Consider the following 55,109-nt stretch of genomic DNA (forward strand, 5'->3'; position numbering starts at 1 on the left):
GTTCGCGGCACCGCCCCACCCCAACCCCTCCCCTGAAGGGGAGGGGCTTTGTAGGTTCAAACGAAGATCTGCGACATCCATTCGGCGATCATCGCGGGCTTTTCCTCGCCTTCGATCTCGACCGAAAACTCGTTGGTCTGCTGCCACTGGCCGGGGCGCTTCTCGATCAACTCCAACAGCTTGAACCGCCCACGAACGCGTTTGCCCGAGCGGACCGGCTGGAGGAAGCGGACTTTGTTACCGCCGTAGTTGATGCCCATCTTCACGCCCTCGATCTGGACCGCGTCGATGATCTTGGAGGACAGCAACGGCATCAATGACAGCGTCAGGAAGCCATGCGCGATCGTCCCGCCGAACGGGGTCATCGCGGCCATCTGCGGGTTGACGTGGATGAACTGGTGGTCCCCGGTCGCGTCCGCGAACTTGTCGATCATTTCCTGGCTGACTTCGACCCAGTCGGACACCTGTTCGCTGCCGATCCGGCCTGCCAGTTCCTGAATAGTGATCGTCGTGGTCACGGCATTCCCCTGCAAAGTGCGCGTATCGCGGGCTGTGCGGCGGAGATGGCACCAGCGCTTGCCGCGCGCAAGCCTGCCAAAACCCAAATCCGGAACGGACCGGCTGCCGTAGCGTTAACAGGCAGGATAGCAGGGGCGAATCATACCCTGCCGGCGAACCGATCTTTCGAAATGGAAACCGATGTGATTCGAATACGTGGCCGAGATGGCGTTTCCGATGGAAAACTGACGCGGAACTTACGCCGGTTTGACACGGAACATAGTCAATAGGAATGAAACCCTTCTTAAGGCGGATGCACGACGTTCCAATATTCGGCAAAGCTCCTCCTACATTAAACCAACATCTCTTCGGTCTTGGGGGACTTTCGTGATGCGAGTAGCGATGAAACAGCGGCCAACCGATCGTAGTGAAATGTACGTCCTCAGCGACCCGCGTCGAGCCGACCGGCCCGGCATGTCGGTCGCGCTCCTCGATGATATCGCGCACGTCGCGGTCCGGGCGCTCGGCGTTGACGTTGCGGTCATCGTGATGAATCGTAGCGTCGCGACGTGGAACACCGCCAGGGTCGGCGTAGCCACCACGGCGGACGAAACCGCCACCGTTCCGGCAAGGCGCTCGGCTCTCGCCGACCTCGTTCATCCGGTCGCCGCCGATGCTGCGGGGTTTGCCTTCTATGCCGCGACGCCAGTGCGCGATATCTCGGGCTTGCGGATCGGGACCCTGGCGATCCTGTCAAGACAACCACGCGCGATTTCTGAAGAAGACCTCGTAACCTTTCGCAAGATTGCAACGATCGTCGAACAGAGCCGATAAGGCGCCCGCGCCGGGCGGCTCATGCCTCCGCGATCGACGCGACTCCCTTGCGCGTCAGGATCGCGTCCCGCGCGGTCGGTTCGTCACCGGTGCCGATCAAGAAGAACTCGACCGAAAGCAGACCCTCGTCGATCAAACTCTGGATGATCCGAACGAACATCTTACCCTCGGGCGTGAACTCATTGCCAAGCCTGGTGGGCGACAGATTGACGGGGTTGGGCCAGTTCTTCCGAAGATAGGCGAGGGTGGCGTGGTTGAGACGCACTTCCATACTGTCCTGATGGCCGTGCACCCACCGTACTGACACTGAATCCGCCCCCAAAAAGACCCGCGTCTTGTTCAAAATCCCTTCCGACAGGCGCCCCGGGATATATCATGCGCTTACAGTATACAGGGAAATTATAGGGCAAAAACGGTGATAACGCCAGCCGGGTTATGGCCATTTCGGTGCTTACGCCAAAAATGGCATGCGATATGGGGTAAATACAGTACCATTAATGCAGCGGAAACCATAGTGTTCAGTGCTGTCCGCCATCTTCGTCAACCGCAGAATTGCTTGATATCGCACCAGTTCCGCGACGATCCTCTGTCTTTAGAGCGCTTTTAGGGGCATTTTGCTCGGGTTTCACGTTGAACGTCGTCTGCGTCGGATAAGCCAGTTCGATCCCGTCCTCGTTGAGCCGCCGAACGATTGCGAGCCCTACGGCGTGGCGCGCGTCGTAAAACTCCTGGAAGGCCGCGCTGGGGGAATCGAACTCGACGTCGAAATCATAGCTGCTTGCGCCGAACGTGGTGAAGCCGGCGCGGACAAACTTCATGCCCTTCGCCTCGATCACGTCCTTCAGCACGGACGGCAGTGCCTCCATCGTCTCGACCGGGGTCGCCTGCACCAGCCCGATCGTGAAGACCACACGGCGATATTCGCGCGAGGTGTTGTTGATGATCTCCTTCTCTAGCAATTGCTTGTTGGCGACGATCCGCTCCTCGCCGGTAACGCCGCGGATACGCGTCGACTTCAGCCCGATCGCCTCGACCGTGCCCGAGGAGGAATCATAGCTGATCGCATCGCCGCGCCGGAATGGCCGGTCGAAGATGATCGCGAGTGCCGCGAACAGGTCGGCGAAGATGCCCTGCGCGGCGAGACCGATCGCGATGCCGCTGACGCCGAGCCCGGCGACGAGCCCGGTGACATTGACCCCGAGATTGTCGAGCACGACGATAAGCGCGATCGCGAATACCGCGAAGCTGACGAGCAGCCGGATGATCCCCATCGCGCTGCCGATCGCTTCGCCCGAATAATGTTCGCTGCGGGTGCGATGCTCGATCGCGCCGAGGATCAGTTCGCGCGCCCAGTTCGCCGCCTGGAACACCGCGGAGATCGTGAACAGGAAGTTGACCACCCGCGTGACTTCGGCGGGCGGGTTGGCAAAGCCGATCACGAGCTTTGCCGCCAGCAGGACGATGAACACGTTTCCGGTCCGCGCGATTGTCCGGCCGAACACGATCCCCCAGCCGTGCAATTGCCGGTCGCGTTCGCACAAGCCCCGCCCGATCCGCCGCGCGAAATGGAGCGCGATGACGATCGCCGCACCGGCGCCGAACGAGATCAGGAGCTGCAGCCAGTAATCGCCGATCCAGTCGAGCGTGGTCTTGGCGAGGCCGTGGACCTGGCTGCTTACGTCGCGGACGCGGATCGGCGGGAGGATCGCCGCAGACTTGTTACTCATGTCGGGACCTTTACGCGGCTCCGGCAAGGACCGGCGGGACGCCGCGCTCGCTGCCGTGCTCGAGGAAGGCAATCAGCCCGCGCTCGGTGCGGGTCAGATGCTGGGTGGAACGCGGGAGCTTCAGGGCAGCGCGGAATGCGGTCTGCCCATCCTTCGCCAGTGCGAGAAGCGCGGGATGGACATAGGACTTGCGTGCGATCGCGGGGGTGTTGCCGAGCGCCTCGGTCACGGGCTCGAGCATCGTCTTGAGGCTGATGTCGTGTTTCGCCCGCGCCAGCGCTTCGAACGCAAGCACGCTCGCGGACCAGGTGCGGAAATGCTTGGCGGTAAAATTCCCGCCCATCGCCGCGCGGATATAGGCGTTGACGTCAGAGGAAGACACCGGATGGCACGTGCCTTCCGCATCGACCCAGCGGAACAGGTGCTGGCCCGGCAGGTCCTGACAACGTTTGACGAACCGGCTGAGCGACCCGTCGGTGATCGTCAGCATCCGGAGCTTGCCCGACTTGGCCTTGAACTGAAGCTTGAGCGATTGCCCCTTCACCGCGGCATGGCGCTTGCGCAGCGTGGTCGCCCCGAAGCTTTTGTTCGACTTCACATAACCTTCGTTGCCGATGCGAACCTTGCCGAGATCAAGCAGCCGCACCACCGCGGCGACCGCGATGTCCTTGTCGAGCCCGCGTCGCGCGAGATCCTTCGCCACCCGCGCGCGCAGCTTGGGAAGCGCGTGGCCGAACGGGGCGCACAGTTCATATTTGGCGGCATCCTGCGTCTCGCGAAAGCCAAGGTGATAGCGATATTGCTTGCGCCCCTTTTCGTCCCATCCGACCGCCTGGATGTGGCCGACGGGAGAGGGGCAGAACCATGCGTCGCGATAGGCGGGGGGCAGGCCGATCGCGTTCAGCCGGTCGATCTCGTCGCGCTCGGTGATCCGCGTACCGGCAGCATCGTAATAGCCCCAGCCCGACCGCATCTTCTTGCGCGTGATGCCGGGCTCGCTGTCGTCGTGGTACGTGATCGGGTGGATCTGCTGCGCCATGGCCTTTGTGAATGCACGGATTGGCGCATCGTTCCGGAACAGGCGCTGGCCCTCGCGGGTTTACTGACCCGAGCCCAAGGTGGCTTCGATCCCAAAATGCCAAAATTGCACCGGAGACAAATCATGGCCGAGCTATCGCAGGCGCACGTTCTCATCATCGCGACCGACGGCTTCGAGCAGGCCGAACTGTTCGAGCCGCGCAAGGCGTTGCTCGACGCGGGCGTCAAGGTCACGCTCGCCTCGATCAAGACCGACCCGATCCAGGGCATGGTTGCCGACGAGAAGGGCGACACGATCACTCCCGACACGACGCTCGACGAGGTGGATACCGAGGACTTCAACGCGCTGTTGCTGCCGGGCGGCGTCGGCAATCCGGACAAGCTGCGGATGAACGATCGCGCGGTCGAGATCGTCGAGGAATTCGCCGACGACGGCAAGCTGATCGCCGCGATCTGCCACGCGCCGTGGTTGCTGATCGAGGCGGACGTGGTCGATGGCCGCCGCATGACGAGCTGGCCGTCGCTGCGCGTCGATCTCGCCAACGCTGGCGCCGAAGTCGTCGATGAGGAAGTCGTGCGCGACGGGTCGTTCATCACCAGCCGCAAGCCCGGGGATATCCCCGCCTTCAACAAGGCGATCCTCGCGGCGTTGCAGGAAGATGTCGACGATCAGGAGGCGGAAGCCGACGACACCGACGCCTGACGCCCGGAACCGGCTCGCCAGCGCGTGGCGAGCCGGTTCATCCAGGCCTGCGCGGGGCGTTCGACAAAGCGGTACAGCACCAGCGAACTGACCAGCACGAGCGCCAGATACAGAGCGATTAGCGCTGGAGAGATGCTCCGCGCATCACTGACCAGCGCCAGCTTGAACACTACGAACAGCAGGAAGTGACCGAGATAGGTCGCGTAGCTGAGCTCACCGAGCGCGTGGAGCGGACGCCATGATAGCGGATTGCCGCGCCAGTCCGAGGTTAGTGCAAGGCACAGCAGCGCGGCGGCCAGCACGCCCGGCACGACGAGCGTTTCCGCGGCACCCGCAGCAAGCGCACCGACCACCGCGACCGCGAGACCCGCGCTAACCCGGATCGCGCGCCCGGGCATGTCCCGAAAGCGCAGCCACAGCGCGCAGATCGCGGTGCCGACCGTGAACTCGAGCAGGCACCGCCGCAGTCCGAATGTCCAGATGTCGGTCCCGAGCGTCGGTGCCCCCGCCATCACGAGGTGCAGCAGCACAAGCAGCGCGACGATCGCGCTGACTACGATCACGGTCGGCATCCGCCGCCAGTCGATCGCCAGCGCGAGCAACGGGAAGGCAAGATAGGCCGCCCACTCGGTGCTGATCGACCAGCTCGGGTCATTCCACGCAAGATGATCGGTAAACCCCCAGTTCTGCAGCAGCAGCAAATGGAGCGGCAGGTCCGCGAACGGATAGTCTGCCGCATCGTGCTTTCCTACCGCCGCGAGCAGGATTGCGAGCGCAACCGCGCAGCCGAGCATGAACACATGCAGCGGCCAGATCCGCGCCAGCCGCCGCCACAGGAACCCCGGCACCGCCGCGAACCCGCCCGTGCGCAGGCGGTTGCTCCAGCTCAACCAAAGTACGAAGCCCGACAGCAGGAAGAAGAAATCGACCGCCAAATAGCCCTTGGCCAGCACCGCGAGCCAGAAGGGCGGTACGCCCGCGATCGACAGCCGAATGTGGTACAGCACGACGAACCACGCGGCGATGCCGCGCATCCCGGTCAACGCGCGGAGTTCGGAACGGCCCGTCACGCCGCCGCCGCCTGCGCCGGGCGGACCTTGCGGAACGACCGGAAGGACTGCTCGGCGCGTTTGCGCGCCAGATACGTATCGAGCCCGATCTGTGCGCCGATCAGCATGTAGACGAACGGCTGGAATGCGATCGCGATGAACCCCGCGCCCAGCAGATAGACGAGATGCGCCGATTGCAGCGCGCCGGCGAGTGGCGCGATCCACGCCTGTTCGGGGTCGCCCCGGCGATAGCGCCGCCGCAGCACTTCCATCCGCAACAGCCCGATCAGATTGATCGCTGCCCAGATCGCGAAGCCCGGGAAGCCCTGTTCACCGATCATCTCGAAATAGGCGCTGTGGAACGCACGCGCCTTGTCGACGGTCAGCTTGCGGTCGACCGTCGCGTTGTTGCCGTCGCCCTCGACCTTTTCGGTGTCGTAGCGGATCTGGTTCTGGCGATACATTTCGAACCCGCCGCCGAGCGGGTGCTGCTTGGCATAGTCCCACGTCCAGCCCCACACCGCGATCCGGGTCGAGGCGGATTCGTCGCCCTTGTAAGTCTTGATCGTCCCCATCCGCTCGGTGAAGGCGCTCGGCAGGAACGGTACGGCGATGAGCCCCGCCGCCGCGATTAGCCCGATGTAGAGGAGTTTCCGTTTCGCATCGCGCACCATCAGCAAGGCGACGAGACCGATGCACAGCAACCCGGTCCGCGTCGAGGTGCCGACCGGGATGAGGAGGCACGCGAACACCAGCGCGTAGCAGAAGGCGATGACCTTCCAGTTCGGCGGGAAGATCGTGCCATGCCGCGTGAACCACAGGATCAGCGGATGATCGCCACCGCGACGGTCGATATGGTCGAGCCTTCGTACAGCCCCGAATTGTTCGCGACCATCAGGTTGAGCGTACCATAGCCGCCGCCGCCGCTCGCGATCGTCTTGAGGCCGCCGACGATGATGATCGACGCCGCCGACGCGATCATCACCAGCAGCAGCGATTCGATCCGCAACCGCGTGCGCAGGGTGAGGGGGAGGAAGGCCGCAAACGCCAGCGTCTTCCACACCCACCCCCATTTATCGAGCGCCTCGACCGGAAAGTCGGCGGTGCGCGTGGTGATGCCGCAATAGAGCAGCAGCAGCACGATCAGGATCTGGCGCGGCGCGACACGAACGTCGCGCTTGTCGTCGGCGATCACGAACCCGCCGACCGCGAGCGCGACCGCGATCAGCGAGATCGGCACGGCATTGAGCAGCAGATACGTCAGCCGTTGCGGGGAAACGATGTCGATATAAACATAGGCCAGCACGAACAGGAACGGCCGGCGGAACCCGGCCGCGAAGAAGGCGGCGAGGAAGCCGACGAAAAACAGGTCACGCACGCGGGCGGGCCTTTGATTTAGGCTTTGCGCGATCCGCCGCAGGATCGGACGAGGGCGTCTCCCGGTCGAGATCGGGCCGGCGCAGCAACAGCCACACCGTCAGCGCGATCAGGCCGTGGCTGATCGCCAGCGCGAAATTGTCGATCATTCTTGCCTGAGCCCTTGCGACACCCGTGCCGGCGAACCAGCCACGCTCCGTGTCGTAGCGCGCGCCGGTTGAGGCTCCGTTAAACACTGATGCGCTACCGAGAGCAGATGCGGATTCTCCACATTCTCGATCACGGTTTGCCGCTCCACAGCGGCTACACCTTTCGCACGCGCGCGATCCTCAAGAGCCAGATGCGGCGGGGATGGCAGGTCGCCGCGGTGACCGGGCCGCGACATGGCGCGGCGGCGCTCGCCGAGGAAACGGTCGACGGGATCGACTTTCATCGCACGACCCCGGTCGCCGGGTCGGTCCCGGTGGTGCAGGAACTGCGCGAGATCCACGCCTTTGCGAAGCGGATCGATGCGGTAGTCGAGCAGTTCCGGCCCGACGTGCTCCATGCGCATTCCCCCGTACTCGACGCGCTGGCGGCGCTTCGTGTCTCGCGGCGGCGGAAGCTGCCGTTGGTTTATGAAATTCGCGCGTTCTGGGAGGATGCGGCGGTCGGCAACGGGACCGGGCGCGAGGGATCGGCGGTCTATCGCGCGACTCGCGCGCTCGAGACCTATGCAGTGCGCCGCGCGAATGCGGTCGCGGTGATCTGCGATGGCCTGCGCCGCGATCTCGTCGCGCGCGGGCTCGAGGCGGACAAGATCTTCGTGTCGCCCAACGGAGTCGATCTGTCGCTGTTCGGGGAACCGCGGCCCTATGATGCGACGCTTGCGGCGCAAATCGGCGTCGAAGATGCGGAAGTGATCGGCTTCATCGGGAGCTTCTACGATTACGAGGGCCTCGACGATCTGCTTGCCGCGATGCCGCAACTCGTGGCGAAGCGGCCGAGGGCGCACCTCGTGCTCGTCGGCGGCGGCCCGGTCGAGGCGGCGTTGCGCGCGCAGGCGGCGGCATCGCCGGTCGCGGATCATATCCACTTCGTCGGACGCGTCCCGCACGATCAGGTCGAGCGGTACTACAGCGTGATCGACGTCCTCGCTTATCCGCGCAAGCACATGCGGCTGACCGATCTCGTCACGCCGCTCAAACCGCTCGAGGCGATGGCGCAGCGCCGGCTGGTCGCCGCGTCCGACGTCGGCGGGCATCGCGAGCTGATCGAGGATGGCGTCACCGGCACGCTGTTTCCGCCCGACGATCCGAACGGCATGGCGCACGCGCTCGCTGCGATGCTCGCGGACCGGGGGGCGTGGCCGATGATGCGCGAACGGGGACGTGCGTTCGTTGAAAAAGAGCGTAATTGGGCGGTCAACGTTGCCTGTTACGCCCCCGTTTACCAGAAACTTACCGATCCGCTGGCAAGGTCCTCCGCATGGCCGTCCTCTCCGATTCCCACCGTCTGATTTTCCCGGTAGCGCCGATCGTCGGGGCGGTCGTTGGCACCTGCGCCGCCGCCGTGTTCGCGCTGGTGCCGACCGTCGCGATCGAGAACGTCTCGCTCGACAGCGGGCTTGCCGCGATCGTCGCCGCCGCCGCGCCGCCGCTTGGCTTTACCGCGCGGTTGCTGCTGGTGCTGCTCGGGGGCGGGGGGCTCGGCGTGATCAGCGGGTTCGCGACCTTCCTCGCGCTGGGCCATCGCCGCGCCGCGTTCGGCGGGGGACGCGTGATAATGGATGTCACGACGGCGCCGAATGATCCGGCGCCGGTGTTGCGCCGCGCCGATGCGCACCCCGATGCGCCGTCGCGCCGGCCGCTGCGCGCGGATCGCGATCTCGGCACGCGGTTTCTCGAGGTTCCGGTGACCCCGGCACGGCATCTGGACGCGCAGGCGCTGCTTGCCGAACCGATCCTACTGCCCGAACAGATCGCACCGGTCGCCGAGCGCGCATTGCCCGAGGATCTCGATCAACCGCTTGCCGGTTATGCGAGCATGGCGCTCGGCAACCAACGCCCGCAGACTTTCGCTGCGACAGAGCGGTTCGAAACCTTCGCGCTGACGCCGACCCGCGCCGATCCGTCCGAAACGATCCATGCGCTGCTCGACCGGCTCGAACGCGTGGTGCAGCGCCCGGCGGTCGAACGGAACGCCGTTTCGCCGCAGGACCGGCTCGAGGATACGCTCGCCACGCTCCGCGCGATGGCGCAGCGCGCGCACTGACGCAAACCGACGTTCGGCGACCGGACGAATCGGATCGTGGCATAAATCCGGAAAATCGCGCCGGTCACGTCTCGACCGTCAGCACCTCCACCCCGAGTTCGGCCTGATCCTCGGCGCGCGAGATCATCGTCACGACGACGTCCGCAACGAGATGTCCGCGCAACTGCAGATGCACTTCGTCCAAGCCGTCGATCCAGGCGTCCAGCCCCGTTCCCGCGACGGTCGCCGCGATACGGTGTTGCGCACCGACGAAGGTGGCGCTTGCCCAGCGGCGGGAGAGGACACCGTGCCACGTCACCGTGATTCCACAACGATCGGCGTGTCGATCCAGCGCGCGGCGAAGCAACGTCGCGGCGTCGGGGCCGCGGCTCATCGGGGCGTCTCGCTATGGGCGGCGAGGAACGCCTCGATCCGTCGGACCATCTGAACGCCGGGTTCGCGACCCCGGCGCAGATCGTGCACCAGCCGGGGATCGCGGACCGCGAGCCGCCCGAATCTGGTCGGCGGCATCGCCGTCGCGCGCAGGTAGCGGTCGATTTTATGCAGTACCGACATGGTGGCCCTTTCCTTCGAGTCGATCTATGTTCCCGATGTGTTCCGCCATTTCCAACTTGTCTAGGATATTTCCTATGGTATCGTCATCGGCATGGAAGTGAGCGATCCCCGCGCGCGCCTGGCGACGCTGATCGACGCACACGGCGGCGGTTACGCCGCGCTGTCGCGCATGCTCCGGCGGAACGACGCCTATTTGCAGCAATATGTCCGGCGCGGGACGCCGCGGGTGCTCGCGGAGCGCGACCGTGCGCTGCTCGCCGCCTACTTCCGGGTCGACCAGAGCGAACTCGGCGGTCCTTCAGCAACGCCGATGGCGGCGATCCGCCGGCTCGCGGTCGAGGCGTCGGCAGGGCCGGGCGCGCTGACCGATACGGACGAGACTCGCGAGGGCGCGCGCGCGATGCTGCTCGATCCCCGGTTGCTCGCCGACCTTCGGCTGAGTCCGGCGGATGCGAGCATGCTGACCGCGCGGGGCGATTCGATGCTGCCGACGATTTCGGATGGCGACACGCTGGTCGTCGACGAGCGCGACCGGCGCGTCACGGCGCGCGCGGGCATTTTCGTGCTGCGACATGAAGGGGTGCTGCTGGTGAAACGGCTGACGTCGCGCGAAAGCGGTGTCGTCATCGCGAGCGACAATCCGGCCTATCCGGACATCACGGCGCCTGCAGTCGATGTCATCGGGCGGGTGGTGTGGCTATCGCGCGCGTTACGGTGAAAGTTTGCGGCGCAGCTTGTCGAGCTTCGCCCTTTTCAAGGCGGTGCCGCCGCTAGTGCCGTCGATCCAGCAACCAGATCGCAAGCGACATCGCGACCCCGGCCGACAGCCCGATCAGGAACCCCCGCGTCGGGCCCAGTGGCGTGAACAGGCTGATCGCCGCGCCGGCGATAGACCCGAGCGCGATCAACGATCCGCCGGCAAGCGGCGAGCGGGGCGGGGGGGAGACGGCCATGATCGCGCCCTGCCACGTCACACCGGCCAGCGCCAGTGTTCCGATCCGCCCCGGCTCCGCGCGCGCTGGCGTCCCGATCCGGGAGCGACGGGGCAGCCGAGACGGCGCACCGCCAAAATGAGCGAGACTGGCTCGTGACGCGATCGCAAGGACTTGCTAGTCGGCACTCCGATCGATCACCGTTGCCGCGCGTGGAGCCTGAATGCCTTATCTTCCCTATCTCGCCGACCGCGCGGAACTGACAGACGCGACCGACCTGATCACCATGTTCGGGAGCGAAGCGCGCACGGAAGCGGCGGCGCGCGCGGACCGCAGCCGCGATCTTGGCAATCACCTGCATTTCTGTCGCTGGCGCCAGATCGAGCGTCTGATCGCCTGGCTTTCGTTCGATCGTGCGATCGGCACGGTTCACTAAAGTCCTGCGCCAGCCCCCTGTCGCTTCGGCGAGAGCCGGGCTAGGACGGCGCCATGTCGTTGCCGGTCGGGCGGCGGGGCCACTTGTTTGCCGCCGTCGGGGTCTTTGTCATGGGGTGTCCGTATGCTGCGGCACAGGTGCGCCCGGCGTCCGAGCCCTCAGCCCCGGGGTCGATCCCCGAACCCCAGCTCGACCCGCAATCCCCGCTCGCGCCGCTTCCCGGGCTCGGTGTGGACTGGCCCGATCTCGCCACGGCACCGGTCGAGCCGGCCGCGGTTGCGGACCCCGCGACCATCGCGGGCGAAACGCGCTACACCTACCGCGTCGACGGCATCGATGACGTCGGCGGATCACTCCTCCGCGAGCGGTTCGACCAGCTTTCGTCGCTCAACGCCAATCATGGTCAGCCCGCCAATGGTGCGCAACTCGACCGCCGCGCCCGCGAGGATGCGACGCTGCTGACGTCGCTGCTCAAGGCCGATGGCTATTATGACGCGCGCATCGCGACGCGGGTCGAGCCGAATGGCAGCCATCCTATCGTCATCCTCGATGCCGAGCCGGGGACGCTCTACCGGTTCAGCGGCGTGACGCTCGCGGGGGTCGATGCCGCGGGCGAAAAGCAGGCGTTGCTGCGCGACGCGTTCGCGGTGCGCAAAGGCGACCCGGTGAATTCCGATTCCATCGTCGCCGGGCAGACCGCGCTGACCACGACGATCACCGACAAGGGGTTCCCGTTCGCGGTGGTCGGCGACCCCGCGATCGTCGTCGATCGCGCGGCCAAGAGTGCGACGCTCGATCTCGCGGTGGTCCCTGGTGCGGAACGTCGTTTCGGGCATGTCGTGATGACCTCGGGCGAGAAGATCTTCGACGCGCGCCATGTCCAGGATATCGCGCGGTTCGTCCCCGGGCACCCGTATGACGCGTCAGCGCTGGTCGACCTGCGCCGCGCGCTGATCCAGACCGGACTGGTCTCGACCGTCCGGGTCGCGCCGGTCGATGGCAAGGACCCCGGCACGGTCGACATCGCGGTCGGGATCGACCGCGCCCCGCCGCGCACGATCGCGGGCGAGATCGGCTATGGCGCCGGCGAAGGCGCCCGCGCCGAAGTGAGCTGGACGCATCGCAACCTGTTCCCGCCCGAGGGCGGGCTGACGCTGCGCGGGGTGCTCGGGACGCAGGAGCAGCTGGCGAGCGTGATTTTCCGACGCAACAATTTCAACGGGCGCGACCGGATCCTGACCGCGTCGCTCACGGCGTCCAACCTCACCCGCAACGCCTATCAGGCGCGCACCTTCGGACTGGCGGCGAGCCTGGAGCGGCAGACCAACATCTTCTTCCAGAAGAAATGGACCTGGTCGCTCGGCGGAGAATTGCTCGCGTCGGACGAGCGCGACGTGATCGTCACGACCGGTGCGCCGCGGCGACGCACCTATTTCATCGGCGCGCTGCCGACGACGCTCAGCTACGACGGGTCGGACGACCTGCTCAACCCGTCGCGCGGGTTCCGGCTGAGCGGGCGGTTCTCGCCCGAGTTGTCGCTCGAAGGCAACGTCTTCGGCTATTCGCGCGTCCAGCTCGATGCGAGTACCTATCGCATGGTGACCAAGGGGACGGTGCTTGCCGGGCGAGTCCGGCTGGGGACGATCTTCGGCGCGCCGCGCGATGCGGTCGCGCCGTCGCGGCGGTTCTATGCGGGCGGCGGCGCTTCGGTGCGGGGTTATGGCTATCAGGACATCGGCCCGCGCGACCCGAATAATGATCCGATCGGCGGGCGCAGCTTGGCCGAATTCTCGCTCGAGGCGCGGGTCAAGACGTTCGGCAATTTCGGGGTCGTCCCGTTCTTCGATGGCGGCAACATCTATACCGGTGTGCTCCCCGACTTCAGCGGCATGCGCTACGGCGCGGGGATCGGGGTGCGCTATTACACCAATTTCGGCCCGATCCGGATCGACGTCGGGACGCCGGTCAACCCGGTGAAGGGCGATCCGCGGGTCGCGGTCTACGTTTCGCTGGGGCAGGCGTTTTGAGCGACGACGGGTCTGTCTTAACGCCGGACGTGGTTGTCCCGCGGCGGCGCTGGGGGCGGATCGTGCTGGGCGCGATCGCTGCAATGCTGCTGCTCGCGGTGGCGCTGGTCGGCCTGCTCGATACCGCGATCGGCCATCGCTTCCTGACCGACCGGATCGCCGCACAGCGCCCGTCGAACGGGTTGCGCTACAGCATCGGGCGGATCGATGGGTCGATCTACGGGCAGGCGACGCTGATCGACGTGCGCGTGCGCGATCGGCGCGGGCTGGTGTTCGCGGCCCCGCGCGCCGAACTCGACTGGGCACCGCTGCGCTGGGTCCACAACCGGCTCGACATCACCCGGCTGCACGTCGCGCGGGCGCGGCTCGAGCGGTTGCCCGACCTCGTCCCGTCTACGCGCAAGCAGCCGATTTTGCCCGCGTTCGACATCAGGATCGGGGCGCTCGCGATCGACCGGCTGACGCTGGCGAAACCCGTCACCGGGGTCGAGCGCGTCGGAAGGCTGGCGGGACGGGCGGATATCCGGGGCGGTCGCGCGCTGATCGATCTCGATGCCGTGGTGGCGGGGAGCGATACGCTGCGGCTCAAGCTCGACGCCGCGCCCGACCGCAACCGCTTCGACGTGGACGCGCACGCGCGCGGCACCGCCGACGGGCTGCTGGCGAAGCTGGCGGGGTTCCGGCGGACGGTCGCGCTCGATGTCGCCGGGCGCGGGAGCTGGACGAAGTGGGGCGGCAGCGCGGTCGCCGAGATCGGGACGGTGCGGCTGGCAGATCTCATCCTCGCCAACCGGGCGGGGGCCTATACGCTCGCGGGCGTGCTCGACCCCGCGCCGCTCGCGCATGGCAAGCTGCAGCGGCTGACGACCCCGCGGGTCCGCGTGCAGGGCGATGCCACGCTGGCCGACCGGCAATTGAAGGGCACGCTGTCGCTGCGGTCGGGGTCGCTGAGCGTGGAGGGCGACGGCACGCTCGATCTCGCCGCCAACGCCTTCCGCGGCGTGCGGCTGCATGCGGTGCTGTTCAAGCCTTCAGCGCTGTTCCCCAACATGACCGGGCGTGCGATCGAACTGCGGATGCTGCTCGATGGCGCGTTCGCGACCGCGCGGTTCGATTACCGGCTCGCGGCGAAGCGGTTCGCGTTCGACGACACCGGGTTCGAGGACGCGTTCGCCGCGGGGAGCGGGCGGCTGTCGCGCGCGCCGGTGCTCGTCCCGATCCGCTTCGTCGCGGCGCGCGTGACCGGGGTCGGCGATGTCGCGGGCGGAATTCTGCGCAACCTGACGATGCAGGGCGTGCTCCGCGTGACCGCGACGATGGTGACCGGGGACGATTTGCGGCTGACCTCGGACAAGCTCAACGGGCGGTTCAACCTGCTGCTCGACCTGCGCGACGGGCGCTATGACATCGGCGTCAACGGCGGGCTGTCGCGCTATCTGATCCCGGGGCTGGGGCTGGTCGACGTGCAGACCGTGCTCAAGGTCGTGCCGGGCGCGGACGGGCACGGGACTCGCGTGATCGGGCAGGGGACCGCGCAGATGGTGCGGCTCGACAACGCCTTCTTCCGCTCGCTCGCGGGCGGGTTGCCGAGGATCGTCACCGGGCTCGAGCGCACCCCCGATGGCGTGCTTCACCTCAACAATCTCGTGCTGACCGGGCCGCAGATCCGGATCACCGGCAACGGCATCCGACGGCGCGACGGGACGTTCCACTTCGAGGGCACGGGGACGCAGCAGACCTATGGCCCGCTGACGCTCAAGCTCGACGGCAAGATCGACCGCCCGACGCTCGATCTGGTCTTCAAACGCCCCAACGAAACGATGGGCCTGAGCGACGTGGTCGCGCATCTCGACCCGACCGAGGCGGGCTTTGCCTTCACCGCGCGCGGCGGATCGCGGCTCGGGCCGTTTACCGGCAATGGCGCGATCCTGCTGCCCAAGGGCGGCGGCGGGACGATCGCGATCGCGGATCTTGCGGTGAGCGGGACGCATGCGTCGGGACCGCTCGCGATCGTCGATGGCGGGTTTGACGGGACGCTGGCGATCGCGGGCGGCGGGCTGTCGGGCGCGTTGCTGTTTGCGCCGGTCGGGGACAATCAGCGGATCGAGGCGCATCTCGACGCGCGCAGCGCCACGCTGTCGAACGGGATCAGCGTCAGGCGCGCGCACCTCGATGCGGTCACGCTGCTCGATCCGGCGGGGACGACGATCGAGGCGACGCTCAACGCCGGCGGGGTGCGGCGGGGGGCGCTGGTGATCGGGCGGTTCGGTGCGCGCGCGTCGCTGCGCGGGGGGACGGGGACGATCACCGCGTCGATCGCGGGGTCGCGCGGGCGCGCGTTCGATATCCAGTCGGTGACGCAAGTTTCGCCCGATCGCTACGTCGTTTCGCTCCAGGGGACGCTCGACCGACGGCCGCTTAAGCTCGTGACGCCCGCGGTGTTCACGCGCGACGGGGCCGCCGAGCAGGGCGGCTGGCGGCTCGCGCCGACCGCGCTGAGCTTTGCCGGGGGCGATGCGCAGCTGTCGGGGCGGTTTACGCCGGGCGGCACCGCGATCGATGCGAAGGTTGCACATATGCCGCTCGCGATCCTCGACATCGGTTACCCCGGGCTGGGGCTGGGCGGGAGTGCGTCGGGCAGCCTATCCTATTCACAAAGCAGGACAAATCCCCCGACGGGGCGGATCGACATGACCGTGCGCGGGCTCACGCGTTCAGGTCTTGTGCTGACCTCGCGCCCGGTCGACGTCGGCATCGCCGGGATTCTGTCGGCCGACCGGATCGCCGCGCGCGCGGTCGCGGCGACCGCGGGCAAGACGGTCGGGCGCGCCCAGATGCTGCTCACCTTGCCCGCCGGGCCGGATCTGGCGACCCGCGTGCAGGACGCAGGCGTGTTCGCGCAGCTGCGCTACAATGGTGCGGCGGATACGCTGTGGCGGCTGACCGGGATCGAGCTGTTCGACCTGACCGGTCCGGTCGCGATCGGCGCGGATGTCGGCGGGCGCGTCAGCAACCCGCAGATCAAGGGAATCGTCCAGGCGCGCGGCGCGCGGATCGAGAGTACCGCCACCGGCACGGTGCTGACCAACGTCGTCGCGAACGGCCAGTTCGGCGGATCGCGGCTGACGATCGACACCTTCACCGCGGACGCGGGCAAGGGCGGGCGCGTGACGGGGAAGGGCGCGTTCGAGTTCGGCGCGAACAGCGGGTTCGATCTCGCGGTCCAGGCGGACCATGCGGTGATGATCGCGCGCGACGACATCGGCGCGACCGTGACCGGACCGTTGCGCTTCCTGTCCGACAAGCAGGGCGGAACGATCTCTGGCGAGCTCCGGCTCGACAAGAGCCGTTACCGGCTTGGGCAGGCGACCGCGGCGAGCGCGGTGCCGCAGCTCAACATCCGCGAGATCAACGTGCCCGGCGGCGGCAGCGAGGACGACGACACCCCGCGCACCCCGTGGCGGCTCGCGATCCACGCGCGCGCGCCCAACCAGGTGATCGTCTCTGGGCTGGGCCTGCGCAGCGAATGGTCGGCGGACCTCAAGATCGGCGGCGCGCCCGACAATCCGGCGATTGCGGGCCGCGCCGACCTGGTGCGCGGCAATTACGACTTCGCGGGGCGCACCTTCGCGCTCGAACGCGGCAAGATCCTGTTTACCGGCGACGTCCCCGCCAACCCGGCACTCGACATCGCGGCCAACGCGAGCACCACCGGGCTCAACGCGACGATCAACGTGACCGGCCCCGCGCTCAAGCCCGAGATCGCCTTCTCGAGCGTGCCCGCGCTGCCGCAGGACGAATTGCTGTCGCGGCTGTTGTTCGGCACCTCGATCACCAACCTGTCCGCGCCCGAGGCGCTGCAACTCGCGTCAGCGGTGGCGGCGTTGCAGAACGGGCGCGGCGGGCTCGACCCGATCAACGCCGTGCGGCGCGTGGCGGGGCTCGACCGGCTCCGCATCGTCTCCGCCGACCCGCAGACCGGGCAGCGGACTTCGGTCGCGGCGGGGAAATATATCACGCGGCGCTTCTACGCCGAGATCGTGACCGACGGCGCGGGATATTCCGCGACACAGGTCGAGTTCCAGGTGACGCGCTGGCTGTCGGTCCTGTCGTCGATCTCGACACTCGGGCGGCAGAGCGCGAACTTGCGGGTTTCGAAGGATTATTGAGGGCGCGCTTGGCTGCGGCAAGTGCGGTCGTTTGGCCAATCGGAGCGGACTGTCAGCGCTCCTCGGGGACGAGGAATCGCGCGGCCGTTTTCCCCTCTAAACCGACAAAGGCCGTCGATCCGTTGAGATCGACGGCCAATGGGTAATAGTGCCGGAAGTTCAGGCGTAGGTAACACGCACCCAAGGCGTCTTACGACCCCGCGCGGCAAAACCGATCATACCGAAGCCCGCGAGCATCATTGCCCATGTCGCTGGCTCCGGAACAGCGCCCGAAACCGCCTCGATCGAAACATTGTCGACGCCCTGCTGGAAAAAGCTTTGGTTGTCGACTTCGCCAAACCGGATTTGATAGCCGGTGCCAGCGCTCAGTCCAATGTTCAGCAAATTGAAGCTGTAGTTCCCGTAGGGATTGGCTCCGCTGCCATCAGCGCCAAGGTAAAGTCCGGCGACGATATCCGCTGCGTCGGTGCTGAAAACTGTTGCTCCGGCAGTGAGAATGTCGACTCGCGCGTGCTGGTTGGGCACCCCTCGATGATCGAGACCGATCGGATCGATGATCGTGTTCCCCGCCTGGTTGTTCGCGAACATCTGGAAGGTGAGAACGGCCGAGGTCGTTCCGACAGGAAGGAAAAAGCTCTGCATAAGGGCATAGGAACCCGGCCCGTTCTGATCGGTCACCGAGTAGTAGTTGCCGCCGGCTGCATTCAGCGCAGTTGCGTACCCGGAAATCGGCGAGGCAGCGCCGGGCGCCGCGATGTTGAGCTTGCCGTTCGAACCTGGGCGAACAGTGGCTGACCAACCCGTATAATCGCCCGTTTCGAAGCCGCCATTGACGATCAGTTCGGTGGCGAAGGCCGGTGCCGCGAAAGTGGCCGAAAGCAATGTCAGGAGGCTTAGTGCCTTGTTGGTGAACATCATCATCTCCTAAAGAAATTTTATTATTTCTTATATTTTTTGGAAACAACAAACTCGACTAACTGTCTTGAGTCGTCGCAGCAATATTCATACCAAATCCTTGGCATGTTTATGATCAATGACATGCAAAAATGTGCAGCTTTCAAGTGTAATCCAAAGCTACACTTGAGTGACCGGTCCGCCATCTAAAGGTAAGGAATGGGCGTCTCTGGACGTTCGGTAGATCGCTGACCCGAATGTCGCATTGTGGTGGTGAGCCGTTTGTCCGCTTTTGGGCAGGCGAATGCGGTAACGGACGTAGTCAAGCGCCGCCGGCCTTACCAAAAAGGATAGTTCAACAGAACGCAGGCGCGTTGATCGTCATGCACTCCTCTTAACGTTTGATAGCCGCCTCGCGCCGAGCGGCGACGATAGCGTCAATTTCCCGATTAGACTTGCCTTCTACGCACGCAACCAACTGCCGTTTGCTTACCACCCCCTCGGTCACGCATTGCTGCGCAACGCCACACGGAATAGCATCAAGTTCTCCTTCGCCCGACGGGCGCGTAACCCGGCAGCTTCTAAGGATCACTATCCCGCCCCGCTTTTCCATCTTCATGTCGACATCAATACGGCGCAGCTTGTTCGCAAGCACCACGATATCTGGTTCTATAGGCGTGACTGGCGAGGTTCCAGATTGCAGCGCGAACAGCAGCGACAGGATCATATAGCGGACGGCCTCAAAAGCTTCAGGACTTGCAGGCGGTCTCTCGATCAACCCACGACACCGTCTCCGCTACCATAGTTCTATGGACGCGCACGATAAATAGCGGTCAACTAATCATGCTCTGCGACCGCGGACCGCCGATACCGTTTTTCACGCATCTGATGGTAGCGGTCCGACGGCTTAAAAAGAAACGAGGCGAGATAGCTGCCGTCAGGTACGCTAAGCGTGTACTGCTCGTCGCGCGACGCTATCGATCTTCCCTGCGATCTGGTGCCACACACTAGCGGGAAGGTCATGTCCCATGCCATTGATGAGCAAGAGTTCGGCCTCCGGAATAGAAGCGGCTGTGTCCCGGCCGCAGTCCGGCAAAAACAATGGATCGTCATTTCCATGAATGACCAGCGTGGGTACAGTAACAGCCGACAGCCGAGCACGCCGATCTCCGGTCACGCCAACGGCGGCGATCTGACGGCCCGTTCCGGCGGGATCGTAGGCACGGCTGAGTTCTTCCGAAGCCAGCGCACGGTGGGCTTCCTCGTCGAAAGGGTATCCCGAGCCCGCTATGCGTCTGGCGAAGGCTGAACTTCGCGACAGGAAGCCTGCTCGATCGGAGGAAGGGTCGGGCATCGGCTGCACCATCATCGCCATGGCATCTGGTGCTGACTGCGGGAGCGCTGGGTTGCCCGTGCTCGACATAATCGAGGTGAGCGATAGGACGCGACTAGCGTGCTCGCTGGCCATGATTTGCGCGATCATGCCTCCCATGGACCGGCCAACGATGTGAGCTTGCGCAATCCCCAGCGCGTCCATCAGTCCGATCGCGTCTGCCGCCATGTCGTAGAGCGTGTACGGGACCTCCGGTCGTTCTCCCGCCCCGAGCGCTGCAGCTAGCGCGCCGAAATTCACGGCCGGGTAAGCGTCGAGGTGCGTCGAATAGCCGGCGTCCCGGTTGTCGAAGCGCACCACGCGATAACCCAGAGCTACGAGGTGGGCGCAGAACGGAGCGGTCCAGCGGATCATCTGGGTGCCAAGTCCGGCGATCAGGAGGACAACCTCACCGTTCGTATGGCCGAAGCTCTCCCAAGCCAGTTCGATCCCGTTTGCTTTGGCAATGTCCATGGTCGACGCTCTCTCTTGTTCGGTCGTTCGACGAGATCTTTTTAAGACGGCCTGCGCTCACTAGAGAAGATGTCGTTCAGATGCGAACGTCCGGAATCAGGAAAGACATTTCTGCCGGCTTATGTCCATTGTTGGGCGCTTCCGGCCCGTCCGGTCTGCCGTCCGATAGCTGCCAGTCCGCTTTGATGAACGGTCGCCGCGCCAGCAGAACCTGGACGTCGTTACCTTGTGGCAAGCGGACTCTCTGCTTACCGGGAGGTTTATTCCGATAGCAGACCTAGCGTGGCTCGGCCTTTCCTGAAGACGATGGTACTTCGAGAACGCTAAGCCTGTACGCCGATATACCTTCAGGAATCTTCTCCCTCGTCCTCCCGATCAAACATCTCCCGTGATGTGCGAAAGCTGTCGACGTTCTCGACGATCCACGTCCAAAGGGGAACCATCCTGACCAGTAGCTCCAGTCCGGTTTCGGATAGAGCATATTCTACGTGCGGAACGACCTCCTCGAAGTCGTGACGCACCACCAATCCATCGCGCTCCAGATGGCGCAGCGTGCGTGTCAGCATCCGCTGCGTAATACCGTGCATCCGTCGACCGATTTCGGCATGGCGAAGCTTGCCGTACACGCCGAGCGTATGGATGACACCAAGCGACCAGCGGTTGCCGGCGTGGGCCAATACCTCACGGCGAACCCCGTCATCATCGTCCCGCAGGCCATCGCAAACCGTTTGCGAATATCGGAGGATGTCGTCCTGGCTTAAAGATTTAACGGCAGTATCACGCATGTACCCATCTTTCACGCTTGCCCGTGGCTTGCCAGATCAGCGGCATCCAAGGTGAAACGAGTTAGAACTATGAACGATACAGTCTCCACCGTGAAATCACGCAATATCCTCGTTCTGGGTGCCGGTGAGCTTGGCATGCCAGTGCTCCGCAATCTGGCGCGTCGCGCCAAGGGCATCGACGGTGCGAAGATCAGCGTCCTTCTCCGCGAGAGTGCCGTCGAGTCTGGCGATCCCTCCAAGCAGCGTGACATCGCCGAAATTCGCGAAGCGGGGACCGAGATCGTGCTCGGCGACCTGGTGAACGACACGGTCGATGAGCTGGCATCGCTCTTTTCAGATTACGATACGGTGATCGGCTGCGCAGGCTACGCCGCGGGGATCAACACGCCGATGAAGCTCGCCAAGGCGGCGCTGCAATCCGGTATCCCGCGCTATTTCCCGTGGCAGTTCGGCGTCGACTTCGAGGCGATCGGCCGCGGCGGACCGCAGGATATCTTCGATGCGCAGCTCGACGTACGCGAGCTGCTGCGCTCGCAGGACAAGACCGAGTGGGTCATCATCTCCACGGGCATGTTCATGAGCTACCTGTTCGAGCCGGATTTTGGTGTCGTCGATCTGGAGAATAGCGAAGTTCACGCGCTCGGCAGCCTTGATACCGCTGTGACGCTGACGACGCCGGATGACATCGGTATGCTGACCGCCGAGATCGTGTTCTTCGAGCCGACGATCCGCAACGAGATCGTCTTTCTGGCCGGTGACACCGTCACCTATGGCGAGGTCGCGGACACGTTGGAGGCGGCATTGGGCCGGGCCTTCAAGCGGTCGGTCTGGACCGTGCCTTTCCTGATGGAAGCGCTGGCGAACGATCCGAACAACATGATGCGCAAGTACCGCGCCGCCTTCGCGATCGGTCGCGGTGTGTCCTGGCCGAAGGCAGGCACGTTCAACGATCGGCAGGGCCTTCCGGTCACCGACGTTGCGACCCTGATCGATGCCGATCTGCGAGGGGCGCGACGAGCAAAGTGATGTAGCCGGGCTGACGAACTAGACCGTTCCAGAGACGAACCCAGAGTGGTACGGTCGCCCCGTGATCACGCAAGCAGCCATCCGGGGCAGTCTCGCTCCCAAATCCTTTCCCGATTGGCATCTCCTGAGATGGCCTGTCGGAGACGGAGAAACGGCAAAGATCGCGCTTACCGAATCGCCGTTATCGGGAGCCTGGATCGCCAGCTTGAACGTCGAGATGTGGGCGTTTCCGGTCCGTCTGTTTGCGTGCCTGAAAGCGCACGGTCGGCCTCCGGGCACGATGAGCGCCGGCGAGGGGTCTGGGCGGGAATGGCTGGTAGCGAGCGGAACGGCAGCATTCGGGAAGACGGGGGTCGATAGCCGACATTGCGGAGCTGCGGCTTCTCTTAAAAAAGGATCGAACTCTAAAAGCGGCTGCCGCTGATGCCCTACGGACAGCCGGGCTTCGGCCACATTGGGCATTCTTCGCGCTTATCCTCGGGCCGGCGACCGGCGTTCTGCTGCAATACAATCGATCAGCGCGCGCAGGGGTGCAGGCACGAAGCGCCGGGAAAAATACAGTCTCGGGCCGTCGAACGATGGCCACCACTCAGGCAGAACGGGATGCAGCGCGCCGTTTTCGATGTACGGATCGAGCCAGTTCCTGAAGGTTCCAATGACGCCGTGACCAGCACACGCAGCGGCGATCGCGGCGGGCGCGGCATCGACGCCGATGATCAGGCGGCCCGGTGGATCGATCGTCGCCGACTCAGAACCGCGCTCGAACGCCCATGCGACGAGCGCGCCGCTCGAAAAGCGCAGCCGGATCGCGTCATGCGCGAGCAGGTCGCGCGGGCCGAGCGGCATTGCGTTTCGCGCGAGATACGACGGAGCGGCGGCATAGGCCAAGCTCTGAACCGCAGGCCCGATCGGCACCGCAATCATGTCTTTGGCGAGATGCTCTCCATACCGGATCCCGGCGTCGCAGCCCGCCGCCACGATATCTACGAGCCGATCTTCCACCTCGATTTCGACGCGGACGTGCGGGTGCAATATCAGGAAGCGGTCGATCAACGACGGAAGGATATCCACCATCACCGCTCCGGTGACATTCAGTTTGAGAAGACCGCGCACCTCGGCTTGCGAATTTGCGGCGTCCTGAAGCGCTGCCCGCGCCTCGGCAAGGAGCGGAGCGAGCCGCGCGGCCAATGCGCTTCCGGCCTCGGTCGGCATGACGCTGCGCGTCGTCCGGGTGAGAAGCGGAACGCCCAGCTGGAGTTCGATCTCGGCAATCTTCTCGCTTACGGTCGAGGGCGAGAGGCCCAGTTGCTTCGACGCTGCCCGGAAGCCACGCGCCTCCACGACGGAGAGGAACACTTTCAGGGTATCTAGGCTCGTCACCTCTGCATTGTTCGCCATGCCGATCAGCGTATCCGATCCCGGGCGGATTATCAAAGCTGCCCGAACGGCCGATCATACGCCTCAAGCAAGAGGGCTCAGGGGACGCACCGTCGCCGACCGCTGCGCAGGAGCATAGCATGACCGACAGAACCGTCCTCATCACCGGTGCCAACAAGAGCATCGGCTACGAAACCGCCCGACACTTGGGCCGGCAGGGCTTTCGGATCTGGCTCGGCAGCCGCGACGCGGATCGCGGCAGGGCGGCCGCCGAGACCCTCGCCGCCGAGGGGATCGATGTCCGCGCGCTGACGCTCGACGTGACCAGCGACGACAGCGTCCGATCCGCGTTCGCCCGCGTCGAGGGTGACGACTCCAAGCTCGACATTCTGATCAACAATGCCGGCATATCCGGTCTTCAGCCAATTCTCCCGAGCGAGCAGCCGCTCGATGACATCAGGACGATCTACGAAACGAACGTCTTTGCCCCGATCCGCGTGACACAAGCCTTCCTTCCGCTGCTGAAGGCAGCGACCGATGCCCGCGTCATCATGGTCAGCAGCGGGCTTGGCTCGCTGGGCTGGCTATCGGACCCGAGCAACCCGTTCCACGGCGTCAACATCCTCGGCTATAACAGCTCGAAAACCGCGCTCAACGCGGTGACGGTTGCGTTTGCGAAGGAACTGGCCGCCTGCGGGATCACGGTGAACGCAGCGGACCCCGGCTATACCGCGACCGACTTCAACGGCCATAGCGGATACCGCACGGTGGAGCAGGCCGCGACGGGCATCGTCTGGCTGGCGACCCGGAACGCGCGGGATACGACCGGCCGCTTCTACTTGGAGCAGAACGAGGTGCCTTGGTAAGGTGCGCAGCGCCACAATCTCACCATCCGCGCTTACACCAGCCACGACGCTGCTAACTGCCGGACGATGATGTCCGGAGGGACGGCAAGCCCGGAAGCGCCCTGGGCGCGGCGGACGGATAGTGTCGCGCCGGCGCGTCGGGTAGGGAGACGCGATGGGAATCGAGAACACCAGTCTCCACGCGACTGTCGACCGCCGGACGTTCCTGTCTGCCGGCGCGGCGCTGACGATCGCGGGCACGGGGCATGCGCGACGGGATTCCGGTGCCGCGGCGCTGGCGGCGCTGGAACGGCGCCATGGCGGGCGGCTCGGGGTCCATGCGCTCGATATGCATACCGGGCGTACGCTTGGATATCGCGCCGACGAGTCCTTCAAGCTGATGAGCAGCTTCAAGGGATTGCTGGCGGCGCTCGTCCTGTCCAACGTTTCGAAGCATCGCGACAGCTTGCAGTCTCCGGTCCGCTACGGGCCTTCCGATCTCCTGGCGGCGTCCCCGGTGACGCAGGCCAACGTCGCCCGGGGATCGATGACCGTGCGCGAGCTGTGTGAGGCGATCATGCTCCGCAGCGACAATGCCGCCGCCAATCTGTTGATGCGTCGCTCGGGCGGCCCGGCGGGCCTGACCGCGTTCCTGCGCAGCATCGGCGACCGGGTCACGCGCATCGACACTTACGAGGGGCATTTGACCGACCATCCGCTCCCGGCGGACAGCTCGACACCCCGCGCGGTCACCGAGACGGTTCGCCGGATCCTGTGCGGCCCGGTGCTGCCGATCGCGGGGCGGCGGGTGTGGGAAGGCTGGATGGCGGGCAACATCGTCGGTCGCGCGCGGTTGCGCGCCAGCTTTCCCGCGAACTGGATCGCCGGGGACCGGACCGGCACTGGCGACGGCATCTGTAACGACTTCGCCTTCGCCAGGCGTCCCGGCATCGCGCCGCTTCTGCTGAGCGCTTATTATACCGCCCCGGGATCAGAGCTCCCGGATCAGGAAGCGGTGCTGCGGGCGGTCTCGCGCCTCGTCGTCACGTGGCAGACCGCGCGCGAATGACGAACGCACCGTCGCCCGGCGGTAGCGGATGATCGGCCTCGATCCACACGGGCGCCGACCCGGGCCGGACGATCAAGGCCTGCCGCATCATCGCAGCAGGCCCGGTGTCGTCATGATCGATCGTGCGGCGAAGGATCAGGCCGCGGTGACCGCTTTCTCGATGTCGGCGACCGAGTGACCGGTAAGGTCCTTCGAGACTTCACCGACGAGCTTGGCGCTCAGCGTCTTGTGATAATGCTTGCGCAGCTCGCCCAGCGTGCGGGGTGCGGCGATGATCACCAGCTCGTCGATCGATCCGCCCATCAGCTTCTTGTTGAGCACTTCCGCGACGCCCGCGGCGAAGGCATCCTCGTCCTGCTGGCTGTCCGACGGGTTGGCGGAACTGCTCTGATGGCGTCCGCCGGAGCCCATGTTTTCGGTCGACACGTCGCCGGTCGGCTGCTCGGTGAGCTTCAACGATCCCGCATCGCCGGAATTCTTGAACAGCTTCAGATGCTCCCCGTCGACAACGGCAACGAGCGCGCCCTTTTTCAAATCTACCATGATGTTTTCCAATGAAGTTGCGTAGTTGGTCGTAACCGGAGGCCAACTCTCCTGCGCCCGGAACGGTTCATTTCGCGATGCATCCGGATTCGCGCTCCGGCGCATATGCGCCCGGATGAGGGGTGACGGTGGCGGTCGGGAAGCCCGCCGAGGCGCGCGAACGCCGGTCTGTTGCATCGGCAGCGAGGACCGGGGTCCCCTTTGTCTAGACGTTGCGCCGCCGTCATCGTGGTTAGCCGTCTTCGCGGTACCGGCCGATGCGAAGCCACCGCTGGTGGGGAAGGACGTTGAACACCAGGATGCTGAGCAAACTGCTTATCCAGATGTTGCGCTCTGCACGAAGTGTACCGATGACGGGTTCCATGGCGTACAAAAGTCCAGAAAAACCGACGCCAATTCCGAACATCAGTATCGACACCAGTGTAAATCGAAACAGGAGCCTCACGGCAGGGTTCCTTCCGCTACGTGCGAATAGCTGAAGCGCGACTGTTCGCCTGCAGGCGACACTGGTCCGTCTATACTATTACCCGTCTGTTGAAAGGGAGCGACTGTCCCGTTACCCGTGCCGTGCGCCGATCTAGCCTCGACTTGGCGCGAGCCGTCCGGGTATTTCGGAGAGAGAAAGCGCAAAGGGCAGGCGATCGTGGCGACCGAACAGACCGATGCCTATCTCGCCGCGCTGTTTGGGGATTCGTACAAACGCGAACTCGATGCGGATGAGGCGATCTGGCGGTCGTTGCCGTTCTTCGCGGCGATACTCGGGATTGCGGTTGCGGTCCTGCCCGCGGTGTATCGCGCGGCGCGCGCGGTGCGCGGGCTGGAGTGGGCGATCGGTGTCGGTGCCTTGCTCGCGGGGTCGCTGCTGTGATTCGCGATTGCCGGGCGGTGGTTCTGGGACGTGGTCCGGCTGCAACCCTATCGGCATCCGCCAAACGAGGTCGAACTGCTCGATTACGCGCAGACGCTGGCGTCCTTCTACGCGGACCAGAGCGAGGGGCCGGTCGATCGCGACGCACGGATCCGCGGCGATCTGCGCAAGCTGATGATCGAGGAACTGGCGGATGCGGCGACTTGCAACCGGCGCAACAACACCGCCAAGGCGCATGCGCGGGGGCAGGTGCTGCTGTTCGCGATGACCGGCTTCCTGCTCGCATTCCTGGCGGAAGCGGCTATATTACTGAGCGAGGCGCTTGTCGCATGATGGGCGTGCGGCGCTTCGGAGACTGTCGTGATGGCTGACCGATCGAAAGACGCCGAACCGAAACGGGTCCCGCAAAAGCCTGAGCCGCCCAAGGGGCACACCGTATTGCAGGGCGCGAGCTTCACGCTGCGCCCGCTTCGATCGCGGGATGCGCGACCGGCGTAGGTCTGCGCCGACTATCCTTTTTGCGCGTCTTTTTCGAACGCTTCCCCGGCGGAAGCGTGGCTTCTGCTAAATCATCGCTGTTCTCCCGCGAAAGCGGGAGTCCAGGAGTCGCGGGAACTGTAAGCCGTTGTTTTGCTCGGCCCTGGATTACCGATTTCGCGGGAAAACAGCAGAACAAGCGTCCGTGAACCGACTTTCGCGAAAGTCTCGCGAGGACCGGGGTCCATTAGCGAAGGTCTTGCCAACTGAGCGCGGCGCTCGCCAGCATTTGTCTCGCTACTGGGCCCCGGCCTTCGCCGGGGAAGGAGACGCCGAGCGATCTCAGCCCGGCGCGCCCACCACCGTCTTCACTTCCATGAAATCGGTCAGCCCGAACTTGCCGTTCTCGCGCCCGTTGCCCGATTGCTTGTAGCCGCCGAACGGCGCGTTGCCGTCGGGGCTCCACGAGTTGATCGTCACCAGCCCGGCGCGCAGCCGCGGCGCGACCCGGGCGGCGGCGGCGGGGTCGCCCGAGATCGTCGCGGACAGGCCGAACGGCGTGCCGTTGGCGATCTTCACCGCTTCGTCCTCGGTGTCGTAGCGCGTGATCGTCGCGACTGGGCCGAACACTTCCTCCTGCGCGATCCGCATCTCCGGCGTCACGTCGGCGAACAGCGTCGGCTTGATGAAATAGCCCGCGTTGCGGCCATCCGGGCGCCCGGTCCCGCCGGTGACGAGCGTCGCGCCCTCGTCGATCGCGGACTGGATCAGCCCCTGGATCTTGTCGAACTGCGCCTTGTTGACGACCGGGCCGATATGCGCGCCCATCTGTGCGGGGTCGCCGACTTGCGTTCCCTCCATCATCGCCTTGACGATCGCGGTGGCTTCGTCGACCTGGCTCGCGTGGACGAGCAGGCGGGTCGGCGCGATGCAGCTTTGCCCCGAATTGGCAAGCACGCCCTGGACGGTCGGCGGCAGCACCGCGCCCAGATCCGCGCCTTCGAGCACGAGGTTCGCGGCCTTGCCGCCAAGTTCCTGATGGACTCGCTTGACCGTCGCGGCGGCGGCCTGCGCGACCGCGATCCCTGCGCGAGTCGATCCGGTGAAGCTCACCATGTCGACGTCGGCGTGGCTGGAAAGCGCGGACCCGACGCCGGCACCGTCGCCGTTGACGAGGTTGAACACGCCCTTCGGCACGCCGGCTGCGTCCATGATCTCGGCGAGGATGACCGCGCAGCCGGGGGATTCCTCGCTCGGTTTGAGGATCATCGTGTCGCCCGCGGCGAGCGCGGGGGCGACCTTGGCGGTGATCTGGTTGAGCGGCCAGTTCCACGGCGTGATCATCGCGACGACGCCGAGCGGCTCGTGCACCACGGTCGAGCGGCCGATCCGTTCCTCGAACTGGAAGGCGTTCAAGGCCTTGAGCGTCGAGAGGAAATGCCCGAGCCCGGCGGGGACCTGCGCCGCCATCGCGAAGCCGATCGGTGCGCCCATCTCGTTGCTGACCGCCTGCGCGAGATCGGGGATGCGCTTCTTATATTCCTCGATGATCCGCTCGAGCAGCGCGGCACGCTCGGCGACGCTGGTCTGCGAGAAGGTCTCGAACGCGGTGCGCGCGGCGGCGACCGCGGCGTCGACGTCGGCGGGGGTGCCGAGCGTGATCTCGGTACACGGCTGCTCGGTCGCGGGGTCGATCACGTCGTGGCGTGCGCCGCCCTGGCTCTCGACCCAGGCGCCATCGATATAGTGCTTGAGATAGCTCTTCATCCTCAGCCTCCGCATTTTTTTGAATTTGGGGTACGCGGGGCCATATCTGCCGTGCGTCAACAAGCGTTGCAACCTGAAACCTGTTCGATAGGGTGCCGCGCGCGACCATGGAAAGGATTGCAGATGACACGCACCGCACGGATCGAGTGCACCGGTGGCCCCGAGGTGATCGCGTGGATCGATGTCGATCTGCCCGCCCCCGGGCCGGGCGAGATTCGGATGCGCAACACCGTGGTCGGACTCAACTTCATCGACATCTATTTCCGCAGCGGCGTCTATCCCGCAAACCTGCCGTGCGGCCTGGGGTCGGAAGCGGCGGGCGTGGTCGAGGCGGTCGGGGACGGCGTGACCGGGCTTGCGGTCGGCGACCGGGTCGGCACGTTCGGGCCGACGCCGGGGGCCTATGCGCAGGCGCGCAACCTCCCCGCCGCGACGGTGTTCAAGCTGCCCGACGACATCGACGACCGGACCGCGGCGGCGGTGCTGCTGAAAGGGTGCACGACCGAGTTCCTGGTCGAGCGCTGCGCGAAGGTCGAGGCGGGGCAGACTGTCCTCGTCCATGCGGCCGCGGGCGGGGTCGGGCATCTGCTGGTCGGCTGGCTCAAGGCGATCGGCGCGACGGTGATCGGGACGGTCGGTACCGAAGACAAGGCCGAGCAGGCGCGCGCGGCGGGGGCGGATCACGTCATCCTCCACAAGCAGGAAGACGTGGTCGCGCGCGTGCGCGAGATTACCGGCGGGGCGCTGGTGCCGATCGTGCTCGACGGGGTCGGGATGGCGACGTGGGACATTTCGCTCGCCTGCACCGCGCGGCGCGGGCTGATCGTCAGCTACGGCAATGCCGGGGGCAAGGTGACCGGGGTCGATCTCGGGACGCTGTCGACGCGCGGGTCGCTGTTCGTGACGCGGCCGACGCTGTTCAGTTACTATGTCACGCCCGAGGAACGGCAGGCGGGGATCGAGCGGCTGTTCACGATGCTGCGCTCGGGCGCGATCACGCCCGCGATCGGGCAGACCTTTGCGCTCGAGGATGCGGCGGACGCGCATCGCGCGCTGGCGAAGGGGGAGACCTCCGGGGCGACGCTGCTGCTGGTGTAGCGGCGGGGAAGGGGCCGTTCTGGCTCTTTGGGAACGGCCTCCCGGCGGCAACGTTTTTCCCGCTGTCCCGAAAGGGAAGTAGTGAAGCGTTTAGCGCGAGGTGAACATGAAAAAACTTCTGGCAGCCGCGATTGCGGCAGGCGTGGCGCTTGCCGCCATTGGCCCAGCCGAAGCCGCCGGCGGATGTGGCCGCGGTTTCCACCCGGGACCGCGCGGGATGTGCCGGCCGAACGGGCCGGTCTACGCGCACCGCGGCCCGCCGCGCGTCGGCTATTATCACCGCGGACGCGGCTATTGGGATGGCCGTCGCTATTACCAGCATCGCTACCGGTACAATAACGGCTGGCGTTACCGCTGATCGAACAGCCGTCACCCCGGGCATGTCCCCGGGGTGGCGGTGGTCGGTGCCGCTCGTCTTTAGACGGGTGGCACGATCGATGCCGGGACGAGCCCGATATGGCGGTGAAGGTTCGCGTCAACTCGGACTGGTTGCGGGCATCGCGATCCGCTTCGCCGCTTCGAGGATCTCGGTCGGGAACATCGCGATGATTGTCGAATTATGCTCGATCCCGATTTCGGACAAAGTCTGAAGCCGCCGCAGTTCGAGCGCGCCCGGCACTTCGCCGATCACGCGCGCTGCGTCGCTGAGCTTTGCCGCCGCCTCCTGTTCGCCCTCCGCCTTAATGATCCGCGCGCGCTTCTCGCGGATCGCCTCCGCCTCGCGCGCGATCGCGCGCTGCATCTGCGCGGGGATGTCGAGGTCCTTGATCTCGACCGCGTCGAACTCAACGCCCCAGCGATTGCAGGTCGTCGTCAGGATCTCATACAGCCGCTTGTTGATCGTGGTGCGGTCCTTGAGCATCTGGTCGAGGTCGCTTTGCCCGATCGCGTCGCGCATCGCGGTTTCGGCGGCCTGGACGATCGCCGACTGCCAGTTGCTGACGGTCGTCACCACGCCCGCCGCATCGAATGCGCGATACCACAGCACCGCATTCACCCGCACTGCGACGCCGTCGCGCGTCACCGTCTCCTGCGTGTCGAGCGCATAGGTGATCGTGCGGATGTCGACCTTCACGACGCGCTCGACCAGCGGCACCAGCCAGAACCACCCCGGCCCCTTGGTCGCCTGCAACCGCCCCAGCCGGAAGACGACGCCGCGTTCATATTCCTGGTTGATGCCGAAAGACTTGAGCGCAAGCACCAGCGCGATGCCGAACAGCACCGCGACCCCAAACAAGAACTCCATGAAAACCCCGTTGAATGCCGCGATCATGCGGCTTGCTGCGGCACGCGCCGCGCGGACGAATCTACGCCGTTCATCGGCCGAATCATCCGGGGTCCGTTGCATTCCTGCATGCATTTGCTGCACGCAGAACGTCGCCGGGCTTTGCCGCCAGCCGATTTGCCGCTATCCGCGCGGGCATGATCAAACGCGCACTCCCCGTCACCCGCGAGGCCGATTTTTCCGCCTGGTACCAGTCCGTCATCACCGAGGCCGACCTCGCCGAGGAATCGGGGGTGCGCGGCTGCATGGTCATCCGGCCGTGGGGCTATGGCATCTGGGAGCGGATCCAGCGGTTGCTCGACGACCAGATCAAGGCGACCGGCCACGAGAATTGCTATTTCCCGCTGTTCATTCCGCTCTCCTATTTCGAGAAGGAAGCCGAGCATGTCGAGGGCTTCGCCAAGGAAATGGCGGTCGTCACGCATCACCGGCTCAAGGCGGACGGGCTTGGCCGGCTGATCCCCGATCCCGAGGCGAAGCTCGAGGAACCGCTCGTCGTCCGACCGACGTCGGAAATGGTGATCGGCGCAGCGTTCGCGCGGTGGGTGCAGTCGTGGCGCGACCTGCCCGTGCTGATCAACCAGTGGGCGAACGTCGTGCGGTGGGAGATGCGCACCCGGATGTTCCTGCGCACCAGCGAGTTCCTGTGGCAGGAAGGCCATACCGCGCATGCCTCGGCGCAGGAGGCGCGCGAGGAGACGCTCAAGATGCTCGAGGTCTATCGCGCATTCTCCGAGGATTGCCTCGCGGTTCCGGTGGTCGCGGGCGAGAAGCCCGAGAACGAGCGCTTCCCCGGCGCGGTCTCAACCTACAGCATCGAAGCGATGATGCAGGACGGCAAGGCGCTCCAGGCGGGCACCTCGCATTTCCTCGGCACCAACTTCGCGCAGGCGCAGGAGATCAAGTTCCAGAATTCGGAAGGCGTGTTCGAGCTTGCCAATACGACGAGCTGGGGCGTGTCGACGCGAATGATCGGTGCGGTCATCATGGTCCACGGCGATGACGACGGCCTGCGCGTCCCGCCGCGGATCGCGCCGTGGCAGGTCGTGATCGTCCCGATGCTGCGCGAGAACCCCGAGGACGCAGCGATCATCGACTATTGCAAGGCGTTGCAGGCGAAGCTCGCGCAGCAGACCGCGCTGGGCGAGCCGGTGCGCGCGCTGCTCGACCTCAAGTTCGGCAAGACCGCGACCAAGCGGTGGGGCTGGGTCAAGAAGGGCGCGCCGATCGTGATCGAGGTCGGCGGGCGCGACGTGGCGGGGGGCAACGTCTCGCTGATCCGGCGCGACCGGCTGTACCGCGAGGACGGCAAGCTCGACAGCAACGTCGTCGCGCAGGACGATTTCGTCGCAGGCGCGGGCGCGATGCTCGCGGACATCCAGGCGTCGCTCCACAGCGAGGCGTGCGCGCGGCTTGAGGCGAGCGTCGTCCCCGCCGCCGACTTCGCCGCGATCGAGACGCACTTTGCCGAAGGCGTGAAGAACCCCGGCTGGCTCGAAGTGCAATGGTCGCGGCCGACCGGTGCTGCGCTCGACGCGGTCGTCGCACGGCTGAAGGCGCTGAAGCTGACGATCCGCAATGCGCCGATGGCGCAGGGTGCGATCGACGGGCCCTGTGTCTTTACCGGCGAAACCGCGGTCGAGCGCGTGCTGATCGGGCGCGCCTATTGAGAGTCGCGGTACGGATCGGCCTGTTCCAAAGGGGGCAGGCCGCCTCCTTCAAATGACGGATATCGCGCCCGCGTTACGGCCGTTTGGGCGTCTCCCGCCGTATCCGACGCACATTTCAACGGTTCGTGATTGCCAAGTGAACCATGCCCGCGCTTGATCGTTACACCCTGAAATCACGAATGAGGTGAGTGAATGCGTCCGAATTTTGCAAAGGCTGCAACTGTAGCGATGGTCCTGGTCGGGTCGGTTGGTATCAGCGGCTGCGCGACCAAGGGTTACGTCAACCAGCAGATCGCCACCGTCAACTCGCGCATCGACACGATCGATGGCCGCGTCCGCACGGTCGAAGGTACGTCCGGCCAGGCGCTGACCCAGGCTCAGGCTGCCGCCGGTCAGGCCCAGCAGAACGCGCAGCGATCGACCAGATCAACGGCCGCGTCGATGGTCTTGACCAGCAGATGCAGCAGCAGGCGCAGCGTCAGCAGCGTCGGCCGCGCGGTTAAGCTATCAGTCGCTAACCGCTTGCATTGACGGACAGCATTGGTGAACACGCAAGACATGTTGACCAAGCTGTTTGCGATAGGGTGCCGCACGGGCATGGCTGTATCGGTGACGCTGGGGTTGGGATCCGTCCCGGCCTCGGCGGCACCGCTAGGCGCGCGTGCGGCAGTCCCCGCCAAGGCGAAAGCCGGGGCGAAAGCTACGACCGCCGCCACGGCGAAAGCGCGCGCCAAGCCCAAGCCCAAGGCGAAGCCGGTTGCGCCGGTTGATCTGCTCCCGCTGCCCGATCCGGTGCGGTCGGATTACGCCAACCGCATGATCGCCTGGGTCGAGACATCCCGCGACAACGGCAAGCTTCCCTATATCGTGATCGACAAGCCCGCGGCGATGCTCTCGCTGTTCGCGGCCAATGGCGACTTCCTCGGCGAGACGCCGGTCCTGCTCGGGATCGGCATCGGGGACGATTCGTCCCCCGGGGTCGGTGCCAAGAAGCTCGAGGATATCGGTCCCGCCGAGCGTACGACGCCTGCCGGGCGGTTCGTCGCGAAGTTCGGCAAGGCGTTCGGGCGCGAGCGGGTGCTGTGGGTCGATTACGCCAATTCGGTCGCGCTCCACGCGGTCATCACCACGCACAAGAGCGAGCAGCGCGTCGCGCGTCTGCTGTCGCCATCGCCCGACGACAACCGCATCTCCTTCGGGTGCATCAACGTCGGCACGAGTTTCTACACCAAGCATTTGCGCCCGCTGTTCCTCAAGCGGGGCGGGGTGGTCTATATCCTCCCCGACACCAAGCCGCTCGACGCGGTGTTTCCGCGCGTCCGCTTGCTGCCCTATCTGAACGCCCCTGGCGCCTCACCGGCGACCGCCGCGACCGCTACCGAATAAGGACGAGTCGATGATCCTGCTCCTGGCTGGCGTTCTGGCGATGGCGGAGCCCCCGGTGGTGGTGAGTTCGCTGCAAAGCGCGCAACTTGCCGAGGATTGCCGGGGCAAGGATTCGGACGCGACCGCCAGTTTCTGCACCGGCTATATCCTGGGCGTGTTCGATACGCTGTCGATGGCGCAGCAGATCTGCCCGTCGCCGACCAGCGCCTCGACGATCAAGGCTGTTTCGGCGGCGCGGAAATATCTCCGCACGCATCGCAAGGCATGGGACCGCGCGCCCGTCTTCCTGGTGCGCGATGCGCTGACCGCCGCTTTCCCGTGCAAGCCGCCCGAACCGGTGGCGCCGGTCAGGAAAAAACCGTCGCCGAAATCGCGCAGACCAGCAAAATGAAGAACCCCGCCGAACTGCTCCGCAAGTAGAGCGCGCCGCGATGTTCGGGGCCGTGCGCTTTGCCGCGCCCGATGACGAGGCTCGCCACGCCGAGCACGATGGTCGCCAGAAGCGCGGCGGCGGCGATGAGGACGATCATGGTGGCGTTTCCAATCCGGATGCGAGGGCGCATGGCGGCCTTGCAGCGCCATTCCGAGCGATTGGGCCCGCGGGATCGGGCATGGAAAACGGTGAACACAGACCCAATACTCGGCTGCCCGAACAGTGCGCCGGTTCATCGTTCTTGTCCATGAACGCTGTGGTCCATTCCGTGCTGCGCGCTACAGCGTCACCGCCGCCTTAAGCCCCAGCACGCCGACATCGCCGCGCGTGCGCACGCCGCCGGGGTGGTGGATCCACTGGACGTTGGGTTGCAGCTCGAGCCACGGAACCGGGGTGAGGCTGTAATAGATCTCGGCGGCATATTCGGCATCGCGTACCGGCGTGCCGGGGATCAGCCGGTCGGCATCGGCGGCGCGCCCGTTGACGTTGGTGCGCCCGACCGCGAGCCCGAGCACGTCGCCTTCCAGCCCGGGGAGCAGCCCCTTGTAGAAGATCCCGAGCGTCGCCTGATTGTCGGTCACGCTGGTGGCGCGGTCGGCCTGCGTGACGTTGGCGAAGATCCCGAGCCCGGTCAGCGCCTTGCCGTCCTTGGACGTGCCGGTGAGCTGCTGCTGGACATTGGCATAGACGCCGTACCGCCCCGAGCGCTGCAAGGGCGCGAGCCCGGTCACCACGATCGGGCGGCGGTTGATGTCGAGCAGCACGTCGTCGCCATTCGCGGTCGAATACCACGCGCCGAGCTTGTACGATCCGACATGGCCGGTGTCGCCGAGCCGAGTCCACCCCGCCTCGACCGGGATCAGCGCGCCGGTCGCGCCGTGCCACCGGGCGACGAAGAAATTGTTCTTCAGGTTGAGCGGATTGACCTCATAGGCGCCGATCTGGAGATACGTTCCGCCGCCGACGTCGACGTGCAGCCGGCCGCCCCATTGGCTGACCGGCCAGTTATACCAATAATCGCCGACGAGATTGCCCGGCTGCGCGCCGCAGAACGACAGGTTCTGGAAATGGCACGAGAATGCCGCAAAATCGGTGCCCGGATTGGTCCGCCCGAGCTTGAGTTCGACCGCATCGCCGATCTTCTGTTCATACCATAATTGCGTGACGCGGACGGTCTGCCCGCGGCCATAGACTTCCTGCACCTGCTGCAACGTGCCGAGCCCGGCGTCGTCGGAAAGGTTGCGCCCGCGTCGCCACGTGATCGTCGCCTGCAGCGTGCCGCCCTCGATCCCGGCGATCTTCGCCATGTCGATCTTTGCGCCGAAATCGACCTGCCCGGTCTCGGTCAGTTTCTTTCGCTGGCCGCCGGTGAAATTATACCCGCTTTCCGACGCATAGCGTGCGGACACGTCGAAGCCGCGATCGCCCAGCCAGGTGCGCGCATGCCGCCAGTCGGCGAACAGCCCGGGCGGCGCATCGCTTTGCGTGTCGCCGATCGGCTGGTAGAACAGCATGTTGCGCGGGTGCTGCATGTGATTGGGGACGCGGCGCCTGGCGGGCGCTGCGGTCTCGACCGGCGTATCCGGGCCGGACGGGCCGGCGGGTTCGGTCGCGGGCTTCTGGCTGTCGTTGGCGGGGGGCTGCGCGACGGGAGCGTCGGCGGCGGGCGGCGGGGCGGGCGCGCCGATGTCGACCTGCTGCGCGGTCGCCGGCTGCGCGAGACCGAGCATCGTTGCCGTGGACGCCAGTGCCAATACGCGCATCCGGGAAAGAATCATCATGGCCTCGTCGTCGTCAAAACCTCGTGCTGCGATGCAACAGGTCGGCGCAAAAGAACACCTATGCTTTGGGTGCCGCCGCGCCGACATGCGTTTCGCCGCGCCGCTCCGCGAGTTTTACCTGCCGGTGGCGCTCGGCATAAGCGGCGCGCTGCGTGTCGTCACGCGTGGCCGCACAGGCGGGGCAGGCAACGCCTTCCTCGTACAGTGGCGAGGCGCGGTCCGCCGGGCTGACCGGCATCCGACAGGCGCGGCACAGGGCGTGGGTGCCCGGGGCGAGGCCGTGCCCGACCGCGACGCGCTCGTCGAACACGAAACACTCGCCTTCCCAGCGGCTTTGCTCGGGCGGCACGTCCTCGAGATATTGCAGGATGCCGCCTTCGAGGTGGAAGACGTCGGTCAGGCCCTCGGCCTTGAGGAACGCGGTCGACTTCTCGCAGCGGATTCCGCCGGTGCAGAACATCGCGATGCGCTTGCCGTCCAGCTCGGCGCGGTGCGCGCGCGCCCAGGCGGGGAAGTCGCTGAACGCGTCGGTCCGCGGGTCGACCGCACCCGCGAAGCTGCCGACCTTGACCTCATAGGCGTTGCGCGTGTCGATCACGACCGTATCGGGCGCGTCGATCAGCGCGTTCCAGTCGGCTGGCTTCACATAGGTGCCGGTGCCCTCCATCGGATCGATCGCGGGTTCGCCCATCGTCACGATCTCCCGCTTGAGGCGGACCTTCATGCGGTGGAATGGCATCGTCTCGGCGTGGCTGTGCTTGGCGGTGATCGGGGCGCAATCGGGGAGGGTGCGGATGTGCGCCAGCACCACCTCGATCGCTGCGTCGCTGCCCGCGATCGTGCCGTTGATGCCTTCGGGCGCGAGCAGCAGCGTGCCCTTGATGCCCTGCGCCGCGCACAGGTCGAGCAAAGGCTGGCGCAGTGCCTTGGGGTCGGGGAAGCGGGCGAAACGGTAGAGCGCGGCGACGTGGATCATGCGGCGGGGTTTAGGGGGTTTTGCGGGGGTTTGAAAAGGCGGTTGGTTCTTTGGGGGGAGGGTCGGTTGGCACGGCCGTCACCCCGGCCTGCGTGAGACCTCTGCGACAGTCGGTTTATGGAGCCCCAGTTGGCTGTTTTCCCGCGAAGGCGGGAATCCAGAGCCAAGCAAAACAACAGCTTACAGCTCTCGCGACTCCTGGGCCCGCTTTCGCGGGAGAACACCTATGGTTTCGCAGAGGTCCCGCCTGCGCCGGGGGGACGCGGTTTTGAGCTCTGGCTGACATAGAAAAGGGCGCCCGGATTGCTCCGGACGCCCTTTCCAAAAGTGCCGTCGTGGCAAAGCCACGCCGTCGGTCCTCGCTTTGGCGAGGCCGGCCGACAGCTCCTGTGGCGACTTGGCTTTGCCTCGTCGCCACCGGCGCGGTCGTGGCCGCGCCTCAGTAGCTATAGTACATATCGAACTCGACCGGGCTCGGCGTCATCTCCCAGCGCAGCACGTCATGCATCTTCAGTTCGATGTACGATTCGATCTGGTCCTTCGAGAACACGTCGCCCTTGAGCAGGAAGTCGTGATCCGCCGCCAGCGAGTCGAGCGCCTCGCGGAGCGAACCGCAGACGGTCGGGACCTGCGCGAGCTCTGCCGGGGGCAGGTCGTACAGGTTCTTGTCCATCGCCTCGCCCGGGTGGATGCGGTTCTGGATCCCGTCCATGCCCGCCATGAACAGCGCAGCGTAGCAGAGATACGGGTTCGCCATTGCATCGGGGAAGCGCACTTCGACTCGCTTTGCCTTGGGGCCGGTGCCATAAGGGATGCGGCACGACGCCGAGCGGTTGCGCGCCGAGTAAGCGAGCAGCACCGGCGCTTCATAGCCCGGGACCAGCCGCTTGTAGCTGTTGGTCGTCGGGTTGGTGAAGGCGTTGACCGCCTTGGCATGCTTGATGATGCCGCCGATGAAGAACAGGCACGTCTCCGACAGGCCAGCATAGCCGTTGCCGGCGAACAGCGGGTTGCCCTTGTCCCAGATCGACAGATGCGTGTGCATCCCCGAGCCGTTATCTTCCTTGATCGGCTTGGGCATGAAGGTGACGGTCTTGCCGTACGCCTGCGCGACGTTGTGGCAGACATACTTGTAGATCTGCATGCGATCCGCGGTCAGCGTCATCGTGCCGAAGGTCAGGCCCAGCTCATGCTGGCCGGCGGCGACTTCGTGGTGATGCTTGTCGCACGGCAGGCCCATTTCGAGCATGGTCGAGACCATCTCGCCGCGGATGTCGACTGCGCTGTCGACCGGCGCGACCGGGAAGTACCCGCCCTTGGCGCGCGGACGATGGCCGAGGTTGCCGCCCTCATAGCTGGTGCCGGTGTTGGTCGGCAGCTCGATGTCGTCGATCTTGTAATAGCTGGTCGCGTAGCTGTTCTCGAACTGGACGTTGTCGAACATGAAGAACTCGGCTTCCGGCCCGATGAAGATCGTGTCGCCGATGCCGGTGGTCTTGAGATACGCCTCGGCGCGCTTAGCGGTCGAGCGCGGATCGCGCGCGTAGAGCTCGCCGGTCGACGGCTCGACGATGTCGCACACCAGGATCAGCATCGGCGTCGCCGAGAACGGGTCGGTCCACACTGCGTCGAGATCCGGCATGAGGATCATGTCGGACTCGTTGATCGCCTTCCAGCCCTCGATCGACGATCCGTCGAACATGAAGCCATCGGTCAGCTCGTCCTCGCCGACGACGCCCGCGACCATCGTCAGATGCTGCCACTTGCCCTTGGGATCGGTGAACCGCAGATCGACCCACTCGATTTCCTGGTCCTTGATCATCTGCAGCACGTCGTTCGCGCTGTTGCCCGTCTTTGCCATGTCCCCACGCCCTTTCTGGATACTGAAAATTCGCCCGTACCGGTCAACCAGGTGCGGGACTCGTGTTAAGCCCGGATGTTCACGCTGTCACAAGATGTTGCGCTGCGTCAAACCCGCATTCCGATCATTGCGCTCAGATCGCGTCTTCGTCGCGTTCGCCCGTGCGGATGCGCAGGACGGTCTCGACCGGAATGACGAAAATCTTGCCGTCGCCGATCCGCCCGGTCTGCGCGGCGGCGGCGATTGCCTCGACGACGCGGTCCGCTAGACCGTCCTCGACGACGACCTCGAGTTTTACCTTGGGGAGGAAATCGACGACATATTCGGCGCCGCGATACAGTTCGGTATGGCCCTTCTGGCGGCCGAAGCCCTTGGCCTCGGTCACGGTGATGCCGCTCACTCCGACCTCGTGCAGCGCCTCCTTCACCTCATCGAGCTTGAACGGCTTGATGATCGCCTCGATCTTTTTCACGCTGATACGCCTCCCGGAATGGTCGTTCACCTTACAATAACCATGCCAGCCACGCGAGGGGCGGAAATGCGTGGTTTTGTGAGAATTTCGGGCGGCGTGGTGCCTAACTGGCGCGCAGACGGCGGGAGTTGCCTGATTTTGCGGCAGTGCCCCTGCTGTGTCGGAGTGCGCCAAGAAAAACGCACCACCCCGGCGAAGGCCGGGGCCCATTAGCGAAGGTGGAAGAAACGGTGCGCAGCGCCATAAACATCTGCCAGCGCGATTGGGCCCCGGCCTTCGCCGGGGTGGTAAGAGCTAAACTTCGCCTCAATACGGCGGCTTGTCGAACCCGCCCGGGCTGAGCGTGAAGATCTCGCAGCCGTCCTCGGTGATCCCGATCGAATGTTCGAACTGCGCGGACAGCGAGCGGTCGCGCGTTACCGCGGTCCAGCCGTCGTCGAGCAGCTTCACGTCGGCGCGGCCGGTGTTGATCATCGGTTCGATCGTGAAGATCATCCCCGGCTTGAGTTCCGGCCCGGTGCCGGGACGCCCGGCATGGACCACCTCGGGCGCATCGTGGAACAGCCGCCCCAAACCATGCCCGCAGAAATCGCGCACCACGCCGTAGCGATGCTTCTCGGCATGCCGCTGGATCGCGTGGCCGATATCGCCGAGATGGTTGCCCGGCTTCGCCTGCTCGATCCCGATCATCAGGCATTCGTAGGTCACCTCGACCAGCCGCTTCGCCTTGATCGGCACGTCGCCGACCAGATACATCCGGCTGCTGTCGCCATGCCAGCCATCGAGGATCGGCGTCACGTCGACATTGACGATGTCGCCGGTCTTGAGCGTCTTCTGGCTCGGGATGCCGTGGCAGACGACATGGTTGATCGAGATGCAGCTCGAATGGGTATAGCCGCGATAGCCGAGCGTCGCGGGGATGCCGCCGCGATCGGTGATGAAGCGGCGGATCATGGCGTCGAGCTCGGCGGTGGCCATGCCGGGCACCATGTGCGGCACGATCATGTCGAGCGTTTCGGCGGCGAGTTGTCCTGCGGCGAGCATCCCGTCGAACGCATCGCGGCCGTTGAGCTTGATCGCACCGGTGCGGCCCATCGGCGCATCGGCGGTTACGGTTACATAATCGGTCATGACAATCGATATAGCGGCACCAAGCGGGCTTTGCGAGAGGGCGGCGCGGGGCTATGCCGAAGCCATGACGCAACGTATCTGGACGGCCGCGCTCGCGGTGATCGGCGACGAGATCCTTTCGGGTCGCACGCAGGACAAGAATGTCGCGCAAATCGCGGCGTGGCTCAACGTGCAAGGGATTCGCCTTGCCGAGGTGCGGATCGTCGCGGACAAGACCGAGGCGATCGTCGAGGCGGTCAACATCCTGCGGGAACGCAACGATTATCTGTTCACCACCGGCGGGATCGGCCCGACGCATGACGACATCACGGTCGACGCGATTGCCGCGGCGCTGGGTGTCCCGGTCGAGTTCCATCCGCACGCGGTCGAAGTGCTTGAGGCCTATTACGCGAGCCGCGGCGGGCTGAACGAGGCGCGCAAGCGGATGGCGCGGGTGCCGGCCGGCGCGGACCTGATCGAGAACCGCATGTCGGGCGCGCCGGGGATCCGGCACGGCAACATCTTCATCATGGCGGGCGTGCCGCACATCACCGCGGGGATGCTCGACGCGCTGACCGGCACGCTCGAAGGCGGTCTGCCGGTGCTGTCGCGGACGATCGGCTGCTGGGTCGCCGAGAGCGAGGTCGCGGACTTGCTGCGCAATGCGGAGAAGACGCACGAGGGCGTGGCGATCGGCAGTTACCCGTTCTTTCGCGATGGCCGGGTCGGCGCCAATTTCGTCGTCCGCGCGACCGAGGCGGCGCTTGCCGACCGCTGTATCGCCGATCTTACCCAGGCGCTGGAGCAATCGGGGCGCAGCGTCGTTGCCGACGGTATCTGACCGGAGACATGTCATGAAGCGCCTATCCCCCCTGTTCGTCGTGCCCATGCTCGCCGGTCTCGTCGCGGTGTCGGCGTGCGACCCCGGCGCGAGTGGGGGCAAGACCACCGCCGCCACGACCAAACCCGACCCGATGGAAGCCAAGATCGACGCGCTGCCGAAGGGCTTGCAGGAAACCACCTTCTTCCGCGCGATCCGCGACGGCGGATACACCTGCCAGAAGATCGTCCGGTTCGAGAAGCACGCGCCAATCAACGGCGAGGCGGTGTGGATCGCGGAATGCGACGATCGCGGGCAATATGTCATCACGCTCAAGCCCGACGGCGTGTTCTGGGTTAGCGGCGTGCCGCAGGCCAAGAAACCCTAAGCTCCGTGAGAATCTGGAAACTTGCACTCGCCGGTGCCGGCGTGCCGGTTGCGCTGTCCGCGCAGACCGCACCTGGCCCGGTTCCGGCCGAAACCACCGGTCCCGACATCGTCGTGCTCGGATCGCCCCTGCCGCTGCCGCCCGGGGTTCCGGCCTACGGTTCGGTGACGATCGACCGCGAGCGGCTGACCGGCGATGCGTCGGGCCGGGTCGAGAACGTCCTGTCCGACGTTGCAGGGTTCCAGCAGTTCCGCCGCAGCGACAGCCGCTCGGCCAATCCGTCCGCGCAGGGTGTCACGCTGCGCGCGCTCGGCGGCAATGCGTCGTCGCGCGCGCTCGTGCTGCTCGACGGGGTGCCGCTCGCGGACCCGTTCTTCGGCTACATCCCGTTCAACGCGCTGTCGGCGGATCGCCTGTCGAGCGTGCGGATCACGCGCGGGGGCGGGTCGGGGGCGTTCGGCGCAGGTGCGGTCGCGGGCACGGTCGAACTCGCGAGCGCGACGCGTGCCGATCTGCCGCGCGTGGCGGGGAGCGCCTTCTACGGCAGCGACAATGCGGTCGAGACCAGCGCGAGCGTCTCGCCCGATGTCGGCGCGGGCTATCTCACCGTCTCGGGCCGGTTCGAGCGCGGCGACGGGTTCTACACGACGCCGGTCGATCAGCGTACCGCCGCGACGGTCCGCGCGCGCTATCGCGACTGGTCGGGGCAGATCCGCGGCGTCGTGCCGATCGACGCGCAAACCGAAGTGCAGGCGCGGATGGTCGTGTTCCGCGACGATCGCACGCTGCGCTTCGCGGGCGCGGACAGCAGTTCGTCGGGCGAGGATGCGAGCGTCCGGCTGATCCATCGCGGGCCGTGGGCGCTCGACGTGCTGGCCTATGTCCAGGCGCGCAACTTCTCCAACCGCGTGATCAGCGCGACCACCGCCAGATTGACGCTCGACCAGCGTAATACGCCTGCGACCGGAATCGGCGGCAAGATCGAGCTGCGCCCGCCGGTCGGGCCGGATCACGTGTTGCGGATCGGCGCGGACGTCCGGCTGGGCGACGGGACGCTGTACGAGGACGCTTATGCCGCGAGCGGCGCGGTGACGACGCGGCGCACCGCTGGCGGCAACACCAGCACCGCCGGGCTGTTCGCCGAGGATGACTGGACGCTCGGGCGGCTGGTGCTGACGGCAGGGGTGCGCGGCGATCGCTGGACGATCACCGACGGCTTCTTCCGCGAGCGGACGACGGCTGGTGTCATCACGACCAACCAGCGCTTTGCCGACCGCAACGGGGTCGAGGCCACCGGGCGTGCGGGTGCGCTGTTCCACGCGAGCGACGCCGTCGCCTTACGTGCGGCGGGGTACACCGGGTTCCGCCTGCCGACGCTGAACGAATTGTACCGCCCGTTCGTGGTCTTCCCGATCACGACGCAGGCGAACGCCGCATTGGGGCTCGAGCGGTTGCGCGGGGTCGAGGGCGGGGTCGACGTGACGCCGGTGGCCGGGGTGCGGCTCGGCGTCACCGCTTTCTACAACCGGCTCGAGGGGGCGATCGCCAACGTCACGATCGCGCCCAATGTGCGGCAGCGGCAGAATGTCGATGCGATCGTCGCGCGTGGGGTGGAAGTCACCGCGCATGCGGGGCGGGGGGCGGTGTCGCTCGATGGCTCCTATGCGTTCAGCGACAGCAAGGTCCGCGCCTCCGGCGCTTCGGCGCAACTCGACGGGTTCATCCCGGCGCAAAGTCCGCGGCATACCGCGAGCGCGACGCTTGGCTGGCAGGATCGCCGCGGTTTCGGTCTGTCGCTGACCGGACGGTATGTCGGCCGGCAGTTCGAGGACGATTTGCAGACCGACGTGCTGCCGGCCGCGACGACGCTCGACGGGGTGGTGACAGTGCCCGTCGCGCGGCGCTGGTCGGTGATCGCGCGCGGGGAGAATCTCACCGACACGACGGTCATCACGCGCAACGCGGGCGGCTCGATCGATATCGGGACGCCGCGACGGTTGTGGATCGGGGTACGGCTTGGCGGGGGTAACCCGCGACCGTAAGCTGTCGCCGCCCTGATCGCCGGACCGTGCGCCGCATCATGTGAACTCTACTGGGAAATGGACGGGAAACCGAATGAAGATCGCTATCGTCGGTGCCGGCATCGCAGGATCGTCGTGCGGACAAGCCTTGCAGGCGCGTGGCCATGTCGTGTCGCTGTTCGACAAGGGGCGCGGCGCGGGCGGGCGGATGGCGACACGGCGCGTCGATGGTCCGGACGGCGACGTTTCGTTCGATCACGGCGCGCAATATTTCACCGCGCGCGACCCCGCGTTCGGGGCGCAGGTCGAGCAGTGGGCTGCGGCGGGCATCGTTGCCGCCTGGCCCGCGGCGGGGGAGGATGCCTGGGTCGGGACCCCCGGCATGAACGCGCTGGTCAAGGCGATCACCGTGGATCTCGATGTGACCTGGGGCTCGAAAGTCGATGCGATCCGCCATGTCGACGGTGGCTGGCTGCTGGGCCCAGTTTCGGACACGCGGTTCGACGCGGTGATCGTCGCGACTCCGGCCGAGCAGGCGGGGCCGCTGCTCGTCGCGCACGATCCCGCGATGGCGGCGATCGCGCAGGCGTGCCCGTCCGCGCCGTGCTGGACCGCGATGGTCGCGTTCGAAGATCGCGTTGCCATCGCCGGGGACATCGTTCGCGACAACGGCATCATCGGCTGGGCGGCGCGCAACAGCGCCAAGCCGGGGCGCGGCGGGCGCGAGGCGTGGGTGGTGCAGGCGACGCCGCACTGGTCGCGCGACCATCTGGAAGAAGCGGCGGACGGCGTCGTCGATGCCTTGCTGTCGGCGCTGGCGACGGAAGCGACGCAGCCCTTGCCCGCGGCGGTCCTGCGGATCGGACGCCGCTGGCGCTACGCCAAGGTCGCGGCAGTCCGCGACGGGGCCTTGTGGGACCCCGCGCGCCGGATCGGCGCGGTCGGCGACTGGCTGCTTGCGCCAAGGGTCGAAAGCGCGTGGCTGTCCGGCCGGATGCTCGCCGACCGGATCGGCCCCGCCTAGGCGTCGACCCGCGCGCGCGGCATCCCGTCGACGATCGCGCGATCGACCGCATAGTCGCGCGCAATCTCGCGCGCGGTCATCTTGGCGGACATCATCACCGAGGGCGTGCCGCCGCCCGGCTGCGTGCCTTGTCCGACCAGATAAAGGTTGGCGATATCCTCGCTGCGATTGTGCGGGCGGAAGAACGCGGTCTGCGTCAGCCGCGGCTCGACCCCGAAGCCGTTGCCCGCGTAGGACCCGAGCGTCTGCTCGAAATAATCGGGCGTGACGAAGCTGCGATAGACCAGCCGCTCGCGCAGGCCGGGGATGTAGCCGCGGTCATCGAGGAAATTGAGCACCTTCTCGGCAAAGCCTTCGCCGACCGTATCCCAGTCGATCTTGCCGAGCGTGTTGGGCACGGGGATCAGCGTATAGGCCGCATGATGCCCCGGGGGCGCGAGGCTCGGGTCGGTCAGTGTCGGGATGTGCAGATATTGCGAAAAGTCCTCGGCGAGGATCTTGCGTTCGAAGATGTCGGTCAGCAATTCCTCGTAGCGCGGGCCGAGGATGATGTTGTGGTGCCGCAGGTCGGGGTCGCCATCGCGCTTTTCATAGCCGAAGTAGATCACCATCAGCGACATGCTCTGCTTGCGGAACTTGACCACAGAGTCGCGGTTGATCCGCCGGTGCGCCTTGTCGATCAGCTTGAGATAAGTGGTGGCATAGTCGCCGTTGGAGACGACGAGATCGGCCGCGAGCGTCTCGCCGGAGGCGAGCGTCACGCCGGTCGCGGTCCGCTTCCCGCCGCGCTTCTCGACCTCGATGCTGTCGACCTTGGCGTTCAGTTGCACCGTTCCGCCGAGTTCCTCGAACTTGACGACCATCGCCTTCACGAGCGCGCCCGTGCCGCCGATCGCATAATGGACGCCCCACGTCTTCTCGACGAAGTGGATCATTGCATAGATCGCGGGGACCTTGAGCGGGTTGCCGCCGATCAGCAGCGGTTCGAAGCTGAACACCTGCCGCATCTTGTCGCTCTTGAAATATTTGCTGATCAGCGAGAACAGCGGCTGGATCGCGCCGAGCTTGAGCAGGTCGGGCACGACCCCGACCATCGAGCCGAGGCTGCCGAAATAGGTATAGCCGAGCTCGAGGAACCCGCGCTGGAAGATCGCGCGCGCCGCCTCGTGGAACCGCTCGTAACCGTCGAGATCCTCGGGCGCGAGCCGCGCGATCTGCGCGCGGACGTTGACCGGGTCGGCGTCGTAATCGAAGAAGGTGCCGTCGTCGAAATAGATACGGTAGAACGGCAGGACCGGGACGATCTCGAGATAGCGGCTGGTGTTGGGGCCGCCGCTGGTGCCCGACAGGATCCGCTGGTTGTCGCCCAGCACGTCGTCGGGGAAATCGGGGGCGGCCAGCATCGCGACGTCCCGCTCGAGCGAGAACAGCTCCTCGATGAAATGCGGCACGGTCAGCACGGTCGGCCCCATGTCGAAGGTGAACCCCTCCGCGCGGCGGACATAGGCGCGGCCACCGACGTCATCGAGTTGTTCGACGATCCGTGTGTCGAAGCCGAGGCTTTGCAGCCGGATCGCGCAGGCAATGCCGCCGATGCCCGAGCCGATTACGATCGCAGTACGACGGGTCATGGTATCCATGTCTTTTCTTGAGCGAGGGGAGCGGCGATCATTCGGCGTTCGGCCAGCGCGTTGGGTATAGATGTGGCACCGCGATCGGCGCCGTCAATGGGTAACCCGGTTCAGCGATCAGGCGGGGGCAGGGCAGGTCGGTAATGACAGCTTAACGCACTGGTCCGCGCCAAGTGCCATCCCCATTGCGGCAAGACCGGAAACATCGCAGATCCCGCCGGAACCGCAGTTCCGCCCGCACGCCACAGAAAGATCCGCGCATGACCCGGCCGCCGCTCCCCCCGTTCACCGACGAAACCGCAGCGCACAAGGCGCGGCTGGCGGAGGACGCGTGGAACAGCCGCGATCCGGCGCGCGTGGCGCTTGCCTATACGCCCGACAGCCAGTGGCGGAACCGCGCCGAATTCATCACGGGCCGGGAGCAGATCGCGGCGTTCCTCACGCGGAAATGGGCGCGCGAGCTCGACTATCGCTTGATCAAGCAAGTCTGGGCGCACGCCGGCGACCGGATCGCGGTGCGCTTCGCTTATGAATATCACGACGACAGCGGGCAGTGGTTCCGGGCGTATGGCAACGAGAACTGGCAGTTCGACGACGGCGGCCTGATGATGATCCGGATTGCCAGCATCAACGAACATCCCATCGCTGCCGATGCGCGCGCCTTCTTCTGGCCGCTTGGTCGACGGCCGGACGATCACCCGGGGCTTACGGCGATGGGGTTCTGAGCGGACGGTCCCGACCGGGATTGATGATCGTCCGAAGACCGGTTGCAATCTCAAGATGAATGCTGGGGATTTGCGGGCGAGCATTGTACGGTCCAGCGTCATGGCCGCGTACAAACTCTATTGCCTGGATGATCAGGGGCACATCACCAGCCGAATCGAATTTGTGGGCGATGGTGACGAGGCCGCGATTGCGCATGTGCGGCAACATCATTTCAGCAGCGCCTGCGAGATCTGGGAGCTGGGGCGGCTCGTCGCGAGGATGCCCAAAGGCAGCTCCAGTCCACCTGCTCGCTAGTAACGCCATTCTTGCCCGTCTCGGCAGCGGAATGGATCGGCAAAGGAGTACTGGCGGACCGATACAGATCGGTCCGCCAGTGCGGTTAAGTCACCACCTGAGCCCCATCGACCCCGGCGACGGCTACTGGGCGGGAATGTGGATCCCGCAGAGCTTGTTGCCGTCCGGGTCGCGGACATAGGCGAGGTGGACGGTTCCCATCGCCGACTCGCGCGGACCCGGACCATCCTCGATCGAGATGCCGCCGTTGGCGACGGCGGTCCTGTGGAACAGATCGACCTGCTCGGGGGAGTCACAGGAAAACGCCACGGTGCTGCCGTTCGCCACGGTTGCCGGTTCGTCGTCGATCGGCTGGGAAACGATGAAGTTCGTCCCGCCGGCATTGCGGTAGAACAAGCGGGTATGCCCGCTGCCGGCGATGTTCAGCGTCGCTTCGCCCGCGCCGAGCGCGCCGAGCAAAGCGTCGTAGAACCGCCTCGATCGCTCGATGTCGTTCGACCCCACCATGGTATGAAACAGCACGTCACTTCTCCTTGATTGAATACGCAGGCGACAACACGCCTCAGATCACGGAAGCTCGATCTGCCCGTTCATGCCGGGCCAGTCCGAATAGCCGACGGCGCCGCCGCCATACCAATATTGCTTCGGTGCCTCGGCAAGCGGGGCGCCGGTCCGGAGCCGATCGACGAGATCGGGGTTGGCGAGGAAGGGGCGGCCGAAGCTGAACAGGTCGGCGTCGCCGTCCGCCAGCGTCTTCTCGGCAAGCTCGAGCGTGTACTGATTGTTGGCGATATAGGCGCCCGAGAAGCGCTTGCGCATTTCGTGGAAGTCGATTCCATCGGGCACGTCGCGCGTCTGCTGGGTCACGCCTTCGATATCGTGGATGTAGAGCAGCCCGATCCCGGACAGGGCGTCGACGAAGGTGTCGAACGTGCGTCCGACCTGGCCGTCGAGCGGGGTCTTCCCGGGCTCGGTCGTCGCCGGCGAGATGCGGATGCCGACACGGTTCGCGCCCCAGACCCCGACCACCGCACGGACCACGTCGAGCGGGAATCGCAGCCGGTTCTCGATCGAACCGCCATAATCGTCGGTGCGCTGGTTGGTGCTGTCGCGGATGAACTGCTCGAGCAGATAGTTGTTCGCGGCATGAACCTCGACGCCGTCGAACCCAGCCGCCTTCGCCTGTTCGGCGGCGTGGCGATAATCCTCGACGATGGCGGGAATCTCGTCGGTCTCCAGCGCGCGCGGGGTGACAAAATCCTTCATCCCGTCATTGGTGAAGGCCTGCCCCTCCGCCGCGATCGCGGACGGTGCCACGGGCAGCGCACCGCCGTGGAGGTCGGGGTGCGAGATACGGCCGGTATGCCACAACTGCAGGAAGATCTTGCCCCCACGCCGATGGACCGCCGCGACGATCGGCGTCCACGCCGCGACCTGCGCGTCCGACCAGATGCCGGGCGTCATCGCATAGCCGCGGGCCTGGGACGAGATGTTCGTCGCTTCGGTGATGATCAGGCCGGCATCGGCCCGCTGCGCATAATAATCCGCCGCGAAGGCCGGGGGGATCCCATCCTCGTTCGAGCGGCTGCGGGTGAGGGGGGCCATGACGATGCGGTTCTGCAACTGCAGGTCGCCGATCGTGACGGGTTGCAGGACGGGGCTGGCGGGCTGTTCGGACATCTTTGGGTCTTTCCGTGGAAGGGAAGCGCGAAGGGAAGACCGCTGTAACGCTTGAGCGCGCAGTTGATCCCGAGGGCGTGGCGGACACTGCGGCGGCGCGTCGCACGCATCGGACAGGTGTCTGTCGAGCGTCGTGGCGGCGGAATATGACCAGCCTTAGCGGCGCGGTGATCGGTACGACGTCTGGCTTACGAATGACGACGGCGCAGGCACGGCCTGGCGTGCAACGGATTCCGTCGAGCAGGGCGCAGTTGGGAAATGTTCAGTGAAGATGTGGAGCGGGTGAAGGGAATCGAACCCTCGTCACTTGCTTGGGAAGCAAAAGCTCTACCATTGAGCTACACCCGCCTATCAACGGCAACCCGCTGATCGGGTCGGCATCGGGGTCCGGATGGCACCCTATGCGCGACGTGGCGGGCCAATGCCACGTTTCGAACGGGGTCGTCAACGGGGATAAGACGATCCGCGCAAACTCCCGCGATGCCGGCCGATCGCCTCGCCCCGTCGACGCGCCGCGGGACCACCGGTACCGCGGCGACATCGTCGTCATCCGGCGATGGTCGCGACCGAGCCGGAGTCGACCCGGATCCCGGCGCCGTTGATGAAGCTCGCCCGTTCCGAACACAGGAAGGCGACCGCGGCGGCCACTTCCTCCGCCCGGCCACGGCGCTTGAGCACCATCCCGGGTCGTTCCTCGTCGAGGAAGCTCGCGATCGCATCGTCGAAGCTCTCGCCGCGTTCGTCCGCACGCTTGCGCATCATCGTATCGGTCATCGGGGTCGCGATGAACGCCGGGGAGACGGTGTTGACCAGCACATTGTCCCCGCCATAGGCCTTGGACAACCCCTTCGCGAGGCTGAGGATGCCGGCCTTGGACGCACAATAAGCGAGTTCGTCGATATAGGGCTGGACCCCGTCCTCCGACGCGAACAGCACGATCCGGCCCCAGCCGCCCGCGCGCATCGCCGGGATCGCCTCGCGACACATGCGGACCGCGCCCATCAGGTTGATGTCGAGCGTCTGCTGCCAGCCGGCGTCGTCGACCTCAAGGAAATCCCCGGTCGCGCCGGTGACCCCGGCGGCATTGACGTAGATGTCGGGGTTGCCGAGTTTCCCGCGAACCTCCGCCCAGATCGCGCTGACATCGTCGATCCTGGTCACGTCGCCGGTGACCGCGATGACGTCCCCGAGCGGCGACAGCTCGGCAACCGCCTCGTCGAGCGTCCCGCCGGCTTGATCGGTGATCGCGACGCGGACGCCCGCCTCGAGCAGCAGCTTTGCCGTCTCCTTGCCCATGCCCGAATCCGCGCCGCTGATCAGCGCGATACGGTCCTTGATGCCGAGATCCATGGTGAACTCCTTACTGTTTGGATGCCAGAAAACGGTCGGCGGTGCGAAGTGACAGCGCCATGATCGTGAGCGCCGGGTTGGCGGCCAGCGCACTCGGGAAGATCGAATTGTCGCAGATCAGCAGGTTGGGGATGTCGAAGCTGCGACCGTCCGGGTCGACCACCGCCGAAGCGCCATCCCGCCCCATGCGGCACGTGCCGATGGTATGCGCCGAGCGGCTGACGGAGAAAATGTCGCGCGCGCCCGCCGCCGCCCATATGTCGGTCAGCGTGCGGCGCGCGTGCCGATCGATCGCCCGTTCGTTATCGTGATAGCTGTAGTCGATCCGCGCCTTGCGATGCCCGAAGGCGTCGGTCTCGTCGGCGAGCGTCAGCCGATTGTCCTCGTGCGGCAGGCATTCGCCGTTGATCCCGATCCCGGCCATGCTGTTGTAACCGCGCAGCAGCGTCTGGAGACGCTCGCCCCACATGCCCGCGCCGCGCGCGAGCCCGGTCGCGAGGTTGACCGGGAGCACGCCGAGGCTCTGGATCAGATAGCCGCTCGCACAGCCGATGTCGCCGGGGCGCATCATGTCCTCGCTGATCAGCGAGGAGGGATAGCCGCGGTTCATCCGCATGTCGGCGTCGAACCGGCCCCAGACCTGAGTCGCGACATGCGCCATGAAATTGCGCCCCACCTGACCGCTCGAATTGGCGATCCCGAGGTTGAGCAGCAGGCGCGGCGTCTCGACCCCGCCCGCGCACAGGAAGACGGCGGAACAGCGCTGGCGATGCTCCCGGCCGTCCTGCCAATAGACGACCGCGCTGATCCTGCCGCTTCGATCGAATTCGAACGAAAGAACGCGGGACTCCGCGCGGATCTCGGCACCGTGCGCGACCGCGGCGGGCAGGTACGTCGTGTCCATGCTGGTCTTGGCGGCGTTGCGGCAGCCCTGATGGCAGGCACCGCAATTGACGCAGGCCTGCCGCTGCCCCCAGTGCGGCTGGTCACGATCACGCGACACCAGCGCGGCCGGCGCATCGGTCGCGCGAATGCCGAGGGCGGCACAGCCGCGCGCCATCGCATCGGCGGAGGCGTTGCGCGCTACCGGCGGGTAGGCATAGCGCCGCGTCGCATCCCACGGATAGTCGGCCGGCCCGGATACGCCGGTAAACTGCTCGACCTCCGCAAGGTAGGCGGTGAGCGCGTCATGGTCGATCGGCCAGTCGGCACCTTCGCCGGTCAGCGTCTGCAACTGCAGGTCGCGCGGATCGGGGCGCGGGCAGAACGCGCCCCAGTGGAGCGTCGACCCGCCGACGCCCATGCCCGAATTGTTCGAACCGAACGCGGTGGGGGTCGATCCGCCACTGAGACGTTCCTCCATCCAGTAGATATCAGCAGCCACTTCGTCCGCGACGTGATCGTCCGGACGGAAGGCACGGCCGGCCTCGAGCGCGACCACCGACACACCCGCCTGCGCGAGCCGGGCCGTCAGCGGCGCGCCGCCCGCGCCGGTGCCGATCACGACCGCGTCGACGACATCGTTGGCGGCATGCCGTGGCGCGTTCAAGACGATTGCTCCACGGGGCGCTGCCACGTTTCGAGGTCATCCGCGGCAGTGCGGGTGTACCCCTGCTTGCGCGGACCATCGCCGCCGTTCGCGAAGCCGTCATAGCCGATCGCCGCCATCGTCGCGGGGAGGGACATCCAGACTCGCGCGGTTTCGGCACGTACGTCCTCGAACCACAGCCGCATCTGTTCGGCGGTCAGTTTCGAGTCGTCTTCCGCGATGCCGGTCTCGCCCGCGTCGATGCACTCGAGCAGGGCCGCCTGCGCCGTGCCCGGCGCGGTCGCGAACCCCCCTTCGAACGCGGCGAGCGTCGCGAGCCCGCGCGTCCATGCCGCGCGATCAGCGGGCAAGGCCGCAAAGCGCCAGCCGTCGCCCGGACCCTCGGCGATCCCGGCGAGAATCCGGTCCGCCAGCGCGCGGTCCGCGCCGCAATCGGGGAGGATCTGCCCGACCAGCGCCGCCATCGTCGCGACGTGGTCGTCCGTCCACGACGACAGGTCGGAGGAGGGGGGATGGAGCCGGTCCACCATCGCGGCGCGCGTCCGGTGGCTGACGCGATCGGAGTCGAGCAACCGCGCGAACCGGGCCGGGAGTGCCGCCGGTTCGACCATCGCGGCGTGACCGTCGATCAGGCCGGCAAGCACCTGCGGCTGTTCGTAAGGAATGAGATGCGCCGCGCCTTCGACCACCCGCAGCTCGGCGGTGGCATAATGCGGCAGGTTGAGCCGTCGCTGCGCCTCCGCGCCGAGATCGCCGTCCTCCGCCCCCGCGAGGATCAGCGCGGGGATCGGGACCTGCCCTGCAATGGCGCGCCAGTCCTCGCGGCTGCCGCGCTCGAGCCAGCCGAGCCACGCTTCCCGGCTCGATCGCTGCACGTCGGCGATCGCCTGGTCCCGGGCTTCGCCCGCCAGCGGGGTTGCGGTATTGGCATCGACGAACGTCACGGCATCGTCACGCGTCGGCGACCGATCGGCGAACCACCCGATCATCTCGGCGCGGCGATCCTCGTCCATCGGTTCGGGCGCGGGCGGTGAGGCCGCGACCAGCACGACGCCGAGGACGCCCGACAGGCCGATCTCCCCGGACGCAGCGCGTGCCGCCACCAGGGTGACGATCTTGCCGCCCATGCTATGCCCGACCAGCACGCAGGCGGTGAGGTGACGCGACCGGATTTCCGCCGCGAGCCAATCCGCCATTGCGGCGACATCGGCATATCCCGCGTCCGCCGCATCGCCGAACCCGGGCAGGTCCAGCGCCACGCAGGCACGGTGCGGCAAGTGCTCGACGACACGATCCCATTCTTTCGCGCTCGCGCCCAGCGCGTGAAGAAATACCAACGTCGGTCCGGTCATGCAGCCTCGCAAATTCCCCTCTGCGTGACGTTGCAGCGACGGGTACGTTCCGGTGAAACGCCCGCGGAACCGAATAATTCCGCCGCCGCCCCGCGCGCCCGGTGCGCGCGCCTGGTCAGACCGTGACTTCGCCCTCGTCCGTTCCATCCCAATAATGCACCCGCACCGCGCGCACGTGGATCATCACGAGACCGGGGGTGTCGATGCCTTGCGGAAACCAGCGGTCGAGATCGGACGTCCAGCGCTCGGCAAACGCCTGCTTGTCGCGGACGATCTGGCCCGCGCCCTCGACCGCGACGAACAGCGGCGGTTTGCCGAGCAGCCCGGCGCTGCCCTGGAACGACAAGGCGACGTGCGGATCGCTCGAAATGTCGGAGACGGTGCGCGCATCATCGTAGCTGAAGTAGAAGCTGTCTCCCTGCCATTCGACTTCGCCGTTGTTGCTCATCGGGCGGGTCGCGAGCTGGCCGCCTTCGGTCCGGGTCGTGAGCATCGCGAAGTCGATCTTGCCCATCGCCTTGGCGAGATCGTGCAGGGTCATCTCGGTCATCAGGTCTTTCCTCAACTGTCGGAGCATGCCGCCCGGACGGACAACGCCGCAAAGGCCGGGATAGACCCGCTCAAATCCACCGGGCGCTCCCGCCGGCGCGGGCGGATGCTCCAACACAACGGTTGGCGATTCGCGCGGGAGACGCCAAAGAACGGTGATGTCCGGTACACCGACTATTTCGACCCTGGCCGAACTCGCCGAACTGGCGGGAGTCTCGGTTGCGACGGTCTCCCGCTCGCTCGCGGGAAACGCGGTCATCGCGAAGGCGACGCGCGACCGGATCGTCTCGCTCGCGACCGAACACGGCTTCAAGGTCAACCAGGCCGCGCGCAATCTCCGGCTCAAGCGGACCGGCGCGATCGGTGTCGTGCTGCCGCTCGGGCACGAGACCGAGCAACATTTGTCCGATCCGTTCTTCATGAGCCTGCTGGGACCGCTCGCCGATGCGATCGCGGATCGCGGGCATGACTTGCTGCTGTCGCGGATCATCCCGAAGGACGATCGCTGGCTCGACGCGATCGTCGATGCCGGGCGAGTCGATGGCGTCATCGTGGTCG

The 55,109-nt window shown here is 66.0% G+C and carries 57 protein-coding genes, 1 tRNA gene and 1 pseudogene (1 of these 59 running past the window's edge); 26 read left to right on the forward strand and 33 right to left on the reverse strand.

The window, feature by feature from the left end:
• Positions 1 to 56: 56 nt before the first annotated feature.
• Positions 57 to 533: a MaoC family dehydratase gene (locus tag RI03_RS06410; RefSeq protein WP_010216025.1), complete on the reverse strand. Its 477-nt coding sequence runs from the start codon at positions 531 to 533 to the stop codon at positions 57 to 59.
• Between the two features lie 367 nt (positions 534 to 900).
• Here RI03_RS06410 and RI03_RS06415 point away from each other — a divergent pair, with 367 nt between their 5' ends.
• The gene (locus RI03_RS06415) at positions 901 to 1,332 is read left to right on the forward strand and encodes a GAF domain-containing protein (RefSeq protein ID WP_238542296.1); all 432 of its coding nucleotides are present in this window, start codon (positions 901 to 903) and stop codon (positions 1,330 to 1,332) included.
• Positions 1,333 to 1,351: 19 nt separating this feature from the next.
• On the opposite strand, the gene RI03_RS06420 is transcribed toward RI03_RS06415, so the two are convergent.
• The 3 genes from RI03_RS06420 to RI03_RS06430 all read right to left on the reverse strand — a co-directional run bounded on the left by RI03_RS06420 (position 1,352) and on the right by RI03_RS06430 (position 4,098).
• Entirely contained in the window at positions 1,352 to 1,603 is a 252-nt protein-coding gene (locus tag RI03_RS06420; protein ID WP_010162986.1) for a hypothetical protein, read from the reverse strand.
• Between the two features lie 247 nt (positions 1,604 to 1,850).
• Positions 1,851 to 3,059 carry a mechanosensitive ion channel family protein gene (locus RI03_RS06425; protein WP_010216030.1) on the reverse strand — a complete coding sequence of 403 codons (1,209 nt, stop codon included), beginning with the start codon at positions 3,057 to 3,059 and terminating at the stop codon, positions 1,851 to 1,853.
• 10 nt (positions 3,060 to 3,069) lie between these two features.
• Entirely contained in the window at positions 3,070 to 4,098 is a 1,029-nt protein-coding gene (locus RI03_RS06430; protein ID WP_010216031.1) for a DNA topoisomerase IB, read from the reverse strand.
• 123 nt (positions 4,099 to 4,221) lie between these two features.
• On the opposite strand from RI03_RS06430, the gene RI03_RS06435 reads away from it, so the two are divergent.
• On the forward strand, positions 4,222 to 4,800 hold the full coding sequence (locus RI03_RS06435) for a type 1 glutamine amidotransferase domain-containing protein (protein ID WP_010216032.1): 579 nt from the start codon (positions 4,222 to 4,224) through the stop codon (positions 4,798 to 4,800).
• Here RI03_RS06435 and RI03_RS06440 read toward each other — a convergent pair.
• From RI03_RS06440 to RI03_RS24020, 3 genes and pseudogenes are all read right to left on the reverse strand, one after another.
• Positions 4,767 to 5,870 (reverse strand): acyltransferase family protein, encoded by a 1,104-nt coding sequence (locus RI03_RS06440; protein WP_010216033.1) that lies wholly within the window; start codon positions 5,868 to 5,870, stop codon positions 4,767 to 4,769. The genes RI03_RS06435 and RI03_RS06440 overlap by 34 nt on opposite strands.
• Positions 5,867 to 7,227 (reverse strand): annotated as a pseudogene (locus tag RI03_RS06445) (putative O-glycosylation ligase, exosortase A system-associated). Before RI03_RS06445 ends, RI03_RS06440 begins: the two are co-directional and overlap by 4 nt.
• A complete protein-coding gene (locus RI03_RS24020; protein ID WP_170318351.1) occupies positions 7,220 to 7,375 on the reverse strand; it encodes a hypothetical protein in 156 nt (51 codons plus the stop codon). Before RI03_RS24020 ends, RI03_RS06445 begins: the two are co-directional and overlap by 8 nt.
• Before the next feature lie 107 nt (positions 7,376 to 7,482).
• Between RI03_RS24020 and RI03_RS06450 the strand changes: the two genes are divergently transcribed.
• Positions 7,483 to 8,724 carry a TIGR04063 family PEP-CTERM/XrtA system glycosyltransferase gene (locus RI03_RS06450; RefSeq protein ID WP_010216034.1) on the forward strand — a complete coding sequence of 414 codons (1,242 nt, stop codon included), beginning with the start codon at positions 7,483 to 7,485 and terminating at the stop codon, positions 8,722 to 8,724.
• Positions 8,694 to 9,479 carry a hypothetical protein gene (locus RI03_RS06455; RefSeq protein ID WP_010216035.1) on the forward strand — a complete coding sequence of 262 codons (786 nt, stop codon included), beginning with the start codon at positions 8,694 to 8,696 and terminating at the stop codon, positions 9,477 to 9,479. The genes RI03_RS06450 and RI03_RS06455 overlap by 31 nt, the downstream gene beginning before the upstream one ends.
• A 64-nt stretch (positions 9,480 to 9,543) precedes the next feature.
• Here RI03_RS06455 and RI03_RS06460 read toward each other — a convergent pair whose 3' ends face one another.
• Together RI03_RS06460 and RI03_RS06465 are read right to left on the reverse strand one after the other, a co-directional pair.
• Positions 9,544 to 9,852 (reverse strand): hypothetical protein, encoded by a 309-nt coding sequence (locus tag RI03_RS06460; protein ID WP_010216036.1) that lies wholly within the window; start codon positions 9,850 to 9,852, stop codon positions 9,544 to 9,546.
• Complete coding sequence (locus RI03_RS06465; RefSeq protein ID WP_010162995.1) at positions 9,849 to 10,034, reverse strand: hypothetical protein; 186 nt, start codon at positions 10,032 to 10,034, stop codon at positions 9,849 to 9,851. The genes RI03_RS06460 and RI03_RS06465 overlap by 4 nt, the downstream gene beginning before the upstream one ends.
• A 91-nt stretch (positions 10,035 to 10,125) precedes the next feature.
• Between RI03_RS06465 and RI03_RS06470 the strand changes: the two genes are divergently transcribed.
• Complete coding sequence (locus tag RI03_RS06470; RefSeq protein ID WP_010216037.1) at positions 10,126 to 10,752, forward strand: S24 family peptidase; 627 nt, start codon at positions 10,126 to 10,128, stop codon at positions 10,750 to 10,752.
• A 52-nt stretch (positions 10,753 to 10,804) separates the two neighbouring features.
• Here the strand turns inward: RI03_RS06470 and RI03_RS06475 are convergent, their stop codons facing one another.
• Positions 10,805 to 10,987: a hypothetical protein gene (locus RI03_RS06475; protein WP_238542297.1), complete on the reverse strand. Its 183-nt coding sequence runs from the start codon at positions 10,985 to 10,987 to the stop codon at positions 10,805 to 10,807.
• Between the two features lie 202 nt (positions 10,988 to 11,189).
• Between RI03_RS06475 and RI03_RS06480 the strand changes: the two genes are divergently transcribed.
• From RI03_RS06480 to RI03_RS06490, 3 genes are all read left to right on the forward strand, one after another.
• Positions 11,190 to 11,402, forward strand: coding sequence for a hypothetical protein (locus RI03_RS06480; protein ID WP_010162998.1), 213 nt, complete (start codon positions 11,190 to 11,192; stop codon positions 11,400 to 11,402).
• Between the two features lie 53 nt (positions 11,403 to 11,455).
• Complete coding sequence (locus RI03_RS06485) at positions 11,456 to 13,429, forward strand: autotransporter assembly complex protein TamA (RefSeq protein WP_010216041.1); 1,974 nt, start codon at positions 11,456 to 11,458, stop codon at positions 13,427 to 13,429.
• Positions 13,430 to 13,512: 83 nt separating this feature from the next.
• Positions 13,513 to 17,598, forward strand: a complete 4,086-nt coding sequence (locus RI03_RS06490; RefSeq protein ID WP_051007240.1) for a translocation/assembly module TamB domain-containing protein — start codon at positions 13,513 to 13,515, stop codon at positions 17,596 to 17,598.
• Between the two features lie 159 nt (positions 17,599 to 17,757).
• On the opposite strand, the gene RI03_RS24555 is transcribed toward RI03_RS06490, so the two are convergent.
• From RI03_RS24555 to RI03_RS22635, 4 genes are all read right to left on the reverse strand, one after another.
• Positions 17,758 to 18,519: a PEPxxWA-CTERM sorting domain-containing protein gene (locus tag RI03_RS24555; protein WP_010216045.1), complete on the reverse strand. Its 762-nt coding sequence runs from the start codon at positions 18,517 to 18,519 to the stop codon at positions 17,758 to 17,760.
• A 367-nt stretch (positions 18,520 to 18,886) separates the two neighbouring features.
• Positions 18,887 to 19,219, reverse strand: coding sequence for a hypothetical protein (locus tag RI03_RS06500; RefSeq protein ID WP_010216046.1), 333 nt, complete (start codon positions 19,217 to 19,219; stop codon positions 18,887 to 18,889).
• 219 nt (positions 19,220 to 19,438) lie between these two features.
• Entirely contained in the window at positions 19,439 to 20,338 is a 900-nt protein-coding gene (locus RI03_RS06505) for an alpha/beta fold hydrolase (RefSeq protein WP_010216048.1), read from the reverse strand.
• 347 nt (positions 20,339 to 20,685) lie between these two features.
• Positions 20,686 to 21,123: a winged helix-turn-helix transcriptional regulator gene (locus RI03_RS22635; RefSeq protein ID WP_026046503.1), complete on the reverse strand. Its 438-nt coding sequence runs from the start codon at positions 21,121 to 21,123 to the stop codon at positions 20,686 to 20,688.
• A 69-nt stretch (positions 21,124 to 21,192) separates the two neighbouring features.
• Here RI03_RS22635 and RI03_RS06515 point away from each other — a divergent pair, with 69 nt between their 5' ends.
• Complete coding sequence (locus RI03_RS06515) at positions 21,193 to 22,149, forward strand: aromatic alcohol reductase (protein WP_010216050.1); 957 nt, start codon at positions 21,193 to 21,195, stop codon at positions 22,147 to 22,149.
• Positions 22,150 to 22,620: 471 nt separating this feature from the next.
• Here RI03_RS06515 and RI03_RS06520 read toward each other — a convergent pair whose 3' ends face one another.
• Positions 22,621 to 23,547, reverse strand: coding sequence for a LysR family transcriptional regulator (locus RI03_RS06520; protein WP_037514906.1), 927 nt, complete (start codon positions 23,545 to 23,547; stop codon positions 22,621 to 22,623).
• A 119-nt stretch (positions 23,548 to 23,666) separates the two neighbouring features.
• Here RI03_RS06520 and RI03_RS06525 point away from each other — a divergent pair, with 119 nt between their 5' ends.
• Together RI03_RS06525 and bla are read left to right on the forward strand one after the other, a co-directional pair.
• A complete protein-coding gene (locus RI03_RS06525; protein ID WP_010216054.1) occupies positions 23,667 to 24,392 on the forward strand; it encodes an SDR family oxidoreductase in 726 nt (241 codons plus the stop codon).
• 154 nt (positions 24,393 to 24,546) lie between these two features.
• On the forward strand, positions 24,547 to 25,440 hold the full coding sequence (bla, locus tag RI03_RS06530; RefSeq protein WP_010216057.1) for a class A beta-lactamase: 894 nt from the start codon (positions 24,547 to 24,549) through the stop codon (positions 25,438 to 25,440).
• Between the two features lie 135 nt (positions 25,441 to 25,575).
• Here bla and RI03_RS06535 read toward each other — a convergent pair whose 3' ends face one another.
• Together RI03_RS06535 and RI03_RS24025 are read right to left on the reverse strand one after the other, a co-directional pair.
• Positions 25,576 to 25,983, reverse strand: a complete 408-nt coding sequence (locus RI03_RS06535; protein WP_037514908.1) for a host attachment family protein — start codon at positions 25,981 to 25,983, stop codon at positions 25,576 to 25,578.
• 232 nt (positions 25,984 to 26,215) lie between these two features.
• Positions 26,216 to 26,428 carry a hypothetical protein gene (locus RI03_RS24025; protein WP_026046504.1) on the reverse strand — a complete coding sequence of 71 codons (213 nt, stop codon included), beginning with the start codon at positions 26,426 to 26,428 and terminating at the stop codon, positions 26,216 to 26,218.
• 198 nt (positions 26,429 to 26,626) lie between these two features.
• On the opposite strand from RI03_RS24025, the gene RI03_RS06545 reads away from it, so the two are divergent.
• Positions 26,627 to 26,851: a hypothetical protein gene (locus RI03_RS06545; protein WP_010216059.1), complete on the forward strand. Its 225-nt coding sequence runs from the start codon at positions 26,627 to 26,629 to the stop codon at positions 26,849 to 26,851.
• Between the two features lie 30 nt (positions 26,852 to 26,881).
• Entirely contained in the window at positions 26,882 to 27,184 is a 303-nt protein-coding gene (locus tag RI03_RS06550; protein WP_010216061.1) for a hypothetical protein, read from the forward strand.
• Positions 27,185 to 27,670: 486 nt separating this feature from the next.
• On the opposite strand, the gene RI03_RS06555 is transcribed toward RI03_RS06550, so the two are convergent.
• Positions 27,671 to 29,095, reverse strand: coding sequence for an aldehyde dehydrogenase family protein (locus RI03_RS06555; RefSeq protein ID WP_010216063.1), 1,425 nt, complete (start codon positions 29,093 to 29,095; stop codon positions 27,671 to 27,673).
• A gap of 123 nt (positions 29,096 to 29,218) precedes the next feature.
• On the opposite strand from RI03_RS06555, the gene RI03_RS06560 reads away from it, so the two are divergent.
• Complete coding sequence (locus RI03_RS06560) at positions 29,219 to 30,193, forward strand: quinone oxidoreductase family protein (protein WP_010216064.1); 975 nt, start codon at positions 29,219 to 29,221, stop codon at positions 30,191 to 30,193.
• A 106-nt stretch (positions 30,194 to 30,299) separates the two neighbouring features.
• Positions 30,300 to 30,551 carry a GCG_CRPN prefix-to-repeats domain-containing protein gene (locus RI03_RS06565; protein WP_010216065.1) on the forward strand — a complete coding sequence of 84 codons (252 nt, stop codon included), beginning with the start codon at positions 30,300 to 30,302 and terminating at the stop codon, positions 30,549 to 30,551.
• Positions 30,552 to 30,668: 117 nt separating this feature from the next.
• Here the strand turns inward: RI03_RS06565 and RI03_RS06570 are convergent, their stop codons facing one another.
• Positions 30,669 to 31,439, reverse strand: a complete 771-nt coding sequence (locus tag RI03_RS06570) for an SPFH domain-containing protein (RefSeq protein WP_026046505.1) — start codon at positions 31,437 to 31,439, stop codon at positions 30,669 to 30,671.
• 176 nt (positions 31,440 to 31,615) lie between these two features.
• On the opposite strand from RI03_RS06570, the gene RI03_RS06575 reads away from it, so the two are divergent.
• The 4 genes from RI03_RS06575 (at position 31,616) to RI03_RS06590 (ending at position 34,925) form a co-directional block, all read left to right on the forward strand.
• Entirely contained in the window at positions 31,616 to 33,148 is a 1,533-nt protein-coding gene (locus tag RI03_RS06575) for an aminoacyl--tRNA ligase-related protein (RefSeq protein WP_010216068.1), read from the forward strand.
• A 228-nt stretch (positions 33,149 to 33,376) separates the two neighbouring features.
• Positions 33,377 to 33,679: a hypothetical protein gene (locus tag RI03_RS06580; RefSeq protein WP_010216069.1), complete on the forward strand. Its 303-nt coding sequence runs from the start codon at positions 33,377 to 33,379 to the stop codon at positions 33,677 to 33,679.
• Between the two features lie 27 nt (positions 33,680 to 33,706).
• Positions 33,707 to 34,534, forward strand: a complete 828-nt coding sequence (locus RI03_RS06585; protein ID WP_010216070.1) for a hypothetical protein — start codon at positions 33,707 to 33,709, stop codon at positions 34,532 to 34,534.
• A gap of 10 nt (positions 34,535 to 34,544) precedes the next feature.
• Positions 34,545 to 34,925, forward strand: coding sequence for a Rap1a/Tai family immunity protein (locus tag RI03_RS06590; RefSeq protein ID WP_010216071.1), 381 nt, complete (start codon positions 34,545 to 34,547; stop codon positions 34,923 to 34,925).
• On the opposite strand, the gene RI03_RS24560 is transcribed toward RI03_RS06590, so the two are convergent.
• The 6 genes from RI03_RS24560 to map all read right to left on the reverse strand — a co-directional run bounded on the left by RI03_RS24560 (position 34,882) and on the right by map (position 41,188).
• The gene (locus tag RI03_RS24560; protein ID WP_238542299.1) at positions 34,882 to 35,163 is read right to left on the reverse strand and encodes a hypothetical protein; all 282 of its coding nucleotides are present in this window, start codon (positions 35,161 to 35,163) and stop codon (positions 34,882 to 34,884) included. The two genes, RI03_RS06590 and RI03_RS24560, sit on opposite strands and share 44 nt — an antisense overlap.
• A gap of 82 nt (positions 35,164 to 35,245) precedes the next feature.
• On the reverse strand, positions 35,246 to 36,748 hold the full coding sequence (locus tag RI03_RS06600) for a carbohydrate porin (protein WP_026046506.1): 1,503 nt from the start codon (positions 36,746 to 36,748) through the stop codon (positions 35,246 to 35,248).
• A 58-nt stretch (positions 36,749 to 36,806) separates the two neighbouring features.
• Positions 36,807 to 37,724, reverse strand: coding sequence for an oxygen-dependent tRNA uridine(34) hydroxylase TrhO (trhO, locus tag RI03_RS06605; RefSeq protein ID WP_010216075.1), 918 nt, complete (start codon positions 37,722 to 37,724; stop codon positions 36,807 to 36,809).
• Positions 37,725 to 38,163: 439 nt separating this feature from the next.
• Positions 38,164 to 39,585: a type I glutamate--ammonia ligase gene (gene glnA / locus RI03_RS06610; protein WP_010216076.1), complete on the reverse strand. Its 1,422-nt coding sequence runs from the start codon at positions 39,583 to 39,585 to the stop codon at positions 38,164 to 38,166.
• Positions 39,586 to 39,718: 133 nt separating this feature from the next.
• On the reverse strand, positions 39,719 to 40,057 hold the full coding sequence (locus RI03_RS06615; RefSeq protein WP_010163022.1) for a P-II family nitrogen regulator: 339 nt from the start codon (positions 40,055 to 40,057) through the stop codon (positions 39,719 to 39,721).
• Between the two features lie 306 nt (positions 40,058 to 40,363).
• Positions 40,364 to 41,188, reverse strand: coding sequence for a type I methionyl aminopeptidase (map, locus tag RI03_RS06620; RefSeq protein WP_010216078.1), 825 nt, complete (start codon positions 41,186 to 41,188; stop codon positions 40,364 to 40,366).
• 64 nt (positions 41,189 to 41,252) lie between these two features.
• On the opposite strand from map, the gene RI03_RS06625 reads away from it, so the two are divergent.
• From RI03_RS06625 to RI03_RS06640, 4 genes are all read left to right on the forward strand, one after another.
• Positions 41,253 to 42,008, forward strand: coding sequence for a competence/damage-inducible protein A (locus RI03_RS06625; protein WP_026046507.1), 756 nt, complete (start codon positions 41,253 to 41,255; stop codon positions 42,006 to 42,008).
• 13 nt (positions 42,009 to 42,021) lie between these two features.
• On the forward strand, positions 42,022 to 42,375 hold the full coding sequence (locus tag RI03_RS06630) for a hypothetical protein (RefSeq protein ID WP_238542300.1): 354 nt from the start codon (positions 42,022 to 42,024) through the stop codon (positions 42,373 to 42,375).
• 41 nt (positions 42,376 to 42,416) lie between these two features.
• Entirely contained in the window at positions 42,417 to 44,417 is a 2,001-nt protein-coding gene (locus RI03_RS06635; protein ID WP_010216083.1) for a TonB-dependent receptor plug domain-containing protein, read from the forward strand.
• A gap of 73 nt (positions 44,418 to 44,490) precedes the next feature.
• Entirely contained in the window at positions 44,491 to 45,420 is a 930-nt protein-coding gene (locus RI03_RS06640) for an NAD(P)/FAD-dependent oxidoreductase (protein ID WP_010216085.1), read from the forward strand.
• Here the strand turns inward: RI03_RS06640 and crtI are convergent.
• Positions 45,417 to 47,051 carry a phytoene desaturase family protein gene (crtI, locus tag RI03_RS06645; RefSeq protein WP_010216086.1) on the reverse strand — a complete coding sequence of 545 codons (1,635 nt, stop codon included), beginning with the start codon at positions 47,049 to 47,051 and terminating at the stop codon, positions 45,417 to 45,419. The two genes, RI03_RS06640 and crtI, sit on opposite strands and share 4 nt — an antisense overlap.
• Positions 47,052 to 47,311: 260 nt before the next feature.
• Between crtI and RI03_RS06650 the strand changes: the two genes are divergently transcribed.
• Both RI03_RS06650 and RI03_RS06655 read left to right on the forward strand, forming a co-directional pair.
• The gene (locus RI03_RS06650) at positions 47,312 to 47,776 is read left to right on the forward strand and encodes a nuclear transport factor 2 family protein (RefSeq protein WP_010216087.1); all 465 of its coding nucleotides are present in this window, start codon (positions 47,312 to 47,314) and stop codon (positions 47,774 to 47,776) included.
• 100 nt (positions 47,777 to 47,876) lie between these two features.
• On the forward strand, positions 47,877 to 48,071 hold the full coding sequence (locus tag RI03_RS06655; RefSeq protein WP_037514929.1) for a hypothetical protein: 195 nt from the start codon (positions 47,877 to 47,879) through the stop codon (positions 48,069 to 48,071).
• Between the two features lie 123 nt (positions 48,072 to 48,194).
• On the opposite strand, the gene RI03_RS06660 is transcribed toward RI03_RS06655, so the two are convergent.
• The 7 genes from RI03_RS06660 to RI03_RS06690 all read right to left on the reverse strand — a co-directional run bounded on the left by RI03_RS06660 (position 48,195) and on the right by RI03_RS06690 (position 54,552).
• Positions 48,195 to 48,593 (reverse strand): VOC family protein, encoded by a 399-nt coding sequence (locus tag RI03_RS06660; protein WP_010216090.1) that lies wholly within the window; start codon positions 48,591 to 48,593, stop codon positions 48,195 to 48,197.
• A 45-nt stretch (positions 48,594 to 48,638) separates the two neighbouring features.
• Positions 48,639 to 49,751, reverse strand: a complete 1,113-nt coding sequence (locus RI03_RS06665; protein ID WP_010216091.1) for an alkene reductase — start codon at positions 49,749 to 49,751, stop codon at positions 48,639 to 48,641.
• Positions 49,752 to 50,025: 274 nt separating this feature from the next.
• Positions 50,026 to 50,099: transfer RNA gene (locus RI03_RS06670), tRNA-Gly, on the reverse strand.
• A gap of 198 nt (positions 50,100 to 50,297) precedes the next feature.
• Complete coding sequence (locus tag RI03_RS06675; RefSeq protein WP_010216092.1) at positions 50,298 to 51,101, reverse strand: SDR family NAD(P)-dependent oxidoreductase; 804 nt, start codon at positions 51,099 to 51,101, stop codon at positions 50,298 to 50,300.
• A gap of 10 nt (positions 51,102 to 51,111) precedes the next feature.
• A complete protein-coding gene (locus RI03_RS06680; protein ID WP_010216093.1) occupies positions 51,112 to 52,650 on the reverse strand; it encodes a GMC family oxidoreductase in 1,539 nt (512 codons plus the stop codon).
• Positions 52,647 to 54,002, reverse strand: a complete 1,356-nt coding sequence (locus RI03_RS06685; protein WP_010216094.1) for an alpha/beta hydrolase — start codon at positions 54,000 to 54,002, stop codon at positions 52,647 to 52,649. The genes RI03_RS06680 and RI03_RS06685 overlap by 4 nt, the downstream gene beginning before the upstream one ends.
• 115 nt (positions 54,003 to 54,117) lie before the next feature.
• Positions 54,118 to 54,552: a pyridoxamine 5'-phosphate oxidase family protein gene (locus RI03_RS06690; protein ID WP_010216096.1), complete on the reverse strand. Its 435-nt coding sequence runs from the start codon at positions 54,550 to 54,552 to the stop codon at positions 54,118 to 54,120.
• A 157-nt stretch (positions 54,553 to 54,709) separates the two neighbouring features.
• Between RI03_RS06690 and RI03_RS06695 the strand changes: the two genes are divergently transcribed.
• On the forward strand, positions 54,710 to 55,109 hold the 5' portion of the coding sequence (locus RI03_RS06695) for a LacI family DNA-binding transcriptional regulator (RefSeq protein ID WP_010216098.1). The gene runs 608 nt beyond the window's last position; the window shows 400 of its 1,008 coding nt (coding positions 1–400); its start codon is at positions 54,710 to 54,712; its stop codon lies beyond the right edge, outside the window.

It is taken from the genome of Sphingomonas sp. PAMC 26621 (genome assembly GCF_000251145.1).
Classification (GTDB): Bacteria; Pseudomonadota; Alphaproteobacteria; order Sphingomonadales; family Sphingomonadaceae; genus Sphingomonas.

What these genes read in the sequence shown, in the direction of transcription:
- RI03_RS24020 (WP_170318351.1), bottom strand. Translation starts at nt 7,375, where the DNA reads ATGATCGACAATTTCGCGCTGGCGATCAGCCACGGCCTGATCGCGCTG.
- RI03_RS06560 (WP_010216064.1), top strand. Translation starts at nt 29,219, where the DNA reads ATGACACGCACCGCACGGATCGAGTGCACCGGTGGCCCCGAGGTGATC.
- RI03_RS06520 (WP_037514906.1), bottom strand. Translation starts at nt 23,547, where the DNA reads ATGGCGAACAATGCAGAGGTGACGAGCCTAGATACCCTGAAAGTGTTC.
- RI03_RS06580 (WP_010216069.1), top strand. Translation starts at nt 33,377, where the DNA reads ATGGTCCTGGTCGGGTCGGTTGGTATCAGCGGCTGCGCGACCAAGGGT.
- RI03_RS06690 (WP_010216096.1), bottom strand. Translation starts at nt 54,552, where the DNA reads ATGACCGAGATGACCCTGCACGATCTCGCCAAGGCGATGGGCAAGATC.
- RI03_RS24555 (WP_010216045.1), bottom strand. Translation starts at nt 18,519, where the DNA reads ATGATGATGTTCACCAACAAGGCACTAAGCCTCCTGACATTGCTTTCG.
- RI03_RS06555 (WP_010216063.1), bottom strand. Translation starts at nt 29,095, where the DNA reads ATGAAGAGCTATCTCAAGCACTATATCGATGGCGCCTGGGTCGAGAGC.
- RI03_RS06450 (WP_010216034.1), top strand. Translation starts at nt 7,483, where the DNA reads ATGCGGATTCTCCACATTCTCGATCACGGTTTGCCGCTCCACAGCGGC.
- RI03_RS06475 (WP_238542297.1), bottom strand. Translation starts at nt 10,987, where the DNA reads ATGGCCGTCTCCCCCCCGCCCCGCTCGCCGCTTGCCGGCGGATCGTTG.
- RI03_RS06655 (WP_037514929.1), top strand. Translation starts at nt 47,877, where the DNA reads ATGGCCGCGTACAAACTCTATTGCCTGGATGATCAGGGGCACATCACC.
- RI03_RS06515 (WP_010216050.1), top strand. Translation starts at nt 21,193, where the DNA reads ATGAACGATACAGTCTCCACCGTGAAATCACGCAATATCCTCGTTCTG.
- RI03_RS06480 (WP_010162998.1), top strand. Translation starts at nt 11,190, where the DNA reads ATGCCTTATCTTCCCTATCTCGCCGACCGCGCGGAACTGACAGACGCG.
- RI03_RS06685 (WP_010216094.1), bottom strand. Translation starts at nt 54,002, where the DNA reads ATGACCGGACCGACGTTGGTATTTCTTCACGCGCTGGGCGCGAGCGCG.
- RI03_RS06650 (WP_010216087.1), top strand. Translation starts at nt 47,312, where the DNA reads ATGACCCGGCCGCCGCTCCCCCCGTTCACCGACGAAACCGCAGCGCAC.
- RI03_RS06470 (WP_010216037.1), top strand. Translation starts at nt 10,126, where the DNA reads ATGGAAGTGAGCGATCCCCGCGCGCGCCTGGCGACGCTGATCGACGCA.
- trhO (WP_010216075.1), bottom strand. Translation starts at nt 37,724, where the DNA reads ATGATCCACGTCGCCGCGCTCTACCGTTTCGCCCGCTTCCCCGACCCC.
- RI03_RS06455 (WP_010216035.1), top strand. Translation starts at nt 8,694, where the DNA reads ATGGCCGTCCTCTCCGATTCCCACCGTCTGATTTTCCCGGTAGCGCCG.
- RI03_RS06415 (WP_238542296.1), top strand. Translation starts at nt 901, where the DNA reads ATGAAACAGCGGCCAACCGATCGTAGTGAAATGTACGTCCTCAGCGAC.
- RI03_RS06625 (WP_026046507.1), top strand. Translation starts at nt 41,253, where the DNA reads ATGACGCAACGTATCTGGACGGCCGCGCTCGCGGTGATCGGCGACGAG.
- RI03_RS06665 (WP_010216091.1), bottom strand. Translation starts at nt 49,751, where the DNA reads ATGTCCGAACAGCCCGCCAGCCCCGTCCTGCAACCCGTCACGATCGGC.
- RI03_RS06460 (WP_010216036.1), bottom strand. Translation starts at nt 9,852, where the DNA reads ATGAGCCGCGGCCCCGACGCCGCGACGTTGCTTCGCCGCGCGCTGGAT.
- RI03_RS06575 (WP_010216068.1), top strand. Translation starts at nt 31,616, where the DNA reads ATGATCAAACGCGCACTCCCCGTCACCCGCGAGGCCGATTTTTCCGCC.
- RI03_RS06465 (WP_010162995.1), bottom strand. Translation starts at nt 10,034, where the DNA reads ATGTCGGTACTGCATAAAATCGACCGCTACCTGCGCGCGACGGCGATG.
- RI03_RS06585 (WP_010216070.1), top strand. Translation starts at nt 33,707, where the DNA reads ATGTTGACCAAGCTGTTTGCGATAGGGTGCCGCACGGGCATGGCTGTA.
- RI03_RS06425 (WP_010216030.1), bottom strand. Translation starts at nt 3,059, where the DNA reads ATGAGTAACAAGTCTGCGGCGATCCTCCCGCCGATCCGCGTCCGCGAC.
- RI03_RS06590 (WP_010216071.1), top strand. Translation starts at nt 34,545, where the DNA reads ATGATCCTGCTCCTGGCTGGCGTTCTGGCGATGGCGGAGCCCCCGGTG.
- RI03_RS06565 (WP_010216065.1), top strand. Translation starts at nt 30,300, where the DNA reads ATGAAAAAACTTCTGGCAGCCGCGATTGCGGCAGGCGTGGCGCTTGCC.
- RI03_RS06420 (WP_010162986.1), bottom strand. Translation starts at nt 1,603, where the DNA reads ATGGAAGTGCGTCTCAACCACGCCACCCTCGCCTATCTTCGGAAGAAC.
- RI03_RS06675 (WP_010216092.1), bottom strand. Translation starts at nt 51,101, where the DNA reads ATGGATCTCGGCATCAAGGACCGTATCGCGCTGATCAGCGGCGCGGAT.
- RI03_RS06525 (WP_010216054.1), top strand. Translation starts at nt 23,667, where the DNA reads ATGACCGACAGAACCGTCCTCATCACCGGTGCCAACAAGAGCATCGGC.
- map (WP_010216078.1), bottom strand. Translation starts at nt 41,188, where the DNA reads ATGACCGATTATGTAACCGTAACCGCCGATGCGCCGATGGGCCGCACC.
- RI03_RS06505 (WP_010216048.1), bottom strand. Translation starts at nt 20,338, where the DNA reads ATGGACATTGCCAAAGCAAACGGGATCGAACTGGCTTGGGAGAGCTTC.
- RI03_RS06500 (WP_010216046.1), bottom strand. Translation starts at nt 19,219, where the DNA reads ATGATCCTGTCGCTGCTGTTCGCGCTGCAATCTGGAACCTCGCCAGTC.
- crtI (WP_010216086.1), bottom strand. Translation starts at nt 47,051, where the DNA reads ATGACCCGTCGTACTGCGATCGTAATCGGCTCGGGCATCGGCGGCATT.
- RI03_RS06430 (WP_010216031.1), bottom strand. Translation starts at nt 4,098, where the DNA reads ATGGCGCAGCAGATCCACCCGATCACGTACCACGACGACAGCGAGCCC.
- RI03_RS06490 (WP_051007240.1), top strand. Translation starts at nt 13,513, where the DNA reads ATGCTGCTGCTCGCGGTGGCGCTGGTCGGCCTGCTCGATACCGCGATC.
- RI03_RS06630 (WP_238542300.1), top strand. Translation starts at nt 42,022, where the DNA reads ATGAAGCGCCTATCCCCCCTGTTCGTCGTGCCCATGCTCGCCGGTCTC.
- RI03_RS06435 (WP_010216032.1), top strand. Translation starts at nt 4,222, where the DNA reads ATGGCCGAGCTATCGCAGGCGCACGTTCTCATCATCGCGACCGACGGC.
- RI03_RS22635 (WP_026046503.1), bottom strand. Translation starts at nt 21,123, where the DNA reads ATGCGTGATACTGCCGTTAAATCTTTAAGCCAGGACGACATCCTCCGA.
- RI03_RS06640 (WP_010216085.1), top strand. Translation starts at nt 44,491, where the DNA reads ATGAAGATCGCTATCGTCGGTGCCGGCATCGCAGGATCGTCGTGCGGA.
- RI03_RS06570 (WP_026046505.1), bottom strand. Translation starts at nt 31,439, where the DNA reads ATGGAGTTCTTGTTTGGGGTCGCGGTGCTGTTCGGCATCGCGCTGGTG.
- RI03_RS06535 (WP_037514908.1), bottom strand. Translation starts at nt 25,983, where the DNA reads ATGGTAGATTTGAAAAAGGGCGCGCTCGTTGCCGTTGTCGACGGGGAG.
- RI03_RS06485 (WP_010216041.1), top strand. Translation starts at nt 11,456, where the DNA reads ATGTCGTTGCCGGTCGGGCGGCGGGGCCACTTGTTTGCCGCCGTCGGG.
- RI03_RS06600 (WP_026046506.1), bottom strand. Translation starts at nt 36,748, where the DNA reads ATGATGATTCTTTCCCGGATGCGCGTATTGGCACTGGCGTCCACGGCA.
- glnA (WP_010216076.1), bottom strand. Translation starts at nt 39,585, where the DNA reads ATGGCAAAGACGGGCAACAGCGCGAACGACGTGCTGCAGATGATCAAG.
- bla (WP_010216057.1), top strand. Translation starts at nt 24,547, where the DNA reads ATGGGAATCGAGAACACCAGTCTCCACGCGACTGTCGACCGCCGGACG.